58 protein-coding genes and 1 pseudogene are annotated in these 54,781 nt (G+C 71.0%); 46 read left to right on the forward strand and 13 right to left on the reverse strand.

The genetic code is table 11. From position 1 onward, the window contains the following. Window positions 1-262: 262 nt before the first annotated feature. The 10 genes and pseudogenes from VFO26_RS09245 to VFO26_RS09290 all read left to right on the forward strand — a co-directional run bounded on the left by VFO26_RS09245 (window position 263) and on the right by VFO26_RS09290 (window position 8,469). Window positions 263-715: an STAS domain-containing protein gene (locus VFO26_RS09245; RefSeq protein WP_325114671.1), complete on the forward strand. Its 453-nt coding sequence runs from the start codon at window positions 263-265 to the stop codon at window positions 713-715. Between the two features lie 77 nt (window positions 716-792). Beyond that, window positions 793-1,899, forward strand: a complete 1,107-nt coding sequence (locus VFO26_RS09250; protein WP_349259068.1) for an alcohol dehydrogenase catalytic domain-containing protein — start codon at window positions 793-795, stop codon at window positions 1,897-1,899. 424 nt (window positions 1,900-2,323) lie between these two features. After that, the gene (locus VFO26_RS09255) at window positions 2,324-2,881 is read left to right on the forward strand and encodes a MarR family winged helix-turn-helix transcriptional regulator (protein ID WP_325114672.1); all 558 of its coding nucleotides are present in this window, start codon (window positions 2,324-2,326) and stop codon (window positions 2,879-2,881) included. A 39-nt stretch (window positions 2,882-2,920) separates the two neighbouring features. Then, the gene (gene thrS, locus VFO26_RS09260; RefSeq protein WP_325114673.1) at window positions 2,921-4,825 is read left to right on the forward strand and encodes a threonine--tRNA ligase; all 1,905 of its coding nucleotides are present in this window, start codon (window positions 2,921-2,923) and stop codon (window positions 4,823-4,825) included. Window positions 4,826-4,977: 152 nt separating this feature from the next. After that, a complete protein-coding gene (gene infC / locus VFO26_RS09265; protein WP_414653076.1) occupies window positions 4,978-5,718 on the forward strand; it encodes a translation initiation factor IF-3 in 741 nt (246 codons plus the stop codon). Continuing rightward, window positions 5,660-5,794 (forward strand): annotated as a pseudogene (locus VFO26_RS09270) (large ribosomal subunit protein bL35); the annotation flags it as partial. The gene infC and the pseudogene VFO26_RS09270, both read left to right, overlap by 59 nt. Window positions 5,795-5,796: 2 nt before the next feature. Beyond that, entirely contained in the window at window positions 5,797-6,180 is a 384-nt protein-coding gene (gene rplT, locus VFO26_RS09275) for a 50S ribosomal protein L20 (protein WP_325114675.1), read from the forward strand. Window positions 6,181-6,215: 35 nt separating this feature from the next. After that, entirely contained in the window at window positions 6,216-7,205 is a 990-nt protein-coding gene (locus VFO26_RS09280) for a DUF2332 domain-containing protein (protein WP_325114676.1), read from the forward strand. A gap of 13 nt (window positions 7,206-7,218) precedes the next feature. After that, complete coding sequence (locus VFO26_RS09285; protein ID WP_325114677.1) at window positions 7,219-7,914, forward strand: RNA methyltransferase; 696 nt, start codon at window positions 7,219-7,221, stop codon at window positions 7,912-7,914. A 9-nt stretch (window positions 7,915-7,923) separates the two neighbouring features. Then, window positions 7,924-8,469 carry an NUDIX hydrolase gene (locus VFO26_RS09290; protein ID WP_325114678.1) on the forward strand — a complete coding sequence of 182 codons (546 nt, stop codon included), beginning with the start codon at window positions 7,924-7,926 and terminating at the stop codon, window positions 8,467-8,469. A 12-nt stretch (window positions 8,470-8,481) separates the two neighbouring features. Here VFO26_RS09290 and VFO26_RS09295 read toward each other — a convergent pair whose 3' ends face one another. Together VFO26_RS09295 and VFO26_RS09300 are read right to left on the reverse strand one after the other, a co-directional pair. After that, the gene (locus VFO26_RS09295) at window positions 8,482-10,368 is read right to left on the reverse strand and encodes a DUF2207 domain-containing protein (protein ID WP_325114679.1); all 1,887 of its coding nucleotides are present in this window, start codon (window positions 10,366-10,368) and stop codon (window positions 8,482-8,484) included. Continuing rightward, on the reverse strand, window positions 10,355-10,990 hold the full coding sequence (locus VFO26_RS09300; protein WP_325114680.1) for a LemA family protein: 636 nt from the start codon (window positions 10,988-10,990) through the stop codon (window positions 10,355-10,357). Before VFO26_RS09300 ends, VFO26_RS09295 begins: the two co-directional genes overlap by 14 nt. Before the next feature lie 65 nt (window positions 10,991-11,055). Here VFO26_RS09300 and VFO26_RS09305 point away from each other — a divergent pair, with 65 nt between their 5' ends. Beyond that, a complete protein-coding gene (locus VFO26_RS09305) occupies window positions 11,056-11,799 on the forward strand; it encodes an MOSC domain-containing protein (RefSeq protein WP_325114681.1) in 744 nt (247 codons plus the stop codon). A 47-nt stretch (window positions 11,800-11,846) separates the two neighbouring features. On the opposite strand, the gene VFO26_RS09310 is transcribed toward VFO26_RS09305, so the two are convergent. Both VFO26_RS09310 and VFO26_RS09315 read right to left on the reverse strand, forming a co-directional pair. Continuing rightward, on the reverse strand, window positions 11,847-12,611 hold the full coding sequence (locus VFO26_RS09310; RefSeq protein ID WP_325114683.1) for a class I SAM-dependent methyltransferase: 765 nt from the start codon (window positions 12,609-12,611) through the stop codon (window positions 11,847-11,849). After that, window positions 12,608-13,297: a class I SAM-dependent methyltransferase gene (locus tag VFO26_RS09315; protein WP_325114684.1), complete on the reverse strand. Its 690-nt coding sequence runs from the start codon at window positions 13,295-13,297 to the stop codon at window positions 12,608-12,610. The genes VFO26_RS09310 and VFO26_RS09315 overlap by 4 nt, the downstream gene beginning before the upstream one ends. 66 nt (window positions 13,298-13,363) lie before the next feature. Between VFO26_RS09315 and pheS the strand changes: the two genes are divergently transcribed. The 3 genes from pheS to VFO26_RS09330 are packed head-to-tail and all read left to right on the forward strand — an operon-like array spanning window position 13,364 to window position 17,405. After that, window positions 13,364-14,359, forward strand: a complete 996-nt coding sequence (pheS, locus tag VFO26_RS09320; protein ID WP_325114685.1) for a phenylalanine--tRNA ligase subunit alpha — start codon at window positions 13,364-13,366, stop codon at window positions 14,357-14,359. 4 nt (window positions 14,360-14,363) lie between these two features. Then, on the forward strand, window positions 14,364-16,658 hold the full coding sequence (gene pheT / locus VFO26_RS09325) for a phenylalanine--tRNA ligase subunit beta (protein ID WP_325114686.1): 2,295 nt from the start codon (window positions 14,364-14,366) through the stop codon (window positions 16,656-16,658). A 36-nt stretch (window positions 16,659-16,694) separates the two neighbouring features. Beyond that, entirely contained in the window at window positions 16,695-17,405 is a 711-nt protein-coding gene (locus VFO26_RS09330) for a hypothetical protein (protein WP_325114687.1), read from the forward strand. A 9-nt stretch (window positions 17,406-17,414) separates the two neighbouring features. On the opposite strand, the gene VFO26_RS09335 is transcribed toward VFO26_RS09330, so the two are convergent. Further along, window positions 17,415-18,071, reverse strand: a complete 657-nt coding sequence (locus tag VFO26_RS09335) for a hypothetical protein (RefSeq protein WP_325114688.1) — start codon at window positions 18,069-18,071, stop codon at window positions 17,415-17,417. Window positions 18,072-18,151: 80 nt separating this feature from the next. On the opposite strand from VFO26_RS09335, the gene VFO26_RS09340 reads away from it, so the two are divergent. From VFO26_RS09340 to VFO26_RS09385, 10 genes are all read left to right on the forward strand, one after another. Beyond that, the gene (locus tag VFO26_RS09340) at window positions 18,152-19,471 is read left to right on the forward strand and encodes a dihydrolipoamide acetyltransferase family protein (protein ID WP_325114689.1); all 1,320 of its coding nucleotides are present in this window, start codon (window positions 18,152-18,154) and stop codon (window positions 19,469-19,471) included. After that, window positions 19,468-19,998 (forward strand): GNAT family N-acetyltransferase, encoded by a 531-nt coding sequence (locus VFO26_RS09345; protein WP_325114690.1) that lies wholly within the window; start codon window positions 19,468-19,470, stop codon window positions 19,996-19,998. Before VFO26_RS09340 ends, VFO26_RS09345 begins: the two co-directional genes overlap by 4 nt. Then, entirely contained in the window at window positions 19,995-21,383 is a 1,389-nt protein-coding gene (lpdA, locus tag VFO26_RS09350) for a dihydrolipoyl dehydrogenase (RefSeq protein ID WP_325114691.1), read from the forward strand. The genes VFO26_RS09345 and lpdA overlap by 4 nt, the downstream gene beginning before the upstream one ends. Before the next feature lie 12 nt (window positions 21,384-21,395). Continuing rightward, complete coding sequence (locus VFO26_RS09355) at window positions 21,396-21,704, forward strand: hypothetical protein (protein ID WP_325114692.1); 309 nt, start codon at window positions 21,396-21,398, stop codon at window positions 21,702-21,704. An 11-nt stretch (window positions 21,705-21,715) separates the two neighbouring features. Further along, window positions 21,716-22,099, forward strand: a complete 384-nt coding sequence (locus VFO26_RS09360) for a VOC family protein (protein WP_325114693.1) — start codon at window positions 21,716-21,718, stop codon at window positions 22,097-22,099. Between the two features lie 4 nt (window positions 22,100-22,103). Then, complete coding sequence (gene hisC / locus VFO26_RS09365; protein WP_325114694.1) at window positions 22,104-23,243, forward strand: histidinol-phosphate transaminase; 1,140 nt, start codon at window positions 22,104-22,106, stop codon at window positions 23,241-23,243. A 60-nt stretch (window positions 23,244-23,303) separates the two neighbouring features. After that, a complete protein-coding gene (locus VFO26_RS09370) occupies window positions 23,304-25,256 on the forward strand; it encodes an LCP family protein (protein WP_325114695.1) in 1,953 nt (650 codons plus the stop codon). Between the two features lie 76 nt (window positions 25,257-25,332). Next, on the forward strand, window positions 25,333-26,628 hold the full coding sequence (locus VFO26_RS09375; RefSeq protein ID WP_325114696.1) for a UDP-glucose/GDP-mannose dehydrogenase family protein: 1,296 nt from the start codon (window positions 25,333-25,335) through the stop codon (window positions 26,626-26,628). Next, window positions 26,628-27,320, forward strand: coding sequence for a nucleotidyltransferase family protein (locus tag VFO26_RS09380; protein ID WP_325114697.1), 693 nt, complete (start codon window positions 26,628-26,630; stop codon window positions 27,318-27,320). The genes VFO26_RS09375 and VFO26_RS09380 overlap by 1 nt, the downstream gene beginning before the upstream one ends. Window positions 27,321-27,364: 44 nt before the next feature. Continuing rightward, window positions 27,365-27,712 carry a cupin domain-containing protein gene (locus tag VFO26_RS09385; protein WP_325114698.1) on the forward strand — a complete coding sequence of 116 codons (348 nt, stop codon included), beginning with the start codon at window positions 27,365-27,367 and terminating at the stop codon, window positions 27,710-27,712. A 51-nt stretch (window positions 27,713-27,763) separates the two neighbouring features. On the opposite strand, the gene VFO26_RS09390 is transcribed toward VFO26_RS09385, so the two are convergent. Together VFO26_RS09390 and VFO26_RS09395 are read right to left on the reverse strand one after the other, a co-directional pair. After that, the gene (locus VFO26_RS09390) at window positions 27,764-28,603 is read right to left on the reverse strand and encodes a class I SAM-dependent methyltransferase (RefSeq protein ID WP_325114699.1); all 840 of its coding nucleotides are present in this window, start codon (window positions 28,601-28,603) and stop codon (window positions 27,764-27,766) included. A 7-nt stretch (window positions 28,604-28,610) separates the two neighbouring features. Then, window positions 28,611-29,420 carry a M55 family metallopeptidase gene (locus VFO26_RS09395; protein ID WP_325114700.1) on the reverse strand — a complete coding sequence of 270 codons (810 nt, stop codon included), beginning with the start codon at window positions 29,418-29,420 and terminating at the stop codon, window positions 28,611-28,613. A 55-nt stretch (window positions 29,421-29,475) separates the two neighbouring features. Between VFO26_RS09395 and VFO26_RS09400 the strand changes: the two genes are divergently transcribed. The 4 genes from VFO26_RS09400 (at window position 29,476) to VFO26_RS09415 (ending at window position 33,319) form a co-directional block, all read left to right on the forward strand. Beyond that, window positions 29,476-29,823: a MerR family transcriptional regulator gene (locus tag VFO26_RS09400; protein WP_325114701.1), complete on the forward strand. Its 348-nt coding sequence runs from the start codon at window positions 29,476-29,478 to the stop codon at window positions 29,821-29,823. A 20-nt stretch (window positions 29,824-29,843) separates the two neighbouring features. Further along, entirely contained in the window at window positions 29,844-31,112 is a 1,269-nt protein-coding gene (locus tag VFO26_RS09405; RefSeq protein WP_325114702.1) for an adenosylhomocysteinase, read from the forward strand. A gap of 141 nt (window positions 31,113-31,253) precedes the next feature. Further along, window positions 31,254-32,216 (forward strand): S-methyl-5-thioribose-1-phosphate isomerase, encoded by a 963-nt coding sequence (gene mtnA / locus VFO26_RS09410; protein ID WP_325114703.1) that lies wholly within the window; start codon window positions 31,254-31,256, stop codon window positions 32,214-32,216. After that, window positions 32,213-33,319: a UTP--glucose-1-phosphate uridylyltransferase gene (locus tag VFO26_RS09415; protein WP_325114705.1), complete on the forward strand. Its 1,107-nt coding sequence runs from the start codon at window positions 32,213-32,215 to the stop codon at window positions 33,317-33,319. The genes mtnA and VFO26_RS09415 overlap by 4 nt, the downstream gene beginning before the upstream one ends. On the opposite strand, the gene VFO26_RS09420 is transcribed toward VFO26_RS09415, so the two are convergent. After that, window positions 33,316-33,990 carry a helix-turn-helix domain-containing protein gene (locus VFO26_RS09420; RefSeq protein WP_325114706.1) on the reverse strand — a complete coding sequence of 225 codons (675 nt, stop codon included), beginning with the start codon at window positions 33,988-33,990 and terminating at the stop codon, window positions 33,316-33,318. The two genes, VFO26_RS09415 and VFO26_RS09420, sit on opposite strands and share 4 nt — an antisense overlap. A 77-nt stretch (window positions 33,991-34,067) precedes the next feature. Between VFO26_RS09420 and VFO26_RS09425 the strand changes: the two genes are divergently transcribed. The 4 genes from VFO26_RS09425 (at window position 34,068) to VFO26_RS09440 (ending at window position 36,510) form a co-directional block, all read left to right on the forward strand. Continuing rightward, window positions 34,068-34,865, forward strand: a complete 798-nt coding sequence (locus tag VFO26_RS09425; RefSeq protein WP_325114707.1) for an alpha/beta hydrolase — start codon at window positions 34,068-34,070, stop codon at window positions 34,863-34,865. Between the two features lie 76 nt (window positions 34,866-34,941). Continuing rightward, the gene (locus tag VFO26_RS09430; RefSeq protein ID WP_325114708.1) at window positions 34,942-35,604 is read left to right on the forward strand and encodes a ComF family protein; all 663 of its coding nucleotides are present in this window, start codon (window positions 34,942-34,944) and stop codon (window positions 35,602-35,604) included. Window positions 35,605-35,634: 30 nt separating this feature from the next. Beyond that, a complete protein-coding gene (gene hpf, locus VFO26_RS09435) occupies window positions 35,635-36,021 on the forward strand; it encodes a ribosome hibernation-promoting factor, HPF/YfiA family (protein WP_325114709.1) in 387 nt (128 codons plus the stop codon). 3 nt (window positions 36,022-36,024) lie between these two features. Further along, on the forward strand, window positions 36,025-36,510 hold the full coding sequence (locus VFO26_RS09440; RefSeq protein ID WP_325114710.1) for a hypothetical protein: 486 nt from the start codon (window positions 36,025-36,027) through the stop codon (window positions 36,508-36,510). Window positions 36,511-36,519: 9 nt separating this feature from the next. On the opposite strand, the gene VFO26_RS09445 is transcribed toward VFO26_RS09440, so the two are convergent. Beyond that, window positions 36,520-37,476, reverse strand: a complete 957-nt coding sequence (locus tag VFO26_RS09445; RefSeq protein ID WP_325114711.1) for a hypothetical protein — start codon at window positions 37,474-37,476, stop codon at window positions 36,520-36,522. A 99-nt stretch (window positions 37,477-37,575) separates the two neighbouring features. Here VFO26_RS09445 and secA point away from each other — a divergent pair, with 99 nt between their 5' ends. Continuing rightward, window positions 37,576-40,239: a preprotein translocase subunit SecA gene (secA, locus tag VFO26_RS09450; protein WP_325114712.1), complete on the forward strand. Its 2,664-nt coding sequence runs from the start codon at window positions 37,576-37,578 to the stop codon at window positions 40,237-40,239. Window positions 40,240-40,306: 67 nt separating this feature from the next. Next, window positions 40,307-40,714, forward strand: a complete 408-nt coding sequence (locus tag VFO26_RS09455; RefSeq protein WP_325114713.1) for a VOC family protein — start codon at window positions 40,307-40,309, stop codon at window positions 40,712-40,714. A 114-nt stretch (window positions 40,715-40,828) separates the two neighbouring features. Here the strand turns inward: VFO26_RS09455 and VFO26_RS09460 are convergent, their stop codons facing one another. Further along, window positions 40,829-41,158: a DUF1905 domain-containing protein gene (locus tag VFO26_RS09460; RefSeq protein ID WP_325114714.1), complete on the reverse strand. Its 330-nt coding sequence runs from the start codon at window positions 41,156-41,158 to the stop codon at window positions 40,829-40,831. Window positions 41,159-41,478: 320 nt separating this feature from the next. Here VFO26_RS09460 and VFO26_RS09465 point away from each other — a divergent pair, with 320 nt between their 5' ends. The 7 genes from VFO26_RS09465 to smpB all read left to right on the forward strand — a co-directional run bounded on the left by VFO26_RS09465 (window position 41,479) and on the right by smpB (window position 48,065). Next, window positions 41,479-42,261 carry a phosphatase PAP2 family protein gene (locus VFO26_RS09465; RefSeq protein ID WP_325114715.1) on the forward strand — a complete coding sequence of 261 codons (783 nt, stop codon included), beginning with the start codon at window positions 41,479-41,481 and terminating at the stop codon, window positions 42,259-42,261. Window positions 42,262-42,312: 51 nt separating this feature from the next. Further along, window positions 42,313-43,417, forward strand: a protein-coding gene (prfB, locus tag VFO26_RS09470) for a peptide chain release factor 2 (RefSeq protein ID WP_340368625.1) whose coding sequence is annotated in 2 segments (ribosomal slippage) — window positions 42,313-42,393 and window positions 42,395-43,417 — 1,104 coding nt in all. Because the reading frame shifts where the segments join, the coding sequence is not laid out codon by codon here. A 113-nt stretch (window positions 43,418-43,530) separates the two neighbouring features. Beyond that, window positions 43,531-44,316 (forward strand): cell division ATP-binding protein FtsE, encoded by a 786-nt coding sequence (gene ftsE / locus VFO26_RS09475; RefSeq protein ID WP_325114717.1) that lies wholly within the window; start codon window positions 43,531-43,533, stop codon window positions 44,314-44,316. After that, on the forward strand, window positions 44,313-45,185 hold the full coding sequence (ftsX, locus tag VFO26_RS09480) for a permease-like cell division protein FtsX (RefSeq protein ID WP_325114718.1): 873 nt from the start codon (window positions 44,313-44,315) through the stop codon (window positions 45,183-45,185). The genes ftsE and ftsX overlap by 4 nt, the downstream gene beginning before the upstream one ends. Window positions 45,186-45,458: 273 nt before the next feature. Then, window positions 45,459-47,114, forward strand: a complete 1,656-nt coding sequence (locus tag VFO26_RS09485; RefSeq protein ID WP_325114719.1) for a helicase-related protein — start codon at window positions 45,459-45,461, stop codon at window positions 47,112-47,114. Between the two features lie 51 nt (window positions 47,115-47,165). Continuing rightward, window positions 47,166-47,570: a cyclic nucleotide-binding domain-containing protein gene (locus VFO26_RS09490; protein WP_325114720.1), complete on the forward strand. Its 405-nt coding sequence runs from the start codon at window positions 47,166-47,168 to the stop codon at window positions 47,568-47,570. Window positions 47,571-47,600: 30 nt separating this feature from the next. Beyond that, window positions 47,601-48,065, forward strand: a complete 465-nt coding sequence (smpB, locus tag VFO26_RS09495) for an SsrA-binding protein SmpB (RefSeq protein ID WP_349259069.1) — start codon at window positions 47,601-47,603, stop codon at window positions 48,063-48,065. On the opposite strand, the gene VFO26_RS09500 is transcribed toward smpB, so the two are convergent. Continuing rightward, on the reverse strand, window positions 48,049-48,684 hold the full coding sequence (locus VFO26_RS09500) for a PadR family transcriptional regulator (protein ID WP_325114722.1): 636 nt from the start codon (window positions 48,682-48,684) through the stop codon (window positions 48,049-48,051). The genes smpB and VFO26_RS09500 overlap by 17 nt on opposite strands. A 76-nt stretch (window positions 48,685-48,760) precedes the next feature. Here VFO26_RS09500 and VFO26_RS09505 point away from each other — a divergent pair, with 76 nt between their 5' ends. Together VFO26_RS09505 and VFO26_RS09510 are read left to right on the forward strand one after the other, a co-directional pair. Continuing rightward, on the forward strand, window positions 48,761-49,105 hold the full coding sequence (locus VFO26_RS09505) for a hypothetical protein (protein ID WP_325114723.1): 345 nt from the start codon (window positions 48,761-48,763) through the stop codon (window positions 49,103-49,105). A 19-nt stretch (window positions 49,106-49,124) separates the two neighbouring features. Then, entirely contained in the window at window positions 49,125-49,766 is a 642-nt protein-coding gene (locus VFO26_RS09510) for a GNAT family N-acetyltransferase (protein WP_325114724.1), read from the forward strand. On the opposite strand, the gene VFO26_RS09515 is transcribed toward VFO26_RS09510, so the two are convergent. Next, window positions 49,726-50,649, reverse strand: coding sequence for a GNAT family N-acetyltransferase (locus tag VFO26_RS09515; RefSeq protein WP_325114725.1), 924 nt, complete (start codon window positions 50,647-50,649; stop codon window positions 49,726-49,728). The two genes, VFO26_RS09510 and VFO26_RS09515, sit on opposite strands and share 41 nt — an antisense overlap. Window positions 50,650-50,752: 103 nt before the next feature. Here VFO26_RS09515 and VFO26_RS09520 point away from each other — a divergent pair, with 103 nt between their 5' ends. The 3 genes from VFO26_RS09520 to VFO26_RS09530 are packed head-to-tail and all read left to right on the forward strand — an operon-like array spanning window position 50,753 to window position 54,398. Further along, the gene (locus VFO26_RS09520) at window positions 50,753-51,205 is read left to right on the forward strand and encodes a (2Fe-2S)-binding protein (protein WP_325114726.1); all 453 of its coding nucleotides are present in this window, start codon (window positions 50,753-50,755) and stop codon (window positions 51,203-51,205) included. Continuing rightward, a complete protein-coding gene (locus tag VFO26_RS09525; RefSeq protein WP_325114727.1) occupies window positions 51,202-53,556 on the forward strand; it encodes a xanthine dehydrogenase family protein molybdopterin-binding subunit in 2,355 nt (784 codons plus the stop codon). The genes VFO26_RS09520 and VFO26_RS09525 overlap by 4 nt, the downstream gene beginning before the upstream one ends. Next, complete coding sequence (locus tag VFO26_RS09530) at window positions 53,553-54,398, forward strand: xanthine dehydrogenase family protein subunit M (RefSeq protein ID WP_325114728.1); 846 nt, start codon at window positions 53,553-53,555, stop codon at window positions 54,396-54,398. Before VFO26_RS09525 ends, VFO26_RS09530 begins: the two co-directional genes overlap by 4 nt. Window positions 54,399-54,425: 27 nt before the next feature. Here the strand turns inward: VFO26_RS09530 and VFO26_RS09535 are convergent. After that, window positions 54,426-54,781, reverse strand: a 356-nt coding sequence (locus VFO26_RS09535) for an AAA family ATPase (protein WP_325114729.1), incomplete at its 5' end; no start/stop codon positions are given.

Raw genomic sequence — 54,781 nt, forward strand, 5'->3', positions numbered from 1 at the left:
CTCGTCGAGCTCGTTCGCGATCAGGACGCGCAAGCGCTCGACGGGCTCGGGCTTCGCCTTGTTCCTGTCCGGCACGGATCCGGATTCTGCCTCACGGCCGTGCTAGGCTCCAAGCCTGCGGGTCACGACCCGCGCGTGGGCAGGCCTCAACCCTTGGCCACCGGCGCATTGAACGTTCCTCATGAACCGGAACGGGCCAGCCTGGGCGTCCAGGCGGCGTCCAGGCTGGCGAACGTCCAACGGTTCAGCGGAGGGAAGCAGCATGACCCAGAAGTTCTCGCCAGGCACGGTCGCAGTGACCCCGGAGACGGGCGAGATCGTCGCGATCCACCTTCGAGGCGAGTTCGATCTCGCCACCACGCCCTGCGTGCTCGAGGAGGCGGAGCGGCGCCTCGACGACCACAAGCATTTGATTCTCGACCTCAACGGGGCCACGTTCATCGACTCCTCGGTGATCAACGTGATCGTCCGAGCGCACCGGACGGCGTCGGCGCGTGGGCGCGTGGCGGTGCTGGAGCTCGGCCCGAACACCGTGGTCGAGCGCGCGCTCGACATCAGCGGGATCACGCGGATCGTCCCGCGCGCCCACACCCGGGCCGACGCGATCGACACCATCCACCGAGCGACCGAGCCCGGGGCCGCCGAGCCGGAGTCGCAGGCAGCGGCCACGCAGGCGAGCGGCTCCAGGAAGAACGGCGTCTCCCTCCCATCCTGACCTGCGCCGCGGGCCGGCCCGAGAGGTGGCGCGGGTTCCGGCCCGATCACGGGCAATCCCCCGAGTAGGATCGCGGCGTGAGAATGCGCGCCGCCGTGCTCGAGGAGTTCGGCCGGCCTCTCGTCGTCCAGGAGGTCGACCTCGCCGAGCCGCGGGCGGGCGAGGCGCTCGTGCGGCTCGCGGCCTGCGGCGTCTGCCACACCGACCTCTACACCGCCTCTGGAGCCGACCCGACCGGCTATGCGCCCTGCGTGCTCGGCCACGAGGGAGCGGGCGTCGTCGAGCGCGTGGGGGAGGGCGTGACGCTCGTCCGGCCCGGCGACCACGTGATCACCCTCTTCGCGCCCGAGTGCGGCCGGTGCGTCCATTGCCGGAGCGACCGGACGAACCGCTGTGTCGCGATCCGCGACCGGCAGGGCCTCGGCTACCTCCCGGACGGCACGACCCGGCTGTCGCGGGGTGCAGAGGAGCTCCGCCACTTCATGGGCACGTCGTCCTTCGCGGAATACACCGTGATGCCCGAGATCGCGCTTGCGAAGGTCAGCCCCGAGGCGCCGCTCGAGGGCTGCGCGCCGTTCGCCTGCGGGCTCTCGACCGGGATCGGCGCGGCGCTCTACACCGCCGCCGTCCAGCCGGGTGCGACGTGCGTCGTCTTCGGTTGCGGCCTCGTCGGGCTGGGCGCCGTGATCGGCGCACGCCTTGCGGGCGCGGAGCGCATCGTCGCGATCGACCTCGCCGAGGAGCGGCTCGCCCAGGCTCGCCACCACGGCGCGACGGAGACACGTGTCGCGGGCGACGACACGGTCGACTGGATAAGGGAGGAGACCGGCGGCTTCGGAGCGGACTACACGTTCGAGGCGACCGGCAACGTGGACGTGATGCGCCAGGCCGTCGAGGCGGCGCGGGAGGCGTGGGGGCTCGCGACGATGTGCGGTGTCGCGGGCAAGGGGGAGACGCTCGACATCGTCCCCCGTCTCCTCATCACCGGCCGGCGGGTCACGGGCTCGTCGTTCGGAGGCGTGAAGGGTCGGTCGCAGGTGCCTCAGCTGGTCGATCGCTGGCTGGCGGGCGAGATCGACGCCATGTCGCTCATCTCGCATCGGATCGCTCTGGACGACGTGAATCGCGGTTTCGAGCTGATGGAGCGGCAGGACGGGATCCGGAGCGTGATCGCCTTCGAGTGACCGGCGCGTCGACGCGGATGCCGTACGGCGCCGCGGCCTCCCAGGCGAGATCGAGCTCGCTCGAGAACGCGGTGTGGCGACTGCCGAGCCAGATGGGCTCAGGGGCCCTCGCATCGGCGAGGGCCCCTGACGACGCGGGCTGCGTGACCGACGGCGGGACGCTGCCGTCGCTTCCCAGGAGCAGACCGAGTCGCACGAACGCGTTGCCCACGGCTCGCCGGAGCGGGCCGGGGTGTGACGGCCGGGCGGCTTGGTGGAGAGCCGCCACCCGGACGCCGACCAGCTCCTGACGGATCTCCGTGGCCTGTGGCTCGAGCATCGCGCGTCCTCCTCTCCGTCAAGTATCTTTAGGTGGAGCTACTTCGAATGAAGGTACACCATGGAATCACTTGACGTCAAGAAACTCGAGGTGGAGAATCCGCGTGTGGCCAAGACGCGCCCGGCGACGGAGCCCGACCAGGTCGACGTCAACCTCGAGGTGTGGGCGCGCGAGCTCCCCGATCTCGATCTCGAGACCGAGGGGGTCGTAGAGCGGATCTACAAGCTCGAGCGGTACGTCGACGCCACGATGCGCGAGACGCTCGACGCGTTCGAGCTCTCGTACGGCGAGTACAAGCTGATGATGTACCTCCGCTACGGCGGACCGCCGTACCGCGGCAAGCCCGGGAAGCTCGCCAAGCACCTCGGCCTGTCCACGGGCGCGATGACGAACCGGCTCGACAACATGGAGCGTCGCGGGCTCGTCCGGCGGCTCGACGACCCCGACGACCGGCGTGGCGTGATCGTCGAGCTCACCGATGACGGGAAGGCGCTCTGGGACCGGGCGGTGACGTCGCAGGCGGAGAAGGAGTCGATCGTCGCGACGGCGCTCGACGAAGCCGAGCGGCACGAGCTCAACGAGTTGCTGCGGCGGCTGATGAACGCCTTCGAGCGCCACCACGGCCCGCTCGCCCACAAGGGCCCGGCGCAGCCGCACGAGTAGACAGGAGACGCCGCGCAGCGCCGACTATCCTCGCGGGACGTGAACGTGACGCTCCCCGACGGTACGGCGCTCGAGCTCCCCGACGGGTCGAGCGCTCTCGACGCCGCCAGGGCGATCGGGCCGAGGCTGGCCGAGCAGGCGGTGCTCGCGCGGGTGGACGGTGAGCCTCGCGACCTCCGGCTACCGGTGCCCGACGGCGCCGCGCTGCAGATCCTCACCACCCGCGACCACGAGGACCCGGACGCGCTGTACGTGCTGCGCCACTCGGCGGCCCACCTCCTCGCGGAGGCCGTGCGCCGTCTCCACCCCGGCGTCAAGGTCGCGATCGGGCCGCCGGTGGAGAACGGCTTCTACTACGACTTCGAGTTCCCGGAGCCGATCCGCGAGGAGGATCTCGCAGCGATCGAGGACGAGATGCGGCGCGAGCTGGAGGAAGGCCGGGAGTGGCGTCGCGATTCCGTCAGCCGCGAGGAGGCGCGACAGCGCTTTCTCGCTGCCTCCGAGCCGTACAAGGTCGAGCTCGTCGACACCGCCGACGGCGACATCTCGCTCTACACGCAGGGCGACTTCACCGATCTCTGTCGCGGCCCGCACCTGCAGGACTCGGGGCCGATCAAGGCCTTCAAGCTGACGGGCCTGGCCGGCGCCTACTGGCGTGGTGACGAGAAGAACACCCAGCTGACCCGGATCTACGGGACGGCGTTCTTCACCCAGGCCGACCTCGACGCCCACCTCGAGCGGCTCGAGCAGGCGCGGGCGAACGACCATCGGCGGCTCGGCACGCAGCTCGATCTCTTCCATTTCGACGAGCACTCGCCGGGCTCTCCGTTCTGGCACCCGAAGGGGATGGCGCTCTTCAACGTGCTCGAAGACCTGCGGCGCTCCGAGAACACGCGACGGGGCTACGACGAGGTGCGAACCCCGATCATCTACGACAAGTCCCTCTGGGAGACGTCGGGGCACTGGGAGAAGTTCAGGGAGAACATGTTCCAGATCCCGGTGGACGAGCAGCATCTGTATGCCCTCAAGCCGATGAACTGCCCGGGTCACATGCTTCTCTTCCGCTCGCGGCTGCACAGCTATCGCGACCTGCCCGTCCGGTACGCCGAGGCCGGGCCGCTGCACCGCAACGAGCTCGCCGGGGCCCTGCACGGGCTGACCCGCGTGCGGTACGTGACCCAGGACGACGCGCACATCTTCTGCGCCGAGGATCAGATCGACACGGAGCTCGACGGCTCGATGGGGTACCTCCGCTACCTCTACGGGCTGTTCGGGATCGAGCCGCGCGCGGAGCTGTCGACGCGGCCCGACAACAAGCTCGGGTCGGACGAGGAGTGGGACTTCACCGAGAGCAAGCTGATCGCGGCCCTCGAGCGCCACGAGATCGAGTACTTCGTCGGAGAGGGCGAAGGGTCGTTCTACGGGCCGAAGATCGACCTGCACGCAAACGACTCGCTCGGTCGCTCGTGGCAGCTGGGCACGATCCAGCTCGACGCGCAGATGCCCGCGCGCTTCGGTCTCACCTACATGGGGGCCGACAACAGGGAGCATCCCGTGTTCGTCGTCCACCGCGCGCTCTACGGCTCCTTCGAGCGCTTCATCGGCCTCTTGCTCGAGCACTACGCCGGCGCCCTCCCGGTCTGGCTCGCGCCGGTGCAGGTGAGAGTCGTCCCGGTCGCCGAAGGCCACCACGGTGCTGCCGACGAGCTCGAGGCCGCCCTGCATGCGAGCGACGTACGGGTGGAGGTCGACGCGCGCGCCGAGACGCTCGGGAAGCGGATCCGCGACGCGGAGCTGCAGAAGGTGCCGTACGTCGTCGTCTGGGGCGACCGCGAGACCCGTGAGGCGATGGCCGTCCGCCGTCGCGGGGGAGAGGGGGTCTCGACGCTCTCTCTGGAGGAGCTGGTCGACGAGATCGCCGAGCAGTCGCCGCCGCGCAACTGAAGGATCGTTCTGCGGATTTCTGCTTGCGAACAGGGGACGGCCTGCTATGTTCCTTGCCTGCAAAGCAGGAGCGGCATCGCCCCTCACCTCGCCGGCTACGCGCCGCGCGAGGTTCAACCGAGTCGGTTCCGACGAGGGAATGCCGCCGCTGCATGCAGTGGCGTTTCCACGAAGAAGGAGGATCGACTCGGCTTGGTGAACTGCCTTTGAGACCGCGGCGTCGTCCCGAGGACAGGACGCGTCCCGTCGTCCAGCAGGATCGGATCAACGAGCAGATCCGCGTGCCGCGGGTCAGGCTCGTGGGCGAGGACGGGGAGCAGATCGGGATCAAGGACACCAAGGAGGCGCTCGAGTACGCGTACGCGCGCAACCTCGACCTCGTCGAGGTGGCGGCGCAGGCCGACCCTCCGGTCGCCCGCGTCATGGATTACGGCAAGTGGCGCTACGAGCAGGAGCAGCGGGCGAAGCAGGCACGCAAGCACCAGTCGACGATCAATATCAAGGAGATCAAGTTCCGGCCGAAGATCGGCGACCACGACTACGAGACCAAGAAGGGTCACGTCGTCCGCTTCCTCAACCAGCGGGCGAAGGTCAAGGTCACGATCATGTTCCGGGGGCGGGAGAACCTCCACCCGGAGCGGGGTCGGATGCTCCTCGAGCGACTGGCGGAGGACGTCAAGGAGCTCGGGGCGGTCGAGCAGCAGCCCACACTCGACGGCCGGAACATGGTGATGGTGCTTGGGCCGACGAAGAATGCAGGAGTGAAACGAGATGCCGAAGGTGAAGACAGGGAGCGGAGCGAAGAAGCGGTTCAAGGTGAGCGGGGCGGGCAAGCTCCAGCGCCGCCACGCGATGAAGAGCCACAACCTCACGAAGAAGTCGTCGAAGCGTAAGCGCGACTTCGGCAAGAGCCATCCCGTCGCGCGGGTCGACGTGAAGGCCGTGAAGAAGCTCCTGGGGATGAAGTAGCGATGGCGAGGGTGAAGCGCTCCGTCCACGCGCGCAAGAAGCGCCGCAAGGTGCTCGACCAGGCCAAGGGCTACTACGGCCGCAAGAGCACGCACTACCGCTACGCGAAGGAGCAGGTCGAGCACTCGCTCGTCTACGCCTACCGTGACCGGCGCAACAAGAAGCGGAACTTCCGCTCGCTCTGGATCGTCCGCATCAACGCGGCCGCCCGGGCGAACGGGCTGTCGTACAACCAGTTCATGAACGGCGTCCACAAGGCGGGGATCGAGCTCGACCGCAAGTCGCTGGCCGATCTCGCCGTCGTCGACCCCGCCGCGTTCACGGCGGTGGCGGAGCAGGCGAAGGCCGCGCTCGGCTCGACCGACGGCGACGCGGAAGCCGCCTGAGGCAGGTACCCGGGCCTGGCGGAGCCGGCGAGAGCGTGCGGGACGTCTTCCGCCGCCAGGCGGAGCACTTCGAGGCGCTCGGCTCGCCGGTCTACGCCCGGCTGGCCGAGCGCCTCGCGCTCGACCCCTCGCCGGTCGAGCCCATCCTCGGCGACGACGACGCCTGGGATGCGCCGCTCCGGCTGTTCGGAGCCGTCCACTACCTCGTGCTCTCCGAGGCGGCGCCCGACGCGCTGAGCGGGCGCTGGGAGGACTTCGCCGCCGCGCTGGTCGCGCACCAGGACGCTCTCCGGCGCCGCGTCGCGACCCAGGGTGTCCAGACGAACGAGGTGCAGCGCTGCACGTTCGTGCTCCCGGCGCTCCTTGCCGCGGCCGCCGAGACGCGACTCCCGCTCGAGCTCCTCGAGCTGGGCCCGAGCGCCGGCCTCAACCTCCTCGCCGATCGCTACCGGTACCGCTACGCGAACGGTCCGTGGGGGCCGGAGGACGCCCGTCTCGAGCTCGTCGTGGAGGAGCGAGGGGGTCGCGTCCCGGCCGGGCTCCTCGCCGAAGAGCTCGTCGTGCGACGCCGCCGAGGGATCGATCTTGCCCCCGTCGACTCGACGACGCGCGACGGGTATCTGCTGCTGCGGAGCTTCCTCTGGCCCGGTCTCGACCAACGCCTCGAGCGCCTCGAGGCTGCCGCCGCGACGCTTCGGGAGCTGCCGGAGCGGCCGGAGCTGATCCGTGGGGACTTCGTGCGATCGCTGCCCGCGTTGCTCGACGAGCGCCCGGCCGACGCGCTCACCGTCGTCTTCGAGACGTTCTCGGCCATCTTCCTCCCCGCGGAGACGGCGGCCGAGCTCGAGAGGGCTCTCGACACGGCGGGCGCGGACGGTCGGCCTCTGGCCTGGGTCTCGGTCGTGCACGGAGGCGACGATCCGACCCACGGGGACTTCGAGCTGGAGCTGCGGATCTGGCCCGGCCCTGCGCGGCTCGCCGCACGCGTCGATCCCCACGGCAACTGGCTCGACTGGCGCCTGTGAGACTGTCCCGCGCGTGATCACCTCGCGCGACAACGAGACGCTCAAGCTCGTGCGCAAGCTCCTCGGCCAGCGGAAGCACCGTGAGGAGACGGGCTTGTTCGCCGTCGAGGGAGAGGATCTCGTCGACGCCGCGCGGAATGCGGGAATCCGTCCGGTCCACCTGCTGGTCGCGGGCGAGACGGTCGACGCCGAGCTCCTGGCGCGCGTGTCGATGCTGCCGCACCCGGGACGAGTGATCGGCGTCTACCGGCGCAGCGACCTGCCCACGGAGGCACGCGACACCTGCCTCGCGCTCTGGCATCTCGCCGACCCAGGGAACGTCGGCACGCTCGTGCGTACGGCAGACGCTTTCGGCGCCTGTGTCGCCCTGTCCGACGGGTGTGCCGACCCGCTCTCGCCCAAGGCGTTGCGGGCGTCGGTCGGAGCGATCTTCCGCGTCCCTCAGGTCGGGTGGGACGAACGCCCCGGCGCGTGCGTCGCGCTCGCCGCGCACGGCGGGGCACCGTTGCACGAGGTCGACCTCTCCCCGCCCGTGACCTTCCTGCTCGGCGCCGAGCGCGAAGGTCTGCCGGAGCCGCAGCGTGCCGGCTGCCTCGAGGTGACCGTCCCGCTGCCCGGCGCGGCGGAGTCGCTCAACGTCGCCGCGGCCGGCGCGATTGCGCTCTACGAGCTCACCCGCGCGCGCCCGCGCGGGTCGGGCCGGGGATAGGGGTCTCCGATGCAGCCGTGGAGGACACGCTCGCGTCGCACCGTTCTCGATCTGAGCCCGTGGGTCTCGGTCGAGACCCACGTCGTGGAGCTGCCGGACGGGCAGGTGATCGAGGACTGGCCGTGGCTCGAGTCGCGCGACTACGTCAACGTCGTCGCGCTGAACGGGGACGAGCGCTTTCTCATCTTCCGGCAGACGAAGTACGCGGTGCGCGGCAGCACGCTCGCGCCGATCGGCGGCTACGTCGAGCCGGGCGAGGAGCCTCTGGCGACCGCGCACCGGGAGCTCCTGGAGGAGAGCGGACACGAGGCCGACGACTGGACGGCGCTCGGGCACTACGTCGTCGACGGCAACCGCGGCTTCGGGACCGGCCACCTCTACCTGGCCCGGCGCGCGCGGCACGTTGCGGACCCGGCGGCGGACGACCTCGAGGAACAGGAGCTGCTCACCCTGAGCCGCGCCGAGGTCGAGGACGCCCTCCTCGCAGGGGAGTTCAAGGTGATGTCGTGGGCGGCGGCGGTAGCACTCGCGCTCCTCGCCACGCGTCACGGCTGACGAGCCGTCCGCTCAACCGAACCCCCCGCCGCCTCCTCCTCCACCGCCGCCCCCGCCGCCCGAGAAGCCCCCGCCGCCTCCGCCCGAGCCCGACGAGGGTGGAGCGAGCGCGGAGCCGAAGCCCGATGCCAGGTCGCCGATCGACATCGCAGAGGCACCGCCGCCCAGATCGCCGTAACCGGAGATCCAGTAGACCGAGCTCGCCTGCGCCAGCGCCTCCGGCATCGCCATGTGCGCCGCCTGCAGCACGCGGTCGGCGATGCCGAACGCGATCCCGTAGACGAGCAGCCGCTCCCAGAGCTCGAGCGTCGCGGGCGGCGCCTCCTGGAGGCGCGGGAAGTCCTGCAGATAGCGGCGAAAGGCATCCCAGCGCTCGGCCTCGAGGGCCGCCTCCTTCGTTCTGCGGCGCCAGAGCTTTCGGCGCGTCGAGGCGCCGAGCAGGACAGCCGCGTTGACGAAAGCGGCGACTGCGACGCCGAGCAGCACGACGTCGCTCCAGCGGGGGTAGACCGTCCGCCAGCCGTCGATCGCGATGAACGCGAGCAGGGCACCGATCGCCGCGAAGACGATCATCCCCACGACCAGCGGCACGAGCCCGATCGAGCGGAACCAGCCGAGGTTGGCGACCTCGCCCGAGGCGGCCGCCTTGAAGCCCTCGAAGCGGGGTGCCATCGCGGTGCGCTCGCCTTCGATCTCCTCCCGGAACTCGGACAGGCGCCGCTTGCCTCCGTCGAGCACGTTGTTCACGACGGAGTCGACCGACTTCTCCCACGTCGTCAGCTCGACCGGTTCGCCCTTCGAGAGCTCGAGGTCGGAGACCCGCTCCGTGCGGAGGCCCGCCCAGATGCTCCGCTCCGTCGTGACGTGCTCGGCCTGGTAGTGGCCGCGCCGGATCAGGTCGAACAGCGTCGCGGTGAACTCGAAGGATCCCGCCTCGCCGCCCTGGCGCAGCAGCGTGGGCACGAGCGCCGGAGCGGTGTCGGTCGGCGGCTCCTGCTCGTACTCGCGGTCGTAGCCCGTCTCGAGCTCGCGCCCGAAGCGCCAGAAGACCAGCGTCACGATCGCGAGGGCGGGGAGCACCCCGAGGGCGAGGAGGATCAGCGCCGTGCGCCACGGGTGGGCCTTGGCGTCGTCGATCCGCTCCCTGTCGCGCTCGTAGGCCTCGGCGTCTGCCAATTCTTCGGCCGTGATCCGCTCCAGGCCGTTCCCCTCGCGGACGCGCATCCCGTCCGTCGAGCTGAAGGCCTCGCGCGGATAGAGGGCGCGCAGCTCGACGAACTGACCGGCGTCCACGTCGAGCGCGCGCAGCAGGGCCCGCGGCCCCTCGAGCGTCACGTCGCCCCTGACCCAGACCGGGTGCCCCCAGGCCCTGACCACGTCGCCGGGGCCGAGCATCGTCGCCGTGAGTCGGCCGAGGCGTTGCTCCCACTCGTCACCCCAGACCTTCAGGTTCACGTCGACGACGTCGTCGTAGCCGACCGTGAGCCCGGCGATCCGATAGTGGATCCGGAACGTGCGCTGCTCGAAGCCGTTCGCCTGGAAGCGCCAGACGACGCGCACGCGGCCGCCGAGGTCGGCGACGCCGAACGTCCCGGGAGGGCCGCCGGGCTCGAGCTCGGTCGACGCGCCCGGCTGGAACGCGCGCCCGTTCTCCGTCACGCCGATCTCGTCGATCCGCTCTCCGGAGCGGTAGGGGATCTCACGGAACCCGTAGGTGAACGAGCCCGAGAACGCGACGGTGATGGCCTCGTCGACGGCGACGGAGCCGTTGGGCCGGACGGTCGCCTGGACGTCGCTCGAGACGAGCTCGTACGTCTGGCCCTGCGCGACCCCGGTGAGGGTGAGCGCGGCGAGAACCGTCGCCGCGAGCGCGAGCGCAGTACCTCTAGGACGTACCACCGGGCGCGCCGGAGCTGCCTGCGCCGGGCTCGGCGGGCGAGGCGGGGGGCGCGGTGGGCGCGGCTCCCTGGGTGAAGTCGACCTGTGGCGCCCCGCGCTGCGTCTCGTCCGTCTCGAAGAACTCCCGCTTGGTGAAGTTGAACGGCCCCGCGAGCACGACGCCCGGGAACGTCTGGATCGCGTTGTTGTACGTGAGGACTGTGTCGTTGTACACCTGGCGCGACACCGCGATCCGGTTCTCCGTCCCGGCCAGCTCGTCCTGCAGCTGGCGGAAGTTCTCGTCCGCCTGCAGCTCGGGGTAGGCCTCGGCGACGGCGAACAGTCGCCCCAGTGCCTGGCCGAGGATCCCCTCGGCCGCCGCGGTCTCGGCGGGGCCCTGCGCCCGCTGTGCGTTGGCGCGCGCCTCGGTCACGGCCTCGAAGGTGCCGCGCTCGTGCTCTGCGTAGCCCTTGACGGTCTCGACGAGGTTCGGGATCAGGTCCCAGCGCCGCTTGAGCTGCACCTCGATCTGGGCCCACGCGTTGTCGACGCGGTTCCGTAGCCGGACGAACCGGTTGTAGAGCGCGATCAGGGCCACGACGATCAGCCCGACGACGACGAGCAGGATGATGATCCAGAGCATCGCGGGCGATCCTACGCGGCGCGCGAGGGGCGCGTCCACCGGCCCCTGTAGCATCGCCCCTCCCGATGGCCAGCGCGCGCGTCTCCCGGATCAACGTCACGCCCGTCAAGAGCCTTCGCCTGAACCATCCGGAGGAGATCGTGCTGGGCCCGGACGGGGCCCGCGAGGACAGGCGCTTCCTCCTCGTCGACGACGCTCGCCGGCTCTACAACGGCAAGCGGGACACCATGCTCGTGCGCGCATCGGCGACGTGGGATCCGGATTCGAGGCTGCTCGCGGTGACGCTTCCCTCCGGGGAGCTGCTCGAGGCCGAGGTCGTGCGCTCGGGGCCGCTGGTCGTGGCGGTGTACGGACGGGAGGTCGGAGGACACGTGGTCGAGGGCCCGTGGGCAGACGCGCTGTCCGATCTCGTCGGCCGCTCGCTGACCCTCGTCGAGCGAGACGACGGCGCCTGGGCGACCGACTCGCGCCCGGCGACCCTTGTCTCGCGCTCGTCCGTCGGCCTGATCGACGGGGACGGGCGCCGTTTCCGGATGCTGCTCGAGCTCGACGGTCTCGACGCGCTCGAGGAGGAGCGGTGGCGCGATCGTCGGGTACGGGCCGGCGAGGCGACGCTGCTCGTCGGTGTTCCGACGCCTCGCTGCGCCGTTCCCTCGGCCAGCCCGGATACGGGGCGGCGCGACCGGGACGTCCTCCGCGAGCTGCTCGACCGCCGCGGCCCTGTCGACGGGGAGGCCTGTCTCGGCGTCTACGCGGAGGTGCTCGAGCCGGGCGTCGTGCGCGTGGGCGACGCCGTCGAGCTCGTGTAGCCGGCGTCACCGATGTCCGACCCGAAGGGTCGGCCCCGGGGTCGGGTTCAGCCTGAGGTGTCCGACCGACGTCGAGTACCGGAAGCACGTCCGGCGCTCGCACGCGGGCGCCGGCAGACCCAGATCTGGTCCTCACCTCCGTCGTACGGCCGCCGGTCGAACCAGCCGTACAGGTCGACGGCCTCGAGGCCCGCCTGCTCGACGAGGTGATTCCACTCCGGCGCCGAGAGCCAGTGCAGCTCCATCGTCGCAGCGTGCTCGTGGCTCCGCACCGTGAGAGTGAGGGTCCTCTCCCGAGCGTCCCAGTCCGCGCGCTCGAAGATGCCGGGCTCCCGCTCCAGCCACAGCCCGTCGGTCTCCTCGATGTCTTCCTCGCTCGGCGCGAACACGTCGAAGACGAGCCGGCCGTCGGGATCGAGCAGCGCCGCGGCGGCGGAGAGGGCGCGGAGCTTCTGCTCCTCGTCCACCATGTGGAGGAGCGAGCGGAAAGGGATGGCGACCAGCGGGACGCTCTCCGTGACGGGCGGCTCCCGCAGGTCGCCGACGCGGAGGTCGACGAGGTGCCCGACAGCCTCGCGCTCGGCGTACTGCCGGGCCAGCCCGAGCATCCCGGGCGACTCGTCGACCCCGATCACGCGCACGCCCGCTCGTGCCACCGGGACGGCGATCCGCCCCGTGCCCACGGCGAGCTCGACGACCGGGCCGCCCGAGGCCACGGCCTCCTCGACGTAGAAGTCGACGTCCTCGGTCACCGACCTCGACCAGGGGTCGTAGATCCCGGCAATCCGGTCGTAGAGCGCGTCGTCGCTCACGGCCGTCGAGTCACGTACACGAACTCACGGCTCGTCTCGTCGAAGGGTGTCCCGTCGAACCAGCCGTACAGCGCCTCGATCTCGAGCCCGGCCTCGGCGACCGCCGCCTCCCACTCGTCGCGGTCGACCCACCAGAGCCGGACGGTCGCATCGTTCTCGAGCGTCAGGTCGATCCGCCGCTCGGCGTAGTCGTACGTCGACCGGTTTCTCACACCCTGCTCCACGCGCCAGACCCCGTCGATCTCCTGCGCGATCGCGGGATCGAACACGAACGCGTTCCAGGCGAACCGGCCGCCGGGGACGAGGACGCTCCGCACACGCCGCATCAAATCCACCCGCGCGTCGTGGCCGGGGAGGTGGAGCATCGCCCTGAAGGGGCAGATCACGAGATCCGTCGACTGCTCGAGCGTGAGCTCCCGCATGTCCCCCTGGCGCAGGTCGAGCTCGACGCCGGCATCCGCTGCGCGTCGACGTGCCAGGCCCAGCATCTCCGACGACACGTCGATCCCGATCACCCGCCGGCCCGTCTGCTCGGCGATCGGAACCGCCACGCGTCCGGTACCCACCGCCAGCTCCACGACCGGTCCCCGTGATTTCTCGGCGAGCGCGACGTAGAACGGGACGTCCTCCGTCATACCGGCGGCGAACTGGTCGTAGATGGAGGCGAAGCCGTCGTAGTCGCTCACGGAGCTCATCGTAGGGCGAGATATATCCCGCCCCTGCCCGACGCGGGGCGATACCCTCGTCGTCCGATGGACGTCGAGGCGCTCGAGCAGGCGGCCCTCGCGGCGGTCGCCGCCGCGAGGTCGACCGACGCGATCGAGGCCGTGCGCGTCGAGTATCTCGGTCGCAAGAGCGCGCTCAAGCTCGCCCTGCGCGAGGTGCGCGACCGCGAGACCGGGATGACCCTGAACGCGGCGCGGGAGCGGGTCGAGTCCGCGGTGGCGGCGCGCGAGGCCGAGCTCCAGCGGGCCGAGCTCGACCGGCGCCTGAGCGAGGAGCGCGTCGACGTGACGCTTCCTCTCGGCGGCTACCCGCGGGGCCGTCTCCACCTGATCACACAGATCCGCCGTGAGGTGGAGGACGTCTTCCTGGGCCTCGGCTACCGCGTGGTCGACGGGCGCGAGGTGGAGACGACGCACTACAACTTCGACGGGCTCAACTTCCCGCCGGGCCACCCGGCCCGCTCACGGCTCCACTCGCTCTTCATCGACGACGACACGCTGCTGCGCACCGAGACGTCGCCGTCGCAGATCCGCACGATGGAGGCGGAGCAGCCGCCGATCTACATCGTCTCGCTCGGCCGTGTGTATCGCCGCGACACGCCCGACGCGACCCACACCCCCGTCTTCCATCAGGTCGAGGGGCTCGCGGTCGACGAGGGCATCACCCTCGCCGACCTCACGGGAACGCTCGACTTCCTCCTCAAGGCGCTGTTCGGTCAGGGTCGGAGGACGCAGTTCCGCACGCACTACTTCCCGTTCACCGAGCCGTCGATCGAGGCGTACGTCTCCTGTCACGTCTGCGACGGGGCGGGCTGTCCGGTTTGTCGCCACTCGGGGTGGATCGAGGTCGGCGGCGCCGGGATGGTAGATCCGAAGCTCTTCGAGTTCGTCGGCTACGACGCGGAGCGCTACTCGGGCTTCGCGTTCGGCTGGGGACTCGAGCGGATCGCCATGCTCCGTCACGAGTTCCCGGACCTCCGGGAGCTCTGGCGCAACGACCTTCGCTTCTCGAGGCAGTTCTAGCCCGATGCGCGTACCCCTCTCCTGGCTGCGCGAATACGTCGAGACCGACGCGACCGCGCACGAGATGGCGCGACGGCTCTCGATCTCGGCGCTCGAGGTCGACCGGGTGATCGACGTCGGCGTTCCCGACGAGGGCGACAACCTGGGTCGCTTCGTGGTCGGACGCGTGCTGTCCGCCGATCCGCACCCGAACGCCGACCGCCTGCAGCTCTGCCAGGTCGACGTCGGCAACCCCGAGCCGCAGCAGATCGTCTGCGGCGCCTGGAACTTCGGGGTCGGCGCGACCGTGGCCGTGGGACTCCCCGGTGCGCTCCTGCCGGGCTTTCCCGGGCCGCTCGAGGAACGCCCCCTGCGGGGGCAGATGTCGCGCGGGATGATCCTCGCGGAGGACGAGATCGGCCTCGGCGCCGACCATGCGGGGATCATGCTGCTGCCGGGCGGCCTCGAGCCGGGCTCGCCGCTGGCCGAGGCGCTGCCCCTCGTCGACCAGGTGCTCGACGTGACCCCGACGATGAATCGCCCCGACCTCCTGTCCATGGTCGGCATCGCGCGCGAGGTCGCCGCGCTGCTCGACGGCGCGCTCCGTCCGCCGGACCCGGACGACCCGCCCGTCAGGGGCGGCGATTCGCTCGACGTGCGGGTCGAGGATCTCGGCGGCTGCCCGCGCTACATCGGCCGCGTCTTCCGGGACGTCGCGGTCGGGCCGTCGCCCCAGTGGCTGCGGAGCCGTCTCCATCTCGCGGGCATGCGCTCGATCTCCAACGTCGTGGACGTCACCAACTACGTGATGCACGTGTGGGGGAGCCCGCTGCACGCCTTCGACCGCGCTCTCCTCGCGGGGGGCCGGATCGTCGTGCGCCGCGCGCGCGAGGGCGAGACGCTCCGCACGCTCGACGGCACGCTGCGCGAACTCCTCCCGAGCGACCTGCTGATCACCGACGGCGAGCGGCCGGTGGCGCTCGCCGCGATCATGGGCGGCCTCGAGTCGGAGGTCTCCGACGAGACGACGGAGGTGCTCCTCGAAGCGGCGAACTTCGAGCCGATCGGCGTCCTCCGCACCTCCGAGCGCCTCGCCGTGCGCACCGAGGGGTCGAACAAGTGGGAGAAGGGCGTCGACCCGCATGCCGCAGAGCCGGCGGCGGCGCTCGCGAGCAGGCTGCTCGTCGACCTCACCGGCGCGGAGGTGACGGCTTCCGTGGACGTCCACGACGGCCTACCCGGGCGACCCGTCGTCGAGCTCAGGCCCGAGCACGCGAGCCGGCTGATCGGGCTCGACGTCCCGGAGGACGAGCAGCGGTCGATCCTGGAGCGCCTCGAGCTCGAGGTGGATGATGCGTGGCAGGTCACCGTGCCGACGTTCCGTGCCCGCGACGTCACGCGCGAGATCGATCTCGTGGAGGAAATCGCGCGCGTCGTCCTCGACCGCGTTCCCCACACGATGCCGCTCCGCCGCGCCGTCGCCGGCCACCTCACGCCGGAGCAGCGGCTCCGGCGGGCACTCGAGGATGTCCTCGTCGGCATGGGCTTCGCCGAGGCGTACACGTGGAGTCTGACGCCCTCCGACCCGAACCCGGACGCACTGCGGCTGCCCGACCCGATGAGCGGTGACCACGCCGTGCTGCGCACGACCCTGCTCCATGGGCTCGTCGAGGCGGCACGGGTCAACGTGGACGCGGGCAACGAGAGGATTCGCGTCTTCGAGCTGGCTCGCGTCTACCTTCCCGCCGACGGGCAGCTTCCCGAGGAGCGGTGGCACCTGGGGGGGATCGCCGAGGGTGGCTTCGAGGCCGTCCGCCGGGCGGTCGAGACCGTCTACGAAGCGTTCCACCTCCCGCTCGTCGTGACCCGTACGGCCCTCGACCACCTCCACCCGGGGAAGGCCGCGGTGACCGAGGCAGGCTGGCTCGGCGAGCTGCACCCGTCGCTGCTGGAAGGTGAGTGGGGAGCGTTCGAGCTGGATGTCGCCGAGCTGATGGCGCCGCTGCCCGAGCGAATCCTCTACGAGGACGTGATCACGTACCCGGCCAATCGGCAGGACATCGCCATCGCCGTCTCCGAGGACGTGGAGGCCGCGGCGATCGTGGGCGTCGCGCGCGAAGCGGGCGGTGCCGAGCTGCGGGAGGCGCGTGTCTTCGACGTCTACCGCGGCGACCAGGTGGGGGAGGGGCGGAAATCCGTCGCGCTCCATCTCGTCTTCCAGGCGCCCGACCGCACCCTCACCGACGAGGAGGTCGCCGCGTCTCGGTCGACGATCGTGGCCGCGCTCGCCGAGCGCCTCGGCGCCGAGTTGCGGGCGTAGAAAACCGATCCGCGCGGCCGTGCGTACGAAGGGGGCATGAGGCGCTCGCGCACGGTAGGGGTCTTCGGGCTCGCAGCGCTCGTGCTCGCCGGGGTCGCGGGAGCACAGGAGACGAAGCTCTTCGGCACCGTCGGCCCCGGCTTCACGATCAGCCTCCGAGATGCGCAGGGTCAGCCGGTGACGAGACTCGACCCGGGCGAGTTCGAGATCCAGGTCGACGACCGCTCGGCGGAGCACAATTTCCACCTGCGTGGTCCGGGAGTCGACGTCTCGACCGCCGTCGAGACGACCGGCGAGCAGACGTTCAAGGTGACGCTCGTCGACGGCCGGTACACCTTCGTGTGCGATCCCCACGCACCGGTGATGCGGGGGGCTTTCGACGTCGGCGCGTCTACCACGCCTCCACCGCCTCCACCGCCGCCCCCTCCCGCACCGGCACCGACGGCGACCCCTTCGGCAAAGGTCGGTGCGCGGCTGACGCTCGCCGTGGGGCCCGGCGCGACGATCTCGTTGAAGACCGCGGCGGGGAAGCGCGTGACGCTCCTCCGCCCCGGCGCCTACACGGTGGTCGCGCGTGACCGGTCGAAGATCCACAACGCGCGTCTGCGCGGAGCCGGCGCCGCGAAGGTCACGGGTGTCGGCTTCGTCGGGACGAGGACGTGGCGCGTCGTCCTCCGCAAGGGCACGCTCGTCGTGCAGTGCGACCCGCACAAGGCGAACATGCGGGCGACCGTCAGAGTCGCCTGAGCCGACGCGCTACAGCGCCTTGCCGCCCACGTACCAGACGGCGCCCTGCGTGGCGACGTTGTCGGCGTCGGAGACGAGGCGCAGCACCGACACCGTGCCCGGGATCCCCTCCTCGTCGAGGCGCTCGAAGCAGCGCCGGGCCATCTCCGGCGAGACGCCGTAGCCCGCCCGACGCGCGCAACGGAAGGTGAAGCCGACACGTTCCCGGTCACGCGTCGGGTTGAGCGGGGCACAGACGAGGGCCGCACGCGGAAGGAGGGCGCTCGACCCGAGCTCGAGGAAGCAGAGGATCTCGCTCCAGTCCGCCGGAAGCTCCGCGAGCGCGGCGTCCCAGCCCTCCGGCAGCGACGCCCCGCGCTCCCCCTCGGCAGCCTCGCGCAGTTCGGGCGGGGCGACGTCGATCTCGGCCTGCTCGAGGAGGCACCAGATGCGCGTTTCGTCGAGGCGGCGGAACAGACGTCTCGCCGCCTCGGGACCGGACGGGCCGCCGCCACGGCGAACGGAGAAGGCGAGATGGTCACCGACACGTCCGACGGTCATCGGCGCGAGGATCCTCGCCGCCTCCGACAGCTCGTCGGGTTGCTCGGTGCGGAGCCGGAGCGCGACCGACTCCCAGTCGCGGGGGAGGCGCCGCTCGATGGCGCCCCACTGATCCACCAGCTTCACGGCGGTCAGCATAATGACCCGATGGCCCGGGTCGATGGAGAGCCGTTCGCCGGGACGACCGCGCTCCCCGGGGAGCGCTGATGTCCACCGAGGTCAAGCTCCCACGCCTCGGCCAGGGCATGGAGTCCGGTGTGATCGTGCGCTGGCTCAAGTCGGAGGGCGACAGCGTCTCCAAGGGCGAGCCCCTCTACGAGCTCGACACGGACAAGGTCACCCAGGAGGTCGAGGCGGAGGTCGACGGCACGCTGCAGCAGATCGTCGTCGCCGAGGGGGAGGTCGAGGTCGGGGCGACCGTCGCCGTGATCGACGACGGGGCGCCGCCGGCCGAGACCGCGGGGGCCAAGCCGGCAGCCGACGCGGCCGAGGCGGAGCCTGCGGCTGCACCCGCGGCCGATGCCGCGGAGCCGAAGGAGCCCGCGCCGGCGCCGGCTGCCGAAGCGCCAGCTCCTGCAGCAGAGGAGACCGCGGCTCCCCCTGCGGCGACAGATGACAGCGCTCCCGTTGAATCGACGCAAGCTCCCCCTGTCGCCGCCACCCGCGGGGGCGGCCGCGTCAAGGCGAGCCCGCTCGCCCGCAGGATCGCGCGGGAGCGCGGCGTCGACCTGTTGTCGCTCGAGGGCACGGGCCCCGACGGGCGGATCCTCGCCGAGGACGTCGAGAAGGCCGCTGCCGCCGGAACACCCGCGGCGACACCCCGAGCGGCGGCTCCCGCCGCGGCGGAGGTCGAGGTCGTGCAGCTCACCTCGATTCGCAAGACGATCGCGCGCCGCCTCACCGAGGCGTGGGCCGCCCCCGTCTTCCAGCTGGGCGTGACGGCGGACATGGCGGAGACGCTCGGGCTCCGCGAGAAGCTCGTCGAGCGCCTGCCCGAGGGCGACGCGAAGCCGACCGTGAACGACGTGTTGGTGAAGCTCGCCGCGGTCGCCCTCACGCGCCACCCCCCGATCAACGCGACGTTCTCGGGCGAGGAGATCCACCGCTACCCGAACGCCGACGTCGGGATCGCGGTCGCAGCGCCCCAGGGCCTGGTCGTCCCCGTGATCCGGGACGCGGCGCGGAAGACGATCCAGGAGATCGCACGTGCCCGGGCCGATCTCGTCGGCCGTGCACGTGACAACAAGCTGACGCTTGCCGACCTCGAGGGCGGGACGTTCACGATCTCGAACCTCGGCATGTTCGGGGTCGAGCAGTTCACCGCCGTCCTCAATCCGCCCCAGGTCGCGATCCTCGCGGTGGGCGCCGTGAAGGAGGAGGCCGTCGTGCGTGACGGCGAGCTCGAGATCGCCCCGATCCTCCGGATGATCCTGACCTGCGACCATCGCGCGATCGACGGCGCGGACGGCGCGCAGTTCCTCCAGACGCTCGTCGCCCTGCTCGAGCAGCCGACACTCGCGCTGTGACCGCCGAGGCGGCGAAGATCGTCGTCCGGCGCGGCGGCGCCCAGGACATGCGCTTCCTGCGCGACATGCTCCACCACGCGTACTACTGGAAGGAGCGCGCCCCCGACACGGGGCCCGGCCCCGTCGCGCTGTACGTGAAGGCCTGGGGGCGCCCAGGCGATACCGCCATGATCGCGATCGACAAGGGCTTCCCGGTGGGAGCCGCCTGGTACCGGCTGTTCGGCCGCGACCGGCCCGGGTACGGGTTCGTCGACGAGCAGACGCCCGAGCTGGCGATCGCGGTCGTCCCCAACGCGCGCGGCAAGGGCGTCGGCTCGGCGCTCCTCGACGCACTGCTCTCCCGGGCGCGCGCCGCCGGCTACCCCGCGATCTCGCTCAGCGTCGACAGAGCCAACTCGGGTGCGATCGAGCTGTACCAGCGCCACGGCTTCGAGGCGGTGGGGGAGGACGACGATTCCGTCACCATGCTCGCCCGCCTCGGGGCTTCGTCGCCCACGACACCGAACGAAGGGACCGATACCGAATGAACGTCGACGTCGCCGTCCTCGGAGGCGGCCCCGCCGGGTACACCGCCGCGATCCGTGCCGCCCAGCTCGGCGGCAAGGTCGCCTGCATCGAGCAGGAGCCCGCGCTTGGAGGGACCTGCCTGCGCGTCGGCTGCATCCCCACCAAGGCGTGGGTGCAGAGCGCGCACGCGTACCACGACGCGCGGGAGACGTTCGCGAAGCTGGGCGTGCAGACGGGCGAGCCGATTCTCGACTTCACCACGGTCGCCTCCTGGAAGGACGCGGTGGTCGACCAGATGACCGGCGGGGTCGCCTCGCTGTTCAAGGCGAACGGCGTCGAGTGGGTCAAGGGAAAGGGCACGTTCACGGGGCCGACGACGATCGCGGTCGAGGGGACGGAGGAGGTCACGTTCGCGAGCGCGATCGTCGCGACCGGCTCGTTCCCGATGCGACCGCCGATCCCCGGGATCGACTCGGAACGCTGCGTCGACTCGACCGGCCTCCTCGCCCAGACGGAGGTGCCGCGGCGGCTCGTCGTCCTCGGCGGCGGGATCATCGGCTGCGAGTTCGCGTCGATTTTCAACCGCTTCGGCACAGAGGTGACCATCATCGAGATGCTGCCGACGCTGATCCCCGGGGAGGACGAGGACGCCTCGAAGGAGCTCGCGAAGGCGTTCAAGAAGCGCGGGATCACCCAACACCTGTCCAAGCAGTGCGGGCAGGTCGACGACCACGGCGACCACCTCACGGTCCACTTCGGCGAAGGTGAGACGGTCGACTGCGACCTGATGCTCGTCTCGGTCGGACGCGCGGCCCTCGTCGACGGGATCGGCCTCGAGGCGGCCGGAGTCACGTTCGACCGCAAGGCGGTCGGCACCGACGAGCACCGGCGCACGAACGTGCCGCACATCTACGCGGCCGGCGACGTGGCGGGCTACTGGCAGCTGGCGCACACCGGCTTCCGCGAGGGCGAGGTCGCCGCAGAGAACGCGATGGGCCACGAGGCGACGATCGGCGAGCCGTCCGTGCCGCGGCCGATCTACACCGACCCCGAGATCGCCGGCGTGGGCCTCACGGAGGCGCAGGCTCGCGAGGCGCACGGCGACGACGTCGTCGTCGGCCGCTGCCCGTGGGTCGCGATCGCCCGTGCGGTCATGTCCGGCGACACGACCGGCTGGGTGAAGACGATCCACGAGGCCACGTACGGCGAGCTGCTCGGCGTCGTGATCGTCGGGCCGCACGCCACTGACCTGATCGGCGAGGCCGTGGTCGCCCTCGACGCGGAGTCGACGATCGAGACCCTCGCCGACGGCGTCGCGCCCCATCCGACCCTGGCGGAGGGCCTGAAGGAGGCCGCGCTCGTCGCGCTCGGCCGCGCGATCCATCTGCCGCCGAGGCGCCGGTAGTAGGCTGCCGGGATGGCAGATCGCAGAACTGCGCTCCTCGGAGCGTTCGCATGGTGGTTCGCCCGGCGCTGGATGAAGCGGCGGGCCGCGCTGGCCGTCGCCGGGATCGCGACCGGCGCCGCCGCCCAGCGCGGCTGGCTACGGGCGGTCGGCGCGGCGCTGGCCGTCGTGGCGGCGCTCGCGGCAGCGTTTCTCGTGTGGCGAAAGCTGTTCGCGCGGGCCGACGAGGCCCCGGCCACCGTTTCCGGCGGCCCGGCCCCGGTTCCGAGCACACCCGTCGACGGCGGTTCCGTGACGTCCGTCGGCGCCGATGCGGCGTGAACGGTTGGGGGGTGATCCCCAGCGTGCGCGTGGGCGACATGCCCGGCGCCCTGCGGTTCTACCGCGAGGTGCTGGGGTTCGACGTGGAGCGCGGAGGGCCGGAGGACTCGAACTGCGCGCTCAAGCACGGCGACGCGCGGCTGATGCTCGAGACGGCGGCGGATCACTACGGGGACGCGTACAACGCGGCCATCCGCGAGCGGCTGGGAAGCCCCTCGCCGCACGCCCTGTACATCGAGGCCGATGACCTCGAGGCGCTGCACGGCCGCGTCGAGGCCGGCGGGGCCCGGGTGGTCGACCCGCTCGCCGAGCGCCCATGGGGCCAGCGCGAGTTCACGGTCGAAGACCCCGAGGGAAACTGGCTGACGTTCTGGCAGGCCGACGCCGCGAGCTGAGCGGGTGGTCCCTCGCAGCGAGACGACGCCGCTCGCCGGACCGGGGCCGGAGCTGATCCGCCCGGCGCTCGACGGACTCGTGCCGTACGAGCCCGGCAAGCCCGTCGAGACCGTGCAACGCGAGCTCGGGCTCGAGCGGGTTGTCAAGCTGGCATCGAACGAAGGGCCCTTCGGGCCCTTCCCGATCGCGGTCGAGGCAATCGAGCGCGCGCTCGCGGAGTCCAACCGCTACCCCGACGGCGGCTGCTACCGGCTGCGCGAGGCTCTCGCCGGGCGTCACGGCGTCGCCTTCGAGGAGGTGGTCGTCGCGGCGGGCGCCGACGCGGTGATCGGCTACGTCTGCCAGTCGACGCTCGACGCCGGCGACGAGGTGGTGACTCCGTGGCCGTCGTTCCCGAGCTACGTGCTGGATCCGATGAAGCTCGGCGCGCGCACGGTGCGCGTCGAGCTCGCCGAGGGGCGGGTCGACGTCGACGCGCTCCTCCGGGCGGTGACGCCGCGGACGAAGCTCGCCTTCCTGCCGACCGTCAACAACCCCACGGGGACGATGACCTCGCGCGACGACGTGCTCCGCTTCCTCGAGGAGGTCCCCGGGCACGTGCTGACCGTCGTCGACGAGGCGTACATCGACTACGTCGACGAGCCGTCCTTCCCCGACGCGATCGAGGAGGCCGCGAAACGCGGCCGTCACGTGCTCGCGCTGCGGACCTTCTCGAAGATCTACGGCCTGGCGGGCCTGCGCGTCGGCTACGGCGTCGGCGCCGCGCCGGTGATCGCCGCGATCCGCAAGGTACAGCGTGCCTTCGACGTGACGACGCCCGCGCAGGAGGCGGCGCTCGCGAGCCTCGACGGGGCAGCGGAGGTCGCGCGGCGCCGTGCCGTGAACCGCGAGGCGATGACGGCGCTCGAGTCGGTGCTCCGCGAGCACGGCTTCAGCCCGATCTCGCCCGCCGTCGGCAACTTCCTCTTCGTGGACGTGGGCGAGGATGCGGACGCCCTGAACGACGCGCTCCTGCGGCGCGGTGTGATCGTCCGCCCGATGGGCTCGTTCGGGGCGCCGTCGGCGCTGCGGATCACGGCCGGGACGCCGGACGAGATCGCCTTCCTCGCCGAGCAGCTCGCCGCGGTCTTCTCGAAGGCCTAACCGCGGCTTCCGGCGCGTGGGCTACCGTTATGCGCTCGGGCGCGCGGCGCCTCGCTCACCATGCGAACGACGCTGAAGAGAGGAGTCGGCCGCGGCGCGGTGCTCAACGGCAACGGCCGGGCGGCGGTCCCTCCGGCGCCGCTGGGGCCCGTCACGGTCTACCGGCAGCCGCCCCCCGTGCCGCGGAGCGGGCGCTCGCTCCTGCTGCGGATCCTCGGCTGGACGGTGCTCGTGCTCGCCGTCCTCGTCGGCGGCACCGCGGGCGGCGCGTACCTGTACCTCCACGAGTCCGTCGCCGCGGTCGCGCCGAAGTCGGTGGAGGTGAAGAAGGCGCTCAAGGCCCTCGACGTGGCGCTCCCCGGTCAGCCCGCGACCGCGCTCGTGATCGGCTACGACCGTCGCGCGGACGAGGCGAAGGGGACGCCGTCCCGCTCCGACACGCTGATGCTCGTTCGTGCGGATCCGGGCGAGAAGACGATCTCGATGCTGTCGTTCCCGCGCGACCTCACCGCCGAGATCCACTGCCCCGGCAAGAGCCCGTTCACCGCCAAGATCAACGCCGCCTACGCCACGTGCGGGCCGAGCGGGGCGCTCGCCACCGTCGGCGATCTCACCGGCCTTCCGATCAACTACATCATCACCGTCAACTTCCGCGGCTTCCGGCAGCTCGTGGACAGGCTCGGCGGCGTCTGGATGGACGTCGACCGCCGCTACTTCAACGACCACGGCGGGCCGACCGGGTACGCGAAGATCAACCTCCGGCCCGGCTACCAGCGCCTGAACGGCACGAAGGCGCTCGACTTCGTCCGCTACCGCCACACGGACTCGGACGTCTACCGCACAGCGCGCCAGCAGCTCTTCGTCCGGTCGTTCAAGGACCAGGTCGAGTCTGCGTTCTCCGTGACGAGGCTGCCGCAGGTGATCAAGGTGATCACCTCGAACGTCGAGGTCGGCCAGGGAGGCGGGAAGGACGTCAGCGCCAAGACGGTGCTGCGCTATGCCGCTCTCGCGTACTCCCTCCCGCCGGGCCACACGTTCCAGGCGCGGATCGAGGGGCTCGAGGGCTTCGCCGACCTCACGACCTCCGCGGAGAACATCCAGCGGGCCGTGCGCGAGTTCCGCAACCCGGACGTCGAGTCGCCCCGCAAGGCCACGGCCGTCGCGCTGGGCGAGAAGCTCAAGGTCCGTATCCCCGCCCCCCGGGAGACCAGCGTGCTCGTCCTGAACGGCAACGGGGTCGAGGGCTCGGCCTCGACGGCCAGCTACCTGCTCTCGCAGCGTGGCTACCAGATGATCGTGCCGCCCAACGGCCTGCCGGCGAACGCGCCGAGCTACGACTACTTCCGGACACAGGTGCACTTCGACGCCCGCGTGAAGGGCGCGAAGCAGGCGGCCGCGAAGCTCGGGAGCCTCTTCGGCACCGCGGACGTGAAGAAGCTGACGCCGCGGATCAGGGCGCTCGGGAACGACGCGATGATCGTGGTCGTCCTCGGCCAGACCTTCCACGGCAGGCTCGCGTCCGCGCCGATCGACCAGACGCCGAAGCGTCAGCCGGCGGCCGTCGTCTCGGGTGCGAGCGCCGTCGTGGACCTCCTCCGCGAGCATCGTCGCGAGATCGAGTTCCCGCTGATGGTCCCGACCAAGATCGAGCGCTCCTCCTGGATCGACCGCGAGATGCCGGTCCGCACGTACTGGATCGACCCGGACCGGGAGCACAGGGCGGTGCGCCTGACGTACCGCCTCGGGACGAACGAGTACTGGGGCGTCCAGATGACGGACTGGGAGGACGCACCCGTCCTCTCGGGGCGGAACTTCGTCCGCAAGATCGGCGGCCGGCGCTACGAGCTCTACTACAACGGGCCCCGGCTGCACATGGTTGTCCTGCGCACCGACGGCGCGACGTACTGGGTCGTCAACTCGCTGCTCGACCGCCTCTCCAACGAGACGATGATCGCGGTCGCCAAGAGCCTGCAGCCCCTCGCCAGGGTCGGCAGGGCCGCGGGCACGGCCTAGGCGGCACCCGGCACAGACGATCTCGTGTCACCGACCATCTAGCCCACCGGGCGCTGCGACTATCGTGCCGCGCGACATGGGCGAGCAGGGAAAGCGGGTCGCCGTCTTCGGCGCGGGCTACGTCGGTCTCGTGACCGGCGCGTGCTTCGCGGAGCTCGGCCACCGCGTCACGGTCAGGGACGTGATCCCCGAGAAGATCGCGATCCTCGAGCGCGGAGAGGTCCCGATCTACGAGCCGGGGCTCGACGAGCTGCTCGAGCGGAACCGGCAGCGCCTCACGTTCACCACCGACGTGGGCGAGGCGATCGACGGCGCGGAGTTCGTATACGTCGCGGTCGGGACGCCGCCCACCTTTTCCGGTGACGCCGACCTCTCGGCGGTCTGGACGGTGATCGACGAGCTGCCTCCGGTCGACCACCGGATCGTGGTCGCGATGAAGAGCACGGTCCCGGTCGGGACGGGGGCGAAGGTGCGCCACCGCCTCGACGCCAGGGGCCTGGGCCACGTCGGCTACGTCTCGAACCCCGAGTTCACCGCCGAAGGGACGGCCGTCAAGGACTTCATGGAGCCCGACCGGATCGTGATCGGCTCCTTCGATCAGGTCGACGCGGACGCGGTCGCCGCGCTCCACGAGGGCATCGACGCGCCCATCGTCCGCGCCGACGTCGCGTCCGCGGAGATGATCAAGCTCGCCGCGAACGCCGCGCTGATGACGCGGATCTCGTTCATCAACGAGATTGCGAACGTCTGCGAGGCGACGGGCGCCGACGTCGTCAAGGTCGCGGAGGGGATCGGATACGACCGCCGGATCGGCAACAGCTTCCTCCGGGCCGGGGTCGGCTTCGGCGGCAGCTGTTTTCCGAAGGACTCCCTCGCGCTGAAGCAGCTGGCGGCGAACTCGGGCTACCACTTCCAGGTGCTGAACGCGGTGATCGAGGTCAACGAGCTTCAGAAGCGGCGCGTGATCGGCAAGCTCTCGGAGCTGCTGGGATCGCTGCGGGGCAAGCGCATCGCGTTGCTCGGGCTCGCCTTCAAGCCGAACACGGACGACACGCGCGAGGCGCCGGCCTTCGTGCTCGCCGGGCGGTTGCTCGCGGAGGGCGCAGACGTCGTCGCCTGGGACCCGATCGCGAGCAGCGACGGGCTCCACGGCGTCGAGCAGGTCACGACCGTCGAGGAGGCGGCGCGGGACGCGGACGCGGTCGTGCTCGTGACCGAGTGGCCGCAGCTGCGAGACGTCGACTGGCCCGCGATCGTCGCGACGATGCGGCGGCCCGTCTTCGTGGACGGCCGGAACATGCTCGACCCGGGGGCGATGCGCGGCGCGGGGTTCACGTACGACGCGATCGGCCGCGCGGCGCCGACCGGCTGATGGAGGCGATCGTCCTGGCCGGGGGGAAGGCCGAGCGGCTGGGCGACGCGACCGGCGGGCTGCCGAAGTCACTGGTGACTGTCGGCGGACGGCCGCTCCTGGCCTGGCAGCTCGGGCGGCTCGCGCGGGCCGGTGTGGAGCGCGTGATCGTCAGCTGCCTCGGAGGGCAGGAGCGCGCCTTCCTGGAGGGGCTCGGTGGCGCGGGCGTCGAGGTCGTGTGCGCCGGGGAGCCGGAGCGGCTCGGGCGGGGCGGCGGGATCCGCTTCGCGGCCGGCTTCCGCAAGGAGTCGGGCGACGTGCTCGCGATGAACGGCGACGAGCTCGTGGACGTCGACTTCACCGCACTCCTCGAGGCGCACCGGGCGACGAGGGCGGCCGCGACCGTCACCGTCGCGCAGCCACCGTCGCAGTTCGGCCAGGTCGACCTCACCGACGACGACCTCGTGACGGGCTTCCACGAGGTCTCGCGCGTGCCGTACTGGGTCAACTGCGGGATCTACGTCCTCGGCGAGGAGGCGCTCGCGCGGTTCCCCGAGAAGGGAGACCACGAGACGACGGCGTTCCCGGAGCTCGCCGGCGAGGGAAGGCTGCGTGCCTTCCGTCACACCGGCATGTGGCTGACCGTCAACACGCCCAAGGAGCTCCGACGCGCGGACGACTACGTGGCGAAGCACCCGGAGTGGCTCGCGTGAGCGCCGCAGGCGGGCGGAGCCCGTACGCCGTCACCCCTCGTCGCGTGGAGAAGCCCTGGGGGTGGGAGCTCGTCTGGGCGGAGGCCGACGCGTACGTCGGCAAGCTCCTCTTCGTCCGGGCCGGCCAGTCGCTGAGCCTGCAGTACCACGAGGTGAAGGACGAGGCCTGGCTCGTCCAGGAAGGGCGCGCCGCCCTCGAGCTGGGCGAGCTCGACGGGAGGCTCGAGACCGTCGAGATCACCCCGGGCGACGCGTTCCGCTACCGGCCCGGCACCGTGCACCGCGTGACCGCGATCGAGGACACCCTGATCGTGGAGGTCTCGACCCCGCACCTCGACGACGTCGTGCGGCTCGAGGACCGCTACGGCCGCGAGGGGACGAGCGCCCCCTAGCCAGGGTGTGTCCCGTTAGGCCCGGATGGCGCGGCTCCTCGAGGCGCGGTCTCAGCATCTCCGCGCCGTGTAGAGGATCGACACGCACGAGCGCATCACGCGGCCGCCGAGCTGCCCGTCGACGACGTCGACAATTCGATCGAGGACGCTCTCCCGGTCGGCAGGGGCCAGCGCGAGGATTGGCGAGAACGTCGCGAAGAGCATGCGTGCCCGCCGGGCGTCGAGCTCGAGCTTCCAGCGGAAGACCTCGATCTCTGGGGCGTCGAACGAGCCCGTGCGGGCAAGGTCCGCCGCGCGCGCCTCGCGGTCAAACGCGAACGCTCCCGCGCGGTCCCGCCGGCTCTGGCCGGGCAGAGTCGGAAGCGGCTCCAGAATCGGCTCCAGCGCCTCGAACAGGTCGTCGGGGTCGTCCGGGTCGTGGAACAGCGTCCACCAGCAGGCCCACCAGCCTCCGGGGGCAAGCACGCGGCGGATCAAGCGCAGTCCGACGTCCTGATCGACCCAATGCCACGCTGTCGCGCTTGCCGCGAGGCGGACGCTTCCGGGCGCCAAGTCGATCTCCTCGAACGGCACGACCGCGATCGTGATCCGGCTGCCGAACCGCCGCCGGAGATACGCCGCAAGCGCAGGGTTGGGCTCGACGACCGTGAGCGGCTCTGCTCCTCGAGCCAGCAGGTCGGCGGTCGCCTGACCTGTGCCTGGGCCGATCTCGAGTGCCGGCGTGCCGGGGGCCAGTCCACAGCGATGGGCTAGCGTGTCGAAGATCCCCGCGGGATACCCGGGACGGCCGACGGCATAGCGCTCCGGATCCGTCCCGAAGACGCGTTGCGCGCTTGGCCCGACCGTACCGACGCCGGTGCTTCGACTGCTGATCCGGGTTCGAGGCCTCACCCGGGACCTAGAAGTAGAACGTCTTCCAGGCCTCCCACCACGTCTCCGCGGTGACGGAGATCGTCCGGTCGTCGACCCCTTCGACGCCCGCCCGGAACCGGAGCTTGTCGACGGCGAGCGTGTGCTTGAACTCGACGATGATCTCGCACGGGCTGCCCGGGCTCCACGGCGCCACCGCCTTCAGATCGGACAACGCCTGCTTCGCGCCCGCCTCGATCAGCTCACGTGCCCGCAACGGCGGGATCTGGCGCGCGGAGGTCGCGCCCAGTCCCTGCTTCACGGCGACGGTCGTGAGGCCCTCTCCCAGCAGCGCGCGGCCCTCGGCGCAGGCCACGTCGTCGCCGGTCACCAGCAGCACCGGGCAGTCCCACGTGCCGCAGAGCGCGGCATGGATCCCGGTCTCGCCGACGAGCGTGCCGTTGAAGCGCAGGTTGAGGTAGTCCCGGCCCGAGACGGTGTGGTTCATGACGCCCCTGCCCGCACCGGCCATCGCGTGCATGCCGACGAGCAGCGCTGCGTCGCACCCCTCTTCGAGGAAGCCCGTGTACTCGGTCCAGTCCTGTTGCACGACGAACTCGCAGCCGGGGTCGAGCAGGTCGGGCACGAGCGAGTTGAACGACCACTCCTCGCCCGCGCCGTGGCAGTCCATGACCACGATCTCCGTGGCACCCGCGGCCCTGGCGCCGCGGACGGCGGCGTTGATCTCCTCCGTGTACAGCTTGCGGCCCTCGTCGTACATCGGCTTGCCGCCGGCCGTCTGCGGCCCCTTGACGATTCCCGAGACGCCCTCCATGTCACTGATCACGTGGACCCGCACGCGGCAAGCCTAGACCCCCGACTACCTTGACACATCCGTGGTAAGGTTTGCCGCGATGCAGACCTACACGGTCAGCCAGGCGGCCGAGCGCACCGGTTGGTCGCCCCGGATGCTGAGGTACCTCGAGTCCACGGGGCTCGTCGTCCCGGAGCGGAGCGCGGCGGGCTACCGACGCTACGGGTCGCAGGAGCTGGAGCTCCTGCGCGGGCTGGCCGAGCTGCGCCGGCGGTACGAGGTCGAGCTCGACGACGTCGCGTTCGTCGTCCGCCTCCGCCGCGAGCCCGAGCTCCGTGCCGCCGTGGAGAGCTGGCTGACCGGCGCGACCGTCCCGGCCGAAGGGGCGAGCGAGGCCGACTGGATCGAATGGGAGCAGCGCAAGCACGAGCGTCTGCTCGTCGCCTGACCGACAAACCGAGAGGAACCATGGCCACGACCATCAAGCACGACGTCAAGGACATCGCCCTCGCGCCGGAAGGCGTGCGGCGGATCGAGTGGGCCGACCGGCAGATGCCGGTGCTGGCGGCGATCCGCGAGCGCTTCGAGCGCGAGCAGCCGCTCGCCGGCTACCGGGTCTCCGCCTGCCTGCACGTGACGACGGAGACCGCGAACCTCATGCGCACGCTCAAGGCGGGCGGGGCGGAGGTCGTCCTCTGCGCCTCGAACCCGCTCTCGACCCAGGACGACGTCGCCGCCGCGCTCGTCGAGGAGTACGGGATCGGGACGTTCGCGATCAAGGGGGAGGACCACGACACGTACTACGCGCACCTCGAGGCGGCGATCGACCATCGGCCGCACGTGACGATGGACGACGGCGCCGACGTGATCGGGATCCTGCACTCGGCCCGCCGCGAGCAGCTCGGCGACGTGATCGCCGGCACGGAGGAGACGACGACCGGCGTGATCCGGCTCCGCGCGCTCGAGCGAGACGGCAAGCTCGGCTTTCCCGTCGTGGCCGTCAACGAGGCGCGCACGAAGCACCTGTTCGACAACCGCTACGGCACCGGCCAGTCGACGATCGACGGGATCATCCGGTCGACGAACGTCCTGCTCGCCGGCCGCTCGTTCGTCGTCGCCGGCTACGGCTGGTGCGGCCGCGGCGTGGCGATGCGGGCCAAGGGCCTCGGCGCGCACGTGATCGTCACCGAGGTCGACGCGATGAAGGCCCTCGAGGCCGTGATGGACGGCTTCCAGGTGATGCCGATGGCCAAGGCCGCCGAGGTGGGCGACATCTTCGTCACCGCCACGGGTGACAAGCACGTCATCGCGCGAGAGCACATCGAGCGGCTGAAGGACGGCGCGATCCTCGCCAACACGGGGCATTTCAACGTCGAGATCGACATCCCGGCGCTCCGTTCGCTCGCGACCGAGACGCGGGAGGCACGGGCGTTCGTCGAGGAGTTCACGCTCTCGGACGGGCGTCAGGTGTACCTCCTGGCCGAGGGGCGGCTCGTCAACCTCGCGGCGGCCGAGGGCCATCCCGCGCAGGTGATGGACATGTCGTTCGCGAACCAGGCGTTCGCCGCCGAGTTCGTGATCAAGAACGCCGCCTCGCTCGAGCGGAAGGTGTACGACGTCCCGACGGAGATCGACGACGAGATCGCGCGCCTCAAGCTCGCGACGATGGGCGTCGCGATCGACGAGCTGACCGAGGAGCAGGCGACGTACCTCGCGAGCTGGGACGAGGGAACGTAGGCGGGGGAACCCCATGGTTCCCCCGGCCGGCCCCCTCCTTCGGGGGTGCGCACGGTTGACCGGGCCTGGCCTCCCGCCGGGCCAAGCCCGGCTCCGGCCGCGCGGGGGCGTGCACAGGCGACCGATGAGTGCAACGACCTGATGCCCGAGCTCGAGCCGCACCGGATCGTCCGCCTCGAGGACGACGCCGTCGTCGTCCTCGACCAGCGGCGCCTGCCGGACGCGGAGGTCGAGCTGCGCTGCGCCTCCGCGGCCGAGGTGGCGGAGGCGATCCGGGTGCTCGCCGTGCGCGGGGCGCCAGCGATCGGCATCGCGGCGGCATACGCGATGGCGCTGGCCGCGGAGCGCGGGGAGGACCTCGACGTCGCCCGTGACGTGCTGGCCTCCTCGCGTCCCACCGCTGTCAACCTTCGCTGGGCCCTCGACGCGATGCGAGAAGACCCGACGCCGGAGCGTGCCGCGCGAGTCCATGCCGACGAGGTGCAGCGCTGCCGGCGGATGGGCGCGCACGCGGCGGAGCTCTTTCCCCCCGGCGCCCGCGTCCTCACGCACTGCAACGCCGGCGGGTTGGCCACGGGCGGCTACGGCACGGCGCTCGGGGCCGTCCGCGCCGCGTTCGAGGAAGGCCGCGTGGCGCACGTCTGGGTCGGTGAGACCCGGCCACTCCTCCAGGGCGCGCGCCTGACCGCCTGGGAGCTCGAGCAGCTGGGCATTCCGCACGCGGTGATCGCAGACGGCGCCGCGGCCTCGTTCATCGGCAACGGCGACATCGACCTGATCGTCACGGGTGCGGACCGGATCGCGGCGAACGGTGACACGGCGAACAAGATCGGCACCTACGGCCTCGCGGTGCTCGCGGCGCACCACCGCATCCCGCTTGTTGTCGTTGCGCCGACCTCGACGCTCGACCCCACGGCGGCATCGGGGGACGAGATCCCGATCGAGGAGCGCGACCCGGCGGAGGTCACGACCCGCTTCGCCGCCCGGAACCCCGCTTTCGACGTGACACCGGGCGAGCTCGTCACCGCGATCGTGACCGAGCGCGGCGTCCACAGGGTGCCCTACGCGGAGACGCTGCCCCGCGAGACGGCCGCCGCCCGATGATCCTCGACCAGGTCGACCGGGGGACCCGGGAGGTGCTCGACCGCTTCGGGTTCGACCCGGATCGGTTCGAGACACTGCGCGCCCGCGTCATCTCCGGTGAGCTCTCGCCCGAGTCGAATGTCGTACGTGGGCGCGTCGAGCCGCCGGCCGATCACGACATCACGCGGCTGCCCGACACCGGCTCGGATGAACGGGCCGAAGCCCGGCAGGCGGGCGTCGCCGCTCTCGAGTCCGGGCGGATCGCCCAGGTCGTGCTCGCCGGCGGCATGGCGACCCGCTTCGGCGGGGTCGTGAAGGGCGTCGTGGAGGCCCTCGACGGCCGCAGCTTCCTCTCCTGGAAGCTCGGCGAGACGGCACGGCTCGCCGATGCGCTCGGGGTGGAGATCCCGGTTGCGCTGATGACGAGCTTCGCGACCGCAGACGAGACGCGGGCGCACGTCGACACGCTCGACGTCCCGGAGCCGCTCTGGTTCTCGCAGTTCGTCTCGTTGCGGCTCACGGAGAACGGCGACCTCTTCCTCGACGACGGCCGGCCGTCGCTGTACTCGCCCGGCCACGGAGACCTGCTGGAGGCGATCCGCCGCTCCCGGACGCTCGACGCCCTTCGCGCGCGAGGCGTCGAGCACGTCGCCGTCTCGAACGTCGACAACCTCGGCGCGCGACTCGACCCCGTCGTGATCGGCGCCCACCTTCTCGCAGGGCGCCCGATGACCTCGGAGGTCGCGGTCAAGCAGGGCGACATGGGGGGTGCTCCGGCGCGCGTCGACGGCCGCCTCGGTCTCCTCGAAGGGCCGCAGTTCCCTCCGGGCTTCGACCAGGAGCGGATCCGGGTGTTCAACACGAACACCACGACGCTCGCGGTCGACGGGCTCGACCGCAGCTTCGACCTCCAGTGGCTCTACGTCCTGAAGACGGTCGGCGGCCGCGCGGCAGTCCAGCTCGAGCGGCTCTACCACCATATCGCCTGGGAGCTCGACACGACCCTCCTCGAGGTGCCTCGCGACGGGCCTCGGGGACGGTTCTTCCCGATCAAGGAGCCCGGGGACCTCGAGCGCTCCCGTCCGAAGCTCCACGAGATGCTGTCGGCGCCGGTGCTCGACTAGGCCCGACCCTGCTCGGGCAGGGCGGCGTCCGGGCCGAGCAGCTCGGCCCCCAGGAGCTGCGTGAGCCATTTCCTGTGCCGGTCGCTCGTCCAGCCGAGCTCGGACACGAGCAGGTGGTAGAGGTCGGGGCTCGCGAGGGCGCAGTAGCGCAGGCCGGCCTCGCTGACGGTCAGGCCGGGACGCAGGTCGTCTCGGAGGTGCGTTCGAATGCGCTCGGTCTGGGCTGCCAGCCGATCCTGGAGCAGCCGGCGGCCAAGCGTGGCCGCGAACGCCTCCTTGTCGGCCGCGCCCCGGATCACCGCGTGGATCGGGCGGGTCCGGGCGAGGATGCCGCAGCTGTGCTCGACCAGCCTCGCGAGGCGCTCGCGCGCGTCGGAGAGCGAAGCGACCTCGGTGGACCACCTCGCGTCCACCGCCGTCGGATCATCGGTGCCCGCGATGGCGGATGCGATCAACGACTCGAGCACTCCGCGCTTGCCGCCCAGGGAGAGATAGACGGTCTGCGCGGAGACGCCGGCGCGATCGGCGATGGCTGCGACAGTCGTCCCGGCGTACCCGCGCTGGACGAACAGCCCGAGGGCCGCGTCGAGGACCCGTCCCCGTGTCCGCTCGGCCTGGTCGGCCCGAAGCGGGGAGTGGTACCTGCGCGACGCCTTGACTTTCCCGGTCATTCGACTAGATTACTTCCCAATTCATTCGAGTCCTTCTCAAGTCAATCGGTGACCGTGGGACGACTCGTGGAGTGCTGATGGATCGGCTCCATCTGGACGGAGTGGATGTCTCCTACGAGGTGCGGGGGGACGGCCCCAAGGTCGTGCTCCTCCACGCTTCGGCCTTCGCCTCGTGGTTCGGACCGCTCGTCGAACGCATGCCGGGGTTCTCCGCGGTGCGTTACGCCCGCGAGCCCGCCCGGGTGGATGGCGGCTTCGAGCCTCTCTCGGCCTCCGAGGATGCCGCCGTCTGCGCCCGGCTGATGGACCACCTCGGGTGGCCGACCGCCCATCTCGTGGGGCACTCCTACGGCGCGCTGATCGCGCTCCAGGTGGCGATGGACGCGCCGGCGCGGGCGCGCTCGGTCGTGCTCCTCGAGCCTGCGCTCCGCGGCGTCCCTAGCTCCGCACAGGTCGTCGCCTCGTTGTCCTCTGTGGCGGACGCCTATAGGAGAGGCGACAGAGACACCGCAGTCGACCTGTTCCTCCAGACAGTCTGCGGGACCGGCTACCGCGACATCCTGGAGCGGGTGGTCCCTGGCTCGTTCGACACGGCTGTGCGGCACGCAGACCTCTTCTTCCAGGTGGAGATGCCGGTCGTGCAGCAATGGAGCTTCGGTGCCGCCGAGGCGGCCTCGGTGGCGCAGCCCGTGCTCAACGTGACCGGCGATCGCACCGCCCCTCGTTTCGTCGAGGGGGCCGACCTGCTCCAGCGTTGGTTCCCCGGGGCAGAGCGGTTCACGCTCCCGGACGCCGGGCACCTGCTCATGGTCGAGAACCCCGAGGCGCTGGCCGTCGGCCTCGAGGGGTTCTTCGGCCGGCACCCGATCGGGTAGCCGCCCGTCGTCCGCGTGCACGAAGGCGGCGCGAAGACGGCACGCCCGCGTCACAGCCTGCGTCCTAGCCTGAGACATGGGCGTGCTCGGGCTCGTCCTCCCCTCCCGTTGCGCGGGCTGCGACGTCCCCGGACCGGCGCTCTGCACCCCGTGCGCTGCGGCGCTGATCCGCATCGGACCGCCCGTCTGCGAGCGTTGCGGCTGCCCGGGAGCCTGGCCGGTGCGCCGCTGCGTCGAGTGCGCGGGCCGGAGGCTCGCGTTCGCGCGTGCCCGAGGAGCAGTCGTCTACGACGAGCGGGCGAGGCGGCTGATCTCCGCCTGGAAGGAGCGCGGCAGGCGCGACCTCGCCGGCCCGCTCGCCGCGATCGTCGAGGAGCTGATCGCGCGGCCCGGCGCCGACGTGGTCACGTACGTGCCCGGCGATCGCGAGCGCGGCAGAGAGCGGGGACACGTGCCCGCCGCGCGGCTCGCACGCGCGCTCGGCGAGCGGTGGAGCCTGCCGACCGAGGGGTTGCTCACGCGGACACGCGCGTCGGTCAGGCAGGCGGCGCTGCCGCGCGCGGAGCGGCGCGCCAACGTCCGAGGGGCCTTCGTGGTGGCGCGGGACGTGCCTCGACGGGTCGTCCTCGTCGACGACGTCTACACCACGGGTGCCACGGTCTCGGCCTGCTCGGGCGTCCTTCGACGCGCGGGCGCGCGGCGTGTCGAGGTCGTATGCCTGGCCAGGGCGGTGCGCTAGCGTTGGAGGCGAGCAACGAGAGGAGGCGCCATGCGACTGCAGGTCACGGTGCGGCACGGGCACGTGAACGACGGGGTCCGGAGCTACGTGGAGTCGAAGTTCGCCAAGCTGGGAAAGCGCCTCCACGAGACCACGCTCGTGGACGTCGTGCTCGATCGAGAGCGGAACCCGCGAATCGTCGACGATCACGTGGTCGAGGCGGAGCTCCACGTCAAGGGGCCGAACCTCTTCGGCCGGGAGGCCGCGACCACCTACGAGGCCGCCACGGACCTCCTCGTCGACAAGCTGGAGCGTCAGATCGTGCGCCAACGCGACAAGAAGGTGCAGGAGCCCCGGCGACGAACCGGGATCCCTCCGGCCGAGCCCGTCCCGGTCGAGCAGATCGAGGAGACGCTCCGCACCGGCGCCGACGGATAGCCCTTGCCGCTTCCGCACGATCCCGGGCCGCACTGGGGCGAGGTCGGGATCCACGGGCTGCACCGTCACCGCGAGTGGGATCTCGTGACGACGGTCGAGGTCAGTGGGCTCGTAGGGGAGGAGGCGTGGTTCGTCGCACTCCCCGACGGACGGGTCGTGATCGAGGAGGGCATGGTCGATCCCTCTCCTCTGGCCCACGCCGTCGCCCTGGCGCCGCCGTATCGAGCACACGCAGTGCGCCGCGACATGGCGCTTTGGGTCGTGGGAGCGAAGCGCATCGAGACCGTCACGCTGCTCGAGGACCCCGGCGGGGACGCCGTCGAGCTGGCATGGGACGGGAGGGAGCGCACGGTGCGGATCGACGGCGAGCCGACCCTCGCGGGCGTGCCCGAGCTCGAGCGGCTCGCGTCGGCGCGTCACGCGACGTACGTCGTCACGGCGCGCCGCCTCGAGGGCGACGTGTGGGAGATCTCGGTGACGCCGCTCTGATCGCTGGGCTCAGGCGAGGGGGCCGGAGCGCCAGCTCACGCTTCGCCCCCGTGCCCAGCCGGAGCCCCAGCTGTCCGTCGCGAAGAGCATCGGCTGCCACGGCTCGACCTGGATCACCTGGAGCAGGGTGTCGTCTCCGGTGGCGACGCGCCGCGCCCGCACCTGGCTACCGGTGCGGTACACGACCCGTCCCTGGCGGTGGTCGAGCATCCGTGCGCCGGCCGGAAGGGTGACCGATGCGGGGCCGACCGTGACTTCCCGTCCGATCTGGACGAGCGGGCCGGGAAGCGCCAGGGCGATCGCCACGACGTCCCCCGGCTCGTGCTCGACCGTCCGGATCACCTGTCCCGTGCTCGAGAGGAGTACCTCGCGCCCGTCCGCGAGCGACGCCAGCACGCGGGCCGGGCCGGGGCCGACCCCGGACGTGAGCAGTCGCACGGGGCTGCCCAGGTCCTTGCGGAAGAGCCGCGCGCCCCCCTCGCTCACGTAGGTGACAGTGTCCCCGACCGCGTAGGGGACACCGTCGCGGGTGCCTGCGCCGAGCACGATCGCTGCGGGGCCGCCGGATTCGGACGAGGCGAAGGCGAGACGTCGCGGCGACCTGCGCGTGGGGGTCGCGGTCCAGAGCTGCCAGTCGGTGAAGTTCCCCCCGATGTGCGTGAGCCAGAAAGCCCGGTGCCAGGACGTCGAGACCGCGGAGATCCCGAAGCCTCCGCTCGGCCCCTCCTCGCAGCCGCGGATCGTCCGCTCACCGTACGTCCACAGGCCGCGTGTGGCGGTGTCCCAGAGCCGCACCGAGCCGCAGCTTGCGCTCGTCTTGCCGACGGCGTAGACGACCGAGCGACCCGTGACGGAGAGCGCCGTGACGGGTGCCGCGTTCACGACGCTGCGGCCCGGTGTCAGCACCGCGCCTGCGGTTGCCGGAACGGCGAGCGCCACGAGGAACGAGATCGCCACGAGTCGCATCCCCGGAATCATGGGCCTCGCGCATGAAGGCGCGATTATGGGTTCGTTCGGAAACGAGCCGCGCGAGATCGGCCGCAGCGAACTCGGTACCCTCTACCCATGCCCACCACGAGCTTCGGACGCTTCGAGAAGGTCCTCCGGATCGGCGAGGGACGACGTCTCAAGCGGCTCGGCGAGCAGGCCGCGTACATCACGTCGCTCGAGCCCGATTTCGAGGGCCTCTCGGATGCCGAGCTCCTCGCCAAGACAGCCGAGTTCAAGCAGCGGATCGAGAACGGCGAGTCGCTCGACGAGATCCTCTACGAGGCGTTCGCCGCCGTCCGGGAGGCACGCAAGCGGGAGTCGGGGCAGCGCCTCTTCGACGTCCAGCTGATGGGCGGGATCGTCCTGCACGAGGGCGACATCGCCGAGATGAAGACGGGCGAGGGGAAGACCTTCGTCGCGAGCGCGCCGCTCTACCTGAACGCTCTGGCCGGCGACAACGTCCACCTCGTGACCGTCAACGACTACCTCGCGAAGCGCGACGCGGAGTGGAACCGGCCCGTGTACGACCGACTCGGCGTCACGGTTGCCTGGATCGAGAACATGATGCCGTTCGCGCGGCGCCGGGAGGCGTACGCCGCCGACATCACGTACGGGACGAACTCGGAGTTCGGCTTCGACTACCTCCGCGACAACATGGCCGTCGCCCTCGAGGGAACCGTGCAGCGCGGGCACGTCTTCGCGATCGTCGACGAGGTCGACTCGATCCTGATCGACGAGGCGCGGACGCCGCTGATCATCTCCGGCGAGCCCGAGACCGCCGCGAAGACGTACTACGACTTCGCACGGGTCGTCAAGGAGCTCGAGGGCGCGCCGCTGACCCGCAAGGTGATGAAGGGCGAGGACGAAACCGAGCTCTCGGGCGCGGACTTCCTCTACGACGAGAAGTTCAAGACCGTCTCGCCCGCGCAGTCGTCCCTCGACAAGGTCGAGCGTGCACTGGGGATCGACAACCTCTACGACCCGCGCAACGTCCAGCTCGTCAACCATCTCACGCAGGCGCTCAAGGCGCAGTCCCTCTACAAGCGCGACGTCGACTATGTCGTGCAGGACGGCGAGGTCAAGATCGTCGACGAGTACACGGGGCGGATCATGGAGGGGCGCCGCTGGAGCGAGGGCCTGCACCAGGCGATCGAGGCGAAGGAGGGCGTCGCGATTCGCGAGGAGAACGTCACGCTCGCCACGATCACCCTGCAGAACTACTTCCGCCTGTACGAGAAGCTCGCCGGGATGACGGGCACGGCGAAGACGGAGGAGAAGGAGTTCGTCGAGATCTACAACCTCCACGTCGTCGAGATCCCCACCAACGTCGCCGTCGCGCGCGCCGACGAGAACGACTACATCTTCAAGACGAAGGACGCGAAGTGGAACGCAGTGCTCGAGGACATCGTCGAGCGCCACGAGGCGGGCCAGCCGGTGCTCGTCGGCACGATCGCGGTCGAGACGTCCGAGTACCTCTCCGAGCTCCTGACGCGACGCGGCATCCCGCACAACGTGCTGAACGCGAAGGAGCACGAGCGCGAGGGACAGATCATCATGGACGCAGGTCAGCCGGGCGCGGTCACGATCGCGACGAACATGGCCGGCCGCGGCGTCGACATCAAGCTCGGCGAGGGGGTCGTCGAGGCCGGCGGGCTGTACGTGCTCGGCACCGAGCGACACGAGTCGCGCCGGATCGACAACCAGCTGCGCGGCCGCTCCGGGCGTCAGGGCGACCCGGGCGAGACGCGCTTCTACCTCTCTGCGCAGGACGATCTCGTCCGCCTGTTCGCCGGCGACCGGATCCACGGGATCATGGAGCGCTTCAAGATCCCGGACGACCAGCCGATGGAGGCGTCGATCCTCTCGCGCCAGATCGAGAACGCGCAGAAGAAGGTCGAGGAGCAGAACTTCGTCTCGCGGAAGAACGTCCTCAAGTACGACGACGTGATGAACACGCAGCGCGTCGTCATCTACGAGCAGCGGCGGCGCGTGCTGGAGGGCGACGACCTCTCGGACGAGATCCGCACCTGGATCGAGGAGGTCATCGCCGCAAACGTCGCCCAGTTCACCGACGCCGAGGCGGCCGAGGAGTGGGACCTCACCGGCCTCGTCGCGCAGATGCGCTCGCTCTACGGCACCGACATCACGGTCGAGGAGCTCCGCGAGGAGGTGGCGGTCGACAGCCGCGACGCTCTCGTCGACGAGTTCGTGGAGGATGCCCTCGATACGTACGCGGAGCGCGAGGAGTCGTTCGGCTCCGACCTGATGCGCGAGATCGAGCGGTACGTGATCCTCCAGATCGTCGACACCCGCTGGCGCGAGCACCTGGAGTCGATGGACTACCTCCGCGAGGGCGTGCACCTCCGGGCGATGGCCCAGAAGGACCCGCTCGTCGAGTACCGCGGCGAGGGCCACGTGATGTTCGAGGAGCTCGGGCGCGTGATCCGCGAGGAGGTCGTGCTCACTCTGTTCCACGTCGAGGTGCAGCGCGAGGAAGCCGAGCGCCAGCTCCAGCCCGTTGCCGCGCCGCAGCCCACCGCGTACGAGCACGAGAGCGTCCACGGCGCGGATGCGATCGCCGCCGCCGGCGGGGGGGCCGCGACCGCGCTCGCCCCGGCGCCTGCGACGACGGCGACCGGCGCTCCCAAGCCGGTCGTCAACGAGCACCGGGACATCGGGCGAAACGACCCGTGCTGGTGCGGGTCGGGCAAGAAGTTCAAGCGCTGCCACGGCGCTTAGCGTTGGGGAAGCCCATGGTTCCCCAACGAGCCCTCTCCTTCGTCGTGCACGGGTAGGAAGGAGCGCCATGGGCAGAACGACCTCGATCGTCACGGGCGTCGACTTCGTGTCGATCCCGACCAGGGACCTCACGGCGGCGGCCGACTTCTACGAGAACGTGCTCGGCCTGGAGCGCTCGAGCGCCTGGCAGCGTCCGGGCGAGGAGCCGCTCGGCATCGAGTTCGAGACCGGTACCGTCACGATCGCCCTGATCGCCGCCGAGCAGGTCGGCATCCCATTTCAGCCGCACGAGGTCCCGATCGCCCTCCAGGTCGACGACGTCGCGGTCGCGCGCGCGGAGCTCGAGGCCCGCGGCGTCCAGTTCAAGGGCGAGATCGTCGACAGCGGGGTCTGCCATCAGGCGCTCTTCGAGGATCCCGACGGCAACTCGCTCGATCTCCACCACCGGTACGCGCCGCGCGCAGCCAGGGCCTGAGCCATTCGGAGCTCGACGGGCGCGCGTCGGCGGTGTCTGGCTTTCGTCCCGGATCCGCGCTCGCGTGGCGATGGGTGCGCGGCCGCGGTGTCTGCTTCAGCCGGACACCTGCTCTCACGCCGGACGACGCGCTTCTCCTCGGCTCAGCCGCTCCTCCAGGTGCACGTCGACCGTGTCCCCGGCCTCTTTCCCGATCGCGCGACGGGTGTCTGCTTTCAGCGGAAGCATGTGGGTCCCGTCCCCCATCGCCATGAAGGCGCTGCGAAACGGATGGCCGTCGACCGTGCCGGCGACCTTCACGAGCCCCCGCGTGCCGAAGAACTCGACGGAATCGGGCATCACGACGTACGTCCAGCCGGCCTTGCCCGGGCTCTTCACCAGGGTTGCCGTGAACCGCTTCCTCAACGGTGTTCGAGCCTGATCCGGAGGCGTCTGGGTAGCCATGTTCGTCTCCTTTCGAGCGTCGGCGACCACGTGTCCGCGCATCGCGATTCGGGGCGCTTTGGTCTCGATGATCGATGCCACGATCTCGCGCGTTCGGCTGCGTGGCCTGGCGCGTCTGGGCAGCTCCCGGTGAGGACGATCTCATGGCATCGATCAGCTAGTGGTCACGTGTGGGATCGGACCCCCGTCGGCGGCGGATCTCATCGGCGTTCCCGGGCGACGAGCCTGGCCGTACGTCGGAGCGGCCCGCGACCGGGCCGGAACCTGCGCGAAAACACGGCACGATTCCGGCACACACGCGTGACGAGATCGTGGATACCGTGACTTCAGGGGGGCCATCCGCCCCCCTGGGGGAACGTGGGGCCACCGACGGAACCGCCTTCGCCGCCGTCACCGTAGCTCCCGCCGCCCCCGCGCCCGCCACTGACGACCGCGGTCGAGCCGCCGGGGAGGAGCCTGGGACACAGCTGGGCGGGCCGACCTGGCTCCTGCTCGCGCTCCTCTCAGCGTCGCTCGGCCTGTATGCCGGCATTGCAGCAGACGTGGTGCACAACGGACGGCTCGCCGAGGTCGACGTCGACATTGCGACCTGGGTCGCGGGCTCGATGCCGAGCTGGGCCGAGTGGCTCGCGCGGCCGTTCACCTGGGTCGGTGGCCTCGTGGGCGCCACCGCGGTGGTCGTGGCCGCGGCAACCTGGCTTCTCGTCCGCAGCTCCCGCGCCCAGGCGCTGATCCTCCTCGTCGCAGCAGGCGGGATTCAGCTGCTCGTGATGACGGGCAAGGAGGGCTACGACCGCCCGCGCCCCGACGTCGGGAGCGCGATCGACCTCCCCTCGTCGTTCTCGTTCCCGAGCGGCCACGCGGCGACGGGCATCGCCGTCTTCGGGCTCCTCGGGCTGCTCGCGTCGATCTACGCACGGACCAGAGCTGCCCGAATCGCCGCGGTCGTGGCAGGGTTCGCGCTCGGCGCGGCTATCGGCGCGAGCCGGGTGGTCTTGAACGTGCACTACCTCTCCGACGTGCTCGCCGGCGCGTGCCTCGGCTTCGCGTGGCTCGTGACGTGCATCCTGCTCGTGCGCCTCGCCCGACGCCTGAGGAGCTGAGCCCGGGGCGCGGCCCGGACCGTCTCGACGCCAGCCGGTACGATCGCCGGCATGGCAGTCACGGACGACAGGCCCGTCGCCGACCAGCTCGAGGAGCTCGGGACCCAGCTTGCCTGGGTCCGTGACTACCTTTGACCCCGATGCGTTGACGCGCCGACTGGCGGAGCTCGAGGAGACGATGGGCTCGCCGAGCTTCTGGGACGACCAGGCGCAGGCCGCCCGCATCTCGACCGAGCACGCACGCACGACGCGCAAGCTCGAGCGGTACGAGGCGCTCCGCCGGGAGGTCGACGAGGCCGCGGAGCTGCTCGAGCTGGACCCGGAACTCGAGGCCGAGGTCGCGGAGCAGGTCGCACCGGTGCGCGACGAGCTCGCCCGGCTGCAGGAGGAGGCGCTGTTCAACGGCGAGTACGACCCGGGAGACGCGGTCGTCACGATCACCGCCGGCACGGGCGGCACGGACGCGCAGGACTGGGCGGAGATGCTTCTCCGCATGTACCTGCGCTGGACCGCCGACCGCGGCTTCCAGGCCGAGCTCGTGGAAGCGAGCCCCGGGGAGGAGGCGGGGCTCAAGTCGGCGACGTTCACCGTTCGCGGTGAAAACGCCTACGGGCTGTTCAAGGCGGAGCGCGGCGTCCATCGGCTCGTTCGCCTCTCCCCGTTCGACTCCGCACACCGGCGCCATACGGCGTTCGCACAGGTGGTGGTCGCGCCGCTCCTGCCCGAAAGCGAGGAGGTCGAGATCGACGAGGGCGACCTGAGGATCGACACCTACCGCGCGAGCGGGGCGGGAGGACAGCACGTCAACAAGACGGACTCGGCGGTACGGATCACGCACCTCCCGACCGGCATCGTCGTGCAGTGCCAGAACGAGCGGTCCCAGACGTCCAACAAGCAGACTGCGATGCGCATCCTGCGCTCGCGGCTCGCGGAGCTCGCCGAGGAAGCGCGGGAGGCGGAGCTCGCGAAGGAGCGGGGGAGCAAGGTCGACGTCGGCTTCGGCAGCCAGATCCGCTCTTACGTCCTCCATCCGTATCAGATGGTCAAGGATCACCGCACCGACCACGAGGTCGGCAACGCGCAGGGCGTCCTCGACGGCGCGCTCGACGGCTTCGTGCAGGCCTATCTCCTCGCTCGCGCGACTGGCAGGGCCTAGCCGTCCGACGGCGATCTCGGGCTGATCCGTCGCAGGACTCGGCTACAATCGAGCGAACCTGAACCGGAGCGGCCACGGGGGTCACTGCCGCGTAGAACGCTCTCGCCCGGTGCATGGACGATCTCCTCACATCAGCATCTGATTCCGCCGCCGCGCTCCTGGAAGGCCCGGACGCTTCGACCGACAACGGCTCGAAGCAGGCCGCCTCCGCGGCGATGATCGTCTTCGAGGACGTCCGGAAGGTCTACGACCCGGATGTCCTCGCCCTCGATCGCGCCTCGTTCGTGATCGAAAAGGGCGATTTCGTGTTCGTCGTGGGCCCCTCGGGCTCGGGCAAGTCGACCATCATCCGGCTCCTCCTGAAGGAGCTCGAGCCCACGTCGGGCCGCATCATGGTCGGGGGGCGCGACCTCACCCGCCTGAAGCGCTCGAAGGTGCCGCTCCTGCGCCGCAACGTCGGCTGCGTGTTCCAGGACTTCAAGCTGCTGCGCGACCGCTCCGCATTCGAGAACGTCGCCTACGCGCTGCGTGTCCAGGGCGAGTCGTCGACGTCGATCCGGCGCAAGGTTCCGGAGGTGCTCGCGCTCGTCGGCCTCGCCCACAAGGCCGGGTCGCGGCCCGACGAGCTCTCGGGCGGGGAGCAGCAGCGCGTCTCGATCGCGCGGGCGGTGGTGAACCACCCGCCGCTCCTGATCTGCGACGAGCCGACCGGGAACCTCGACCCCGACACGTCGGTGGGGATCATGCAGCTCCTGCACAGGATCAACACCGCCGGCACGACGATCCTGATGGTCACCCATGACCGCGAGATGGTCGACAAGATGCGCAAGCGCGTGATCGCGCTCGACGACGGGAAGGTCGTCCGCGACGAGCGCCGCGGCGGGTACGAGACGGAATGAGCCGCTTCAAGCTCGTCGTCTCGGAGGCGTTCCGCTCCATCGGCTCCAACATCTCGACGTCGTTCGCCGCGACGATGACCGTGCTGATCGGGATGTTCCTGCTCGGCCTGCTGATCGCCCTGGGCTCGTGGGTCGTCTCGTGGTCCGAGCACGTCAAGGACCAGCTCGAGGTGAAGGTCTTCTTCGTGGAGGGCGTCACGCCCAAGCAGGTGAACGCGGTCGGATCGTTCCTCCGCACCGACGAGCGGATCAAGGACTACCAGTTCGTCTCGCGGGCGGAGGCTCTCGAGCGCATGCGGAAGAAGTACCCGGAGCTCACCGAGAATCTCCCCACCAACCCGCTCCCCGCGTCGTACGAGATCACGCCGAGGCGGGCGGAGGCGGTGAAGGAGCTCTCTGCCGCGCTCCGCGCGCAGGAGTTCGCGGGCGTCGAGCGCGTGAAGGACGGGCAGCAGACCTCGAAGCGGATCCTCCAGGTCGCACGGGTGATCGAGGTGGTGTTCCTCGTCGCGGTGATCGTCCTGCTGGCGGCCTCCGTCCTCCTGATCGCGAACACCATCCGGCTCTCGATCTTCTCCCGCCGCCGCGAGATCGAGGTGATGAAGCTCGTCGGGGCGACGAACTGGTTCGTCCGCGGGCCGTTCATGGTCGAGGGCCTCCTGTGCGGGCTGTTGGGTGCGCTCGCCGCCGTGGTACTGCTCCTCGTCGGCAAAGAAGTGGCCCTGCCCTCGATCCTGGGTCACATCGACTCCTCCGACGACGTGCGTGCGCTCGGCTTCGGCCTGATCGCGCTGATCCTGCTCTGCGTGGGGCTCGTCGTCGGCGCCCTCGGCTCGGGGCTGACGTTGCGCCGGTACCTCAAGGTCTGACCACCACACGGCCGGCTCGGCCAGGGCGATTGGGCCTTCCTGGCGTCGGCACCGCTCTCCGAGCCGTGTCCGGTGCGGACGTGTCTACGTGCCTGGCACGCTCCTCGCCCCGCTTCGGCGTCAACCCGCGCTCGAGGAGCGCAAATTGCGACGTTCTCGGCGGTCCGACTTGGCCTGATCGGACGCGGCCGTGTCGGACGTGGCTACGTGCCTGGCACGATCCGGCTCGGACCACGCCTGGGGGCGCACCGACGGCGCGGCTACCGTTGCCCGATGCCGCGCAGCCGCCGCTCCCGCCCGCCGAGGCGCCCTTCCCGCTCGGCGCGCCACGCCCGCGCCACCGGCGCCTACAAGCGCGCCGCAGTGAAGCGCGCCGAGGACCGGATCGAGATCCGCCTGCCCGAGCGGCGCACGCCGCCGGAGAGCGTCGTCGCGCACCTCGGCCCAACGAACTCGGGTAAGACCCATGACGCGCTCGGGTTCCTCGCCGAGAGCGGCCGCGGGGTCTACGCGGGGCCGTTGCGGATGCTGGCGCAGGAGGCGCACCGACGTCTATCGGCCCAGCTCGGGGAGGGCCGCGTCGGGCTCGTCACCGGTGAGGAGCGAGTCAACGAGCACGCGCCCATCCTCTGCTGCACGGTCGAGATGGCTCCCGGCTCGGGTGAGGTGCTCGTGCTCGACGAGGTGCAGTGGGCGGACGACGAGGAGCGGGGCGCGGCCTGGACGCAGCTGCTGCTCGCCGGGGAGTACCGCCACGTGCGGCTGCTCGGCGCGCTCGACGCGCTGCCGCTCGTCCGGCGGGCGTTTCCCCACGCGGAGCTCCGCGTGCACGAGCGCAAGCTGCCGCTGGAGTTCGTCGGTGCGAGACAGCTACGCGGGCTCGCGGTGGGCACCGTCGTGGTCGCCTTCAGCCGCAAGGCGGTGCTCGCGCTCGCGGGCGAGATCAATCGGCTGCACCCGGACAAGGTGGCCGTGCTCTACGGCGCGATGCCCCTCGCGTCGCGCCGCGAGGAGATCGACCGCTTCCTCTCGGGCGCCGCGGACGTGTGCGTGGCGACGGACGTCCTCGGGCACGGCGTCAACCTTCCGTGCGAGACGCTGCTGTTCGCGGAGACGACGAAGTTCGACGGCGAGGCGCGGCGCAACCTGCTGCCCTGGGAGCTCGCCCAGATCGCCGGCCGGGCCGGCCGGTTCGGGCTGGTCGAGCGCGGGCACGTCGGCGTGCTCGTCGGCGTGCCGTGGGCGAGCGCCGACCCCGAGCTCGTCGAGTCGGCGCTCGAGCCGCACGTCCAGCTCCCCGAGGGGTACCGCGGCTACAGGATCGTGGACGAGGCGCGGATCGGGCCGCGCCTCGGAGATCTGGGAATCGACGACCCGCGCGACCTCGACGCCGCCCTCGCAGCCTGGCATCGCGTCGCGACGCGTCAGTGGGCCCACGAGAGCTGGCTCGCGGTCGAGTCGCTCCAGCCCATCCGCGGACGCCTGGCCGTGGTGGAGCGCCATCTGCGGAGCCGGGGCAGGCGCCTCGGCCTCGACGAGACGTGGCAGCTCGTCAATGCGCCGATCGATCCCGACGGCGCAGAGCTGCTGGGCGTGCTGGCGCTCGCGGTCGCCGGGGATCGTGCGCAGCGCCCTCTGCTGCAGTTCCTGCTCGACACCTCGCGGCTTCGCGACGCCTCCCTCGAGGAGGCGGAGGAGGCGGGACGGGTCGCCGCCATCCTCCGGTGGTTCGCGCTCCAGTACCTGGGCGTCGGCGGCGTGACGATGGAGCGGGCGGCCGCGCTGGAGCAGGCGGCCGCGGAGCGCGTCGTCAGGCGCCTGTCGGTCGAGGTGCGCGACGGCAAGCTCGGGCGCTGCCGCTCGTGCGGCCGGACGTGCCCGCCCTGGTATCCCCTCTGCGACAGGTGCGCGCGGTCGGGCCGGCGGTAGGCCCGCGGCTGGGGCACCACCCCCGCGCGCGCGCCTGATATGACCTTGGGCATGGACGTCGATGAGCTGCGCCGACTCCCCCCGCTCGCCGGAGTGAGCGAGACGGGCCTCGCGCGCCTCCTCACGCGCGCCGCGGAGCTGGAGGCCGAGGAGGGCCAGGTGCTCGCCCTGCAGGACGACCCCGGAGCAGGGATGTTCATCCTCTGCGACGGCACCGTCTCGGTCGAGCTCCGGTCGGGCAGCCTCGAGCTCGGGCCGGGGGACTTCTTCGGCGAGCTCGCCCTCCTGGTGGACGACGGCGCGCGGGTCGCCCGCGTGCGGGCGACGACACCCGTGCGGTGCCTCTCGATCCCCCGCGCGGACTTCCTCGCGCTGGTCGAGACCGAGCCCAGCTTCGCGCTGCACATGCTGCGGGAGCTCGCGCGCCGGCTGACCGAGGCTCGCGCGGCGGTCTAGGCTCCGGGGGGCGGCAGGTCTCGCCCTACAATCCGCCGCGTGTCAGGCTCCAAGCTCATCGCCGAGAACCGCCGCGCGCGGCACGACTACCATCTCCTCGATCGCATCGAGGCCGGTCTCCAGCTGACGGGGACCGAGGTGAAGTCGCTCCGCGAGGGCGGTGCCCAGCTGGGGCAGGCCTACGCGGAGATCCGCGACGGCGAGGCGTGGCTGGTCGGTGCGTCGATCTCGGAGTACGCGCGGGGGAACATCTCGAACCACAGGCCGGAGCGCGACCGCAAGCTGCTCCTCCATCGGCGCGAGATCGACTCGCTCTACGGGAAGGTGCGCGAGAAGGGCCTCACGCTCGTCCCCACGCGGCTCTACTTCAAGGACGGTCGCGTGAAGGTCGAGATCGCGGTGGCGCGCGGCAAGGAGCGGATCGACAAGCGCCGCGACCTCGCCGAGCGTGACGCGCAGCGCCAGATGGAGCGCGCGCTCAAGGCGCGCCGCTAGCCGTCTCGTCCTCGATGACGCGTCGCATCGTTCGTGCTGCCCACTCGACGTCTGGTGTCTCGGTCCCGTCCCAGCGCTCGATCTCCGCGGCCGCCCACGACGCCCAGCGTGCGGCGGCGCGGGCCTGCTCGAGCATGAGCGTCAGCAGGAGGGCGTTCACGTGAATCCGGTCGGGGAAACGCCCGTTCCCTCCTGCGTACTCGTCGCCGAGACGGAGGAAGTGCTCGATCGTCTCCTCCGCATCGACCGAGACGCGGGCAACCGCCGCTAGCAGGTCCGCCTTCGAGCCGAGGTTGCCGTACAGGATGCGAAGTGCAGCCTCGGACTCGAGACGTTGCCCCGCCGGGGGCTCCTGGAGCCAACCACGAAGCGCCGCGCGCCCCTTCGCCGTGATCGCATAGACGGTGCGTTTGCGATCGCCGTTCCACTCAGCCGTGGCGGAGGCGTAGCCGTCCTCGACGAGGCGCTTGGGCTCGGCGTAGAGGTTGCTCTCGGCCCGAGGCCAGATGAAGTGGAGCGACCGCTTCATCAACTGGGCGAGGTCGTAGGTCGCCCAGGGCTGGATCGCGAGCAGGCCGAGGATCGCGTACGAGGTCGTCGTGAGAGGTCGACTTGACATTGCTCCTGACAGGAGTATATCTTACTCCTATCAGGATACTCCTATAGGGAGTATTCGCGCGATTGGAGGAGGAGACATGCATCTCTCGCTTCGGCGCCTTACCAGCCTCACGGCGACGGTGGCGCTCCTCGCGACGCTCGCGCTCGGCGTGGCGCCGGCTGCGCTCGGCGACGACTGGGCTCGCGACCGCGCCGCCGGGATCGCCCTGCAGCAGCTCGATCCGGCAATCCGCACCGCCATCGAGGTGCGCTCGTCGGAGAGCCCGATCGCGTCGACTGCCGATGCGACGGCGCCGTCGCCCGACGACGGCTTCGCGTGGGGCGCGGCATTGCTGGGTCTCGGTGCAGGCGCCATCGGGATGTGCGTCTTGCTCGGATGTGTCACGCTCGTGCGGCACGATGGCCGGCTTCGCAGCGCCTGATCGGAACGGGGGGATCCGGATGTCGAGGCATCCGGATCCTCCTCCGACACCCGCGATTCGCCGGGCGCGCGCGGACGAGCTCGACGTCATCGCCGCGCTCTTCGGGCCGGCGCTCGCGGTCTATCGGGGGTCACGTTCGGATTGGATCCTCGACGCGTACCTCGCCGACCTCGTCGACCCTGCGCGCGTGCGCGGAAGGTTCGATGTGGCGGAGACCTACGTCGCGGTGCAGACGGGGCGCATCGTCGGGTCGATCGCGTTCTACCCCGACATCGTCCTCGAAGGCTGGAGCAACCTCCCAAGCGGCTGGGCGGGATTCCGGGCGCTGGTCGTGGATCCCGGTGTCCGCGGCGCCGGTATCGGGCGGGCGCTCGTCGAACGGTGCATGGCGCGAGCGCGAGGGGTAGGCGCACCGACGCTGGGAATCCACACGATCTCGCTGTTGACAGACGCGGTACGCCTCTACGAGCGGCTCGGCTTCGTCCGCTGCCCCGAGTTCGACCTACTGGCCGCGGACATCTTCCCCGCCGACGACGCGGACGACATGACCGGCCGCGCGTTTCGCTACGACCTCGCGCCGGCATCCATCCGACCACCTCGCGCCGTCTCTGGGCCGTCGGCTAGCCGAGCGTCGGGAAGCAAATCGCGCCGCGCACCGTGATCGAGCCGGGCGTGACGACGTACCCGAAGCGCTCGTTCAGTCGGCGGATCGGCTCGTTGCGCTCCTCGTTCTGGGTCTCCAGACGCTCGTAGCCGCTCTCCTTCGCCCACGCGATCTCGGCGGCCTTGAGCGCGCGGGCGATCCCGCGGCCGCGCCAGGCGCGCAGCACGCCCGTCATGTCGTGCATCGCGACGGTCGGGCGCGCGAGGGAGAGCGACAGCTTCGCGTAGGCGACCACTTCGCCCTCCGCGAACGCAAGGAACGTCGCTTCCGGGCGGTCGCCCGCGCCCTGCATGTCCATCGAGAGCCACTCCTCGAAGGAGGCGATCTCGGCTTCCTCCTCGCCCGGGACGTCGGGATACGCCTGACGAGCGACCTCGTACATGCCTCGCTCGACGCCCGGCCGCTGTGCCCACGAGACGATCTCGATCCCATCGGGGGCCTCGACCCGTGGCGCCTCGATCGCCGTGAGATCGAGCACGAGCATCGAGTTGCGCCCGACCTCTACGAACCCTCGTCGGCCGGCCCAGGCGAGCGACTCGGCGTCGGCCTCCTTGACGCCTCCCATCAGCTCCCCGTAGCCGAGGCCGCGCGCCCACGCCGAGAGCTCGGCGAGCAGTGCCGAGCCGAGACCACGGCCGCGGGCGTCGCCGACCACTCGCACCTCTGCCCGCGCCACGCCCTCGGGCGAATGCCAGCCCCCGACCCCGATCCCGGTGCCGACGTCGCGCCCGGCCTCGGAGGCGAGCAGCCAGATCGTCTCGCGCGCCTGGCGCTTCCAGTCGAGGTATCCCTCCGCCGTGTCGACCTCGTCGAGCGCGGCCTTCGATGCCTCGACCCAGCGGTCGAGCTCGTCCTCGTGGATCTCCCGGATCTCGGTCACGGGCGCAGCCTAGGGCAGCGTTCCACGCTGTGGAGCCGTAGTAGGCTGGCCACAGGCTCACTGGACGAAGGGAGGCCGCCAGGTGCGAAGCGTTGCGCTGACTGTGAACGGGACGCGGCACGAGCTCGAGCTCGAGCCTCGCGAGCTGCTCGTCTACGTCCTTCGCGATCGACTGCGGTTGACGGGCACCAACGTCGGCTGCGACACGTCCTCGTGTGGTGCGTGCACCGTGCTCGTCGACGGGGCGGCGGTGAAGTCCTGCACGGTGCTGGGCGTGCAGGCGGAGGGGGAGGAGATCACGACCATCGAGGGCCTCGCGAGGGACGGTGAGCTCCACCCCGTCCAGCAGGCGTTCCACGACCGCCACGCCCTCCAGTGCGGCTTCTGCACGCCGGGGATGGTCATGGCGACCGTGTCGCTGATCGAGCACGGCGAGGCCACGGGCGAGGAGGCGATCCGCATCGGCCTCGAGGGGAACCTCTGCCGTTGCACCGGCTACCACAACATCGTCGCAGCGGTGCAGGACGCTGCGAGCGCAATGGGGAGGGCGTCATGAGCGCGACGGAGGAGAGGACGGCGTACGTCGGCGCTCCGGTCAAGCGGCGGGAGGACGAGCCGCTCCTCACCGGGCGCGCGACCTACGTCGACAACATGGCCCCCGTGGGCACGGTCTCGATGGCCGTCGTCCGCAGCCCCTACGCACACGCGCGGGTCACGAGCATCGACCTCGAGGCGGCACGCGGGGCCGACGGCGTGGTGGCGGCCTTTTCCGCAGCGGACCTGCAGGGTGACTGGAAGGCTGCGATGCCGTGCGCGTGGCCGGTCACCGAGGACATGAAGAACCCGCCGCACTATCCGCTGACCGACGTGGCCTGCTACCAGGGCGACGGCGTCGCGGTCGTGATCGCAGAGTCCCGCGGCGAAGCGCAGGACGCGGCCGAGCTGGTCGAGATCGACTGGGAGCCGCTCGACGCGATCGTCGACGTCTCCAAGGCGCTCGACGAAGGATCCCCGCTCGCCCACCCGGAGCTCGGGACGAACGAGTGCTACGTGTGGCGGCTCGACACGGACGCCACCGGGGAGGCGCTCGAGGACGCCGACGTCGTCGTCACCTGCCGGTACTACCAGCCGCGGTTGATCCCGAACGCGATGGAGCCTCGGGCCGTCGTGGCGGTGCCCGGCGCGACGGGCGACCTGACGCTGTACTCCACGACGCAGATCCCGCACATCCTGCGGCTCCTCGCCGCGGCGACGCTCGGGCTCAACGAGTCGAAGGTGCGCGTCGTCGCGCCCGACGTCGGCGGCGGCTTCGGCTCGAAGTGCGACGTCTACGCCGAGGAGCTGCTCGCCCTCGCGCTCGCGGTTCGACTCGGCCGTCCCGTGAAGTGGGTCGAGGAGCGCACCGAGGGATACCTCTCGACGATCCACGGCCGGGACTTCGTGACGGAGTACACGCTGGCCGCGCGCAAGGACGGGACGATCACCCACTGCCGCGCCAAGGTCACCGCGGCAATGGGCGCCTACCTGCAGCTCGTGACACCGGGGATCCCGCTGCTCGGGGCGTGGATCTACTCAGGGCCGTACGCGATCCCGAACTACAGCGTCGAGTTCACCGGCGTCTTCACGAACACGACGCCGACCGACGCGTACCGCGGAGCCGGCCGGCCCGAGGCGACCTACGTCATCGAGCGGACGATGAACGCGCTCGCCGACGAGCTCGGGATGGACCGGCTCGAGGTTCGCCGCAAGAACTTCATCACGGAGTTCCCGTTCACCATGGCCTCGGGGCTCACGATCGACTCGGGCGACTACCACGCCTCGCTCGACAAGCTGCTCGAGCTCCTCGATCTCGACGCGCTCCGCGCGGACCAGGCGAAGCGGCGCGAGAACGGCGAGGTGAAGCAGATCGGGGTGGGCTTCTCGACGTACAACGAGATGTGCGGGCTCGCGCCGTCCCGCATCCTCGGGGCGATCCGGTACGCCGCGGGCGGCTGGGAGCAAGCGACGGTCCGCTTCCTGGCGACCGGTACGGTGCAGGTCGTCACCGGCACCTCCCCCCACGGCCAGGGGCACGAGACGGCCTGGGCGCAGATCGCGGCCGAGCGGCTCGGCCTCGAGGTCGACGAGGTGGAGGTGCTGCACGGCGACACGGCCGTCTCGCACTTCGGCCTGGACAGCTACGGGAGTCGGAGCCTGCCCGTCGGCGGCGTCGCCGTCTGGCACGCGGGTGACAAGGTGATCGAGAAGGCGCGTCAGCTCGCCGCGCACGAGCTCGAGGTGTCGGCCGACGACCTCGAGTACGCGAACGGCTCGTTCGCCGTGAAGGGCTCCCCCGACAAGGAGCGCACGCTCAAGGCGCTCGCCTTCTCCGCCTGGGCGGCGCACGATCTCCCCGAGGGGATGGAGCCCGGCCTGGAGGGGACGGCGACGTACGACCCTCCGAACTTCTCCTGGCCCGGCGGCGCCCACGCCGCCGTCGTGGAGGTCGACACCGAGACCGGCGACGCGCGGCTCGTGCGGTACGTCGCGGTCGACGATGTCGGCGCGGTCGTCAACCCGATCATCGTCGACGGCCAGGTGCACGGCGGGATCACGCAGGGGATCTCGACCGCGCTCTACGAGGAGGGCGTGTACGACGAGGACGGCAACCTGCTCTCGGCGAACCTCCTCTCCTACCTCGTGCCGTCCGCGGCCGAGCTGCCGTCGTACGAGCTCGATCGCACGGAGAGCAAGAGCCCGACCAACCCGCTCGGCGTCAAGGGGGTGGGGGAGACGGGCACCATCGCGGCGGCACCGGCGGTGCTCGGCGCCGTGCTCGACGCCGTCTCGCACCTCGGCGTGAAGGACATCCAGATGCCGGCCACACCCGAGCGTGTCTGGCGTGCGATCCAGGAGGCGAAGGCGTGATCCCCGCACGGTTCGACTACGACGTCGCCGAAAGCGTCGAGCACGCGATCGAGCTGCTCGCCGCGGGTGGGGGCGACACGAAGCTGCTCGCGGGCGGCCAGTCGCTGATCCCGGCGCTCAAGCTCCGCATCGCGCGTCCCGCGAAGCTCGCCGACCTGGGGCGGCTGGACGATCTCGCGTACGTGAAGGACGGAGGCACGCACATCGCGGTCGGGGCGATGACCCGGCACGCCACCGTTGCGAAGGATGCGCTCCTCGCCGAGCACTGCGCGATCGTCTCTCACACCGCGGCACAGATCGGGGATCCGCAGGTGCGCCACCGGGGAACGATCGGTGGAACGCTTTCCCACGGCGATCCGGCCTCGGACATGCCGGCGGTCGTCCTCGCGCTCGGTGGCGAGCTCGTCGCCCGCGGCAAGGGCGGCGAGCGGGTCATCCCGGCGACGGAGTTCTTCACCGGCGTCTTCGAGACGGCCCTCGCACCCGACGAGGTGCTCGTCGAGGTACGCGTCCCGAAGCTCGCCGCGTCGACCGGGTGGGCCTACGTGAAAGCGAATCGGCGGGCCCAGGACTGGGCGACGGTGGGCGTCGCGGTGCTGGTGCACCGCGACAACGGCACGGTGGCGGGCGCGTCGATCGGGCTCGTCAACATGGGCGGCACGCCGCTTCGCGCACGTGCGGCGGAGGATGCGCTGGCGGGCGGAGCGTCGGTGGGCGATGCGGCCGCCGCGGTCACCGACGGTGCCGAGCCGCCGAGCGACCTCGCGGCCTCGTCGGAGTACCGTGCTCACCTCGCGCAGGTCGTCGCCAGAAGGGCCCTAGAGCAGGCGATGGCGGATTAGAACGGGACGGGCATTGCCCGTTCCACGCTAGAAGCCGATCGGCGACTCGATCGCTTCGGCCAGCGCGTCCTCGGGGCGGAGGTCGTCGTCCTCGATGATCAGGCGGTGCGTCAGGACGTACGGCGCCATCTCGCGCGCGTCCTCGATCGTCGCTGCCTCGCGACCCTCGAGTCGCGCGTGCGCCTTCGTCGCGCTCATCAGGTGGATCGCGGCGCGTGAGCTGGCACCGAGCATCACTCCGTCGATCACGCGCGTCTTGCGGACAACGCCCACGACGTAGCGAGCCACTTCTTCCGGGACGAGCGTCGCGTCGAGCTCGAGCCTCGCCTTGTCGAGCCCCACGATCCCGAGCAGGGGCATGATCTCGCCGAGCATGTCCGGCG

It is taken from the genome of Gaiella sp., assembly GCF_035710885.1.
Lineage (GTDB): Bacteria > Actinomycetota > Thermoleophilia > Gaiellales > Gaiellaceae > Gaiella.

Coding starts and splice junctions, on each gene's coding strand:
- ftsE (WP_325114717.1), top strand. CDS start 43,531: ATGGACGATCTCCTCACATCAGCATCTGATTCCGCCGCCGCGCTCCTG.
- mtnA (WP_325114703.1), top strand. CDS start 31,254: ATGCCCGAGCTCGAGCCGCACCGGATCGTCCGCCTCGAGGACGACGCC.
- VFO26_RS09245 (WP_325114671.1), top strand. CDS start 263: ATGACCCAGAAGTTCTCGCCAGGCACGGTCGCAGTGACCCCGGAGACG.
- VFO26_RS09490 (WP_325114720.1), top strand. CDS start 47,166: ATGGACGTCGATGAGCTGCGCCGACTCCCCCCGCTCGCCGGAGTGAGC.
- VFO26_RS09380 (WP_325114697.1), top strand. CDS start 26,628: ATGGAGGCGATCGTCCTGGCCGGGGGGAAGGCCGAGCGGCTGGGCGAC.
- VFO26_RS09355 (WP_325114692.1), top strand. CDS start 21,396: ATGGCAGATCGCAGAACTGCGCTCCTCGGAGCGTTCGCATGGTGGTTC.
- VFO26_RS09460 (WP_325114714.1), bottom strand. CDS start 41,158: ATGGCTACCCAGACGCCTCCGGATCAGGCTCGAACACCGTTGAGGAAG.
- VFO26_RS09290 (WP_325114678.1), top strand. CDS start 7,924: ATGCAGCCGTGGAGGACACGCTCGCGTCGCACCGTTCTCGATCTGAGC.
- VFO26_RS09430 (WP_325114708.1), top strand. CDS start 34,942: ATGGGCGTGCTCGGGCTCGTCCTCCCCTCCCGTTGCGCGGGCTGCGAC.
- VFO26_RS09420 (WP_325114706.1), bottom strand. CDS start 33,990: ATGACCGGGAAAGTCAAGGCGTCGCGCAGGTACCACTCCCCGCTTCGG.
- VFO26_RS09300 (WP_325114680.1), bottom strand. CDS start 10,990: ATGCTCTGGATCATCATCCTGCTCGTCGTCGTCGGGCTGATCGTCGTG.
- VFO26_RS09330 (WP_325114687.1), top strand. CDS start 16,695: ATGAGGCGCTCGCGCACGGTAGGGGTCTTCGGGCTCGCAGCGCTCGTG.
- VFO26_RS09445 (WP_325114711.1), bottom strand. CDS start 37,476: ATGCGACTCGTGGCGATCTCGTTCCTCGTGGCGCTCGCCGTTCCGGCA.
- lpdA (WP_325114691.1), top strand. CDS start 19,995: ATGAACGTCGACGTCGCCGTCCTCGGAGGCGGCCCCGCCGGGTACACC.
- VFO26_RS09455 (WP_325114713.1), top strand. CDS start 40,307: ATGGGCAGAACGACCTCGATCGTCACGGGCGTCGACTTCGTGTCGATC.
- hpf (WP_325114709.1), top strand. CDS start 35,635: ATGCGACTGCAGGTCACGGTGCGGCACGGGCACGTGAACGACGGGGTC.
- secA (WP_325114712.1), top strand. CDS start 37,576: ATGCCCACCACGAGCTTCGGACGCTTCGAGAAGGTCCTCCGGATCGGC.
- VFO26_RS09400 (WP_325114701.1), top strand. CDS start 29,476: ATGCAGACCTACACGGTCAGCCAGGCGGCCGAGCGCACCGGTTGGTCG.
- VFO26_RS09500 (WP_325114722.1), bottom strand. CDS start 48,684: ATGTCAAGTCGACCTCTCACGACGACCTCGTACGCGATCCTCGGCCTG.
- VFO26_RS09485 (WP_325114719.1), top strand. CDS start 45,459: ATGCCGCGCAGCCGCCGCTCCCGCCCGCCGAGGCGCCCTTCCCGCTCG.
- infC (WP_414653076.1), top strand. CDS start 4,978: ATGCAGTGGCGTTTCCACGAAGAAGGAGGATCGACTCGGCTTGGTGAA.
- rplT (WP_325114675.1), top strand. CDS start 5,797: ATGGCGAGGGTGAAGCGCTCCGTCCACGCGCGCAAGAAGCGCCGCAAG.
- VFO26_RS09305 (WP_325114681.1), top strand. CDS start 11,056: ATGGCCAGCGCGCGCGTCTCCCGGATCAACGTCACGCCCGTCAAGAGC.
- pheT (WP_325114686.1), top strand. CDS start 14,364: ATGCGCGTACCCCTCTCCTGGCTGCGCGAATACGTCGAGACCGACGCG.
- pheS (WP_325114685.1), top strand. CDS start 13,364: ATGGACGTCGAGGCGCTCGAGCAGGCGGCCCTCGCGGCGGTCGCCGCC.
- ftsX (WP_325114718.1), top strand. CDS start 44,313: ATGAGCCGCTTCAAGCTCGTCGTCTCGGAGGCGTTCCGCTCCATCGGC.
- VFO26_RS09370 (WP_325114695.1), top strand. CDS start 23,304: ATGCGAACGACGCTGAAGAGAGGAGTCGGCCGCGGCGCGGTGCTCAAC.
- VFO26_RS09510 (WP_325114724.1), top strand. CDS start 49,125: ATGTCGAGGCATCCGGATCCTCCTCCGACACCCGCGATTCGCCGGGCG.
- VFO26_RS09405 (WP_325114702.1), top strand. CDS start 29,844: ATGGCCACGACCATCAAGCACGACGTCAAGGACATCGCCCTCGCGCCG.
- VFO26_RS09425 (WP_325114707.1), top strand. CDS start 34,068: ATGGATCGGCTCCATCTGGACGGAGTGGATGTCTCCTACGAGGTGCGG.
- VFO26_RS09375 (WP_325114696.1), top strand. CDS start 25,333: ATGGGCGAGCAGGGAAAGCGGGTCGCCGTCTTCGGCGCGGGCTACGTC.
- VFO26_RS09505 (WP_325114723.1), top strand. CDS start 48,761: ATGCATCTCTCGCTTCGGCGCCTTACCAGCCTCACGGCGACGGTGGCG.
- VFO26_RS09415 (WP_325114705.1), top strand. CDS start 32,213: ATGATCCTCGACCAGGTCGACCGGGGGACCCGGGAGGTGCTCGACCGC.
- VFO26_RS09525 (WP_325114727.1), top strand. CDS start 51,202: ATGAGCGCGACGGAGGAGAGGACGGCGTACGTCGGCGCTCCGGTCAAG.
- VFO26_RS09340 (WP_325114689.1), top strand. CDS start 18,152: ATGTCCACCGAGGTCAAGCTCCCACGCCTCGGCCAGGGCATGGAGTCC.